Annotated in this window: 46 protein-coding genes (2 of these 46 cut by a window edge); 21 read left to right on the forward strand and 25 right to left on the reverse strand. The window is 71.9% G+C overall.

The features are described 5' to 3' along the window. From EDF63_RS14285 to manA, 5 genes are all read right to left on the reverse strand, one after another. Positions 1-155 carry the 5' end (the start) of a DUF5719 family protein gene (locus EDF63_RS14285; RefSeq protein ID WP_123313704.1) on the reverse strand. The gene continues 1249 nt to the left of window position 1, outside the view, so 155 of the gene's 1404 nt are visible here — the first part of the coding sequence; it begins with the start codon at positions 153-155; its stop codon lies beyond the left edge, outside the window. Further along, complete coding sequence (locus EDF63_RS14290) at positions 152-2989, reverse strand: glycosyltransferase family 2 protein (protein ID WP_148061792.1); 2838 nt, start codon at positions 2987-2989, stop codon at positions 152-154. Before EDF63_RS14290 ends, EDF63_RS14285 begins: the two co-directional genes overlap by 4 nt. 97 nt (positions 2990-3086) lie before the next feature. Beyond that, positions 3087-3419, reverse strand: coding sequence for a WhiB family transcriptional regulator (locus EDF63_RS14295; protein WP_374114433.1), 333 nt, complete (start codon positions 3417-3419; stop codon positions 3087-3089). A 188-nt stretch (positions 3420-3607) separates the two neighbouring features. Continuing rightward, positions 3608-4570 (reverse strand): UDP-glucose 4-epimerase GalE, encoded by a 963-nt coding sequence (gene galE, locus EDF63_RS14300; RefSeq protein WP_123314068.1) that lies wholly within the window; start codon positions 4568-4570, stop codon positions 3608-3610. Between the two features lie 95 nt (positions 4571-4665). Continuing rightward, positions 4666-5874, reverse strand: coding sequence for a mannose-6-phosphate isomerase, class I (gene manA / locus EDF63_RS14305; RefSeq protein WP_123313706.1), 1209 nt, complete (start codon positions 5872-5874; stop codon positions 4666-4668). 64 nt (positions 5875-5938) lie between these two features. On the opposite strand from manA, the gene EDF63_RS14310 reads away from it, so the two are divergent. After that, on the forward strand, positions 5939-7318 hold the full coding sequence (locus EDF63_RS14310; RefSeq protein ID WP_123313707.1) for an O-antigen ligase: 1380 nt from the start codon (positions 5939-5941) through the stop codon (positions 7316-7318). Positions 7319-7350: 32 nt separating this feature from the next. On the opposite strand, the gene EDF63_RS14315 is transcribed toward EDF63_RS14310, so the two are convergent. After that, positions 7351-8709, reverse strand: coding sequence for a hypothetical protein (locus EDF63_RS14315; protein WP_123313708.1), 1359 nt, complete (start codon positions 8707-8709; stop codon positions 7351-7353). Between the two features lie 131 nt (positions 8710-8840). On the opposite strand from EDF63_RS14315, the gene EDF63_RS14320 reads away from it, so the two are divergent. Further along, entirely contained in the window at positions 8841-10127 is a 1287-nt protein-coding gene (locus EDF63_RS14320) for an O-antigen ligase (RefSeq protein ID WP_148061793.1), read from the forward strand. Between the two features lie 444 nt (positions 10128-10571). Here EDF63_RS14320 and EDF63_RS14325 read toward each other — a convergent pair whose 3' ends face one another. Continuing rightward, positions 10572-11318, reverse strand: a complete 747-nt coding sequence (locus tag EDF63_RS14325) for a polyprenol monophosphomannose synthase (protein WP_123313710.1) — start codon at positions 11316-11318, stop codon at positions 10572-10574. After that, positions 11315-13804, reverse strand: a complete 2490-nt coding sequence (locus tag EDF63_RS14330) for a glycosyltransferase (protein ID WP_123313711.1) — start codon at positions 13802-13804, stop codon at positions 11315-11317. The genes EDF63_RS14325 and EDF63_RS14330 overlap by 4 nt, the downstream gene beginning before the upstream one ends. Before the next feature lie 138 nt (positions 13805-13942). Here EDF63_RS14330 and EDF63_RS14335 point away from each other — a divergent pair, with 138 nt between their 5' ends. Then, complete coding sequence (locus EDF63_RS14335; protein ID WP_148061794.1) at positions 13943-15259, forward strand: glycosyltransferase; 1317 nt, start codon at positions 13943-13945, stop codon at positions 15257-15259. A 90-nt stretch (positions 15260-15349) separates the two neighbouring features. Here EDF63_RS14335 and EDF63_RS14340 read toward each other — a convergent pair whose 3' ends face one another. Both EDF63_RS14340 and EDF63_RS14345 read right to left on the reverse strand, forming a co-directional pair. Further along, positions 15350-17899, reverse strand: coding sequence for a hypothetical protein (locus EDF63_RS14340; protein WP_123313713.1), 2550 nt, complete (start codon positions 17897-17899; stop codon positions 15350-15352). Continuing rightward, positions 17899-18492, reverse strand: a complete 594-nt coding sequence (locus EDF63_RS14345; protein WP_123313714.1) for a hypothetical protein — start codon at positions 18490-18492, stop codon at positions 17899-17901. The genes EDF63_RS14340 and EDF63_RS14345 overlap by 1 nt, the downstream gene beginning before the upstream one ends. Before the next feature lie 190 nt (positions 18493-18682). Between EDF63_RS14345 and EDF63_RS14350 the strand changes: the two genes are divergently transcribed. From EDF63_RS14350 to EDF63_RS14375, 6 genes are all read left to right on the forward strand, one after another. Continuing rightward, positions 18683-19585, forward strand: coding sequence for an ABC transporter permease (locus tag EDF63_RS14350; protein WP_123313715.1), 903 nt, complete (start codon positions 18683-18685; stop codon positions 19583-19585). Positions 19586-19588: 3 nt separating this feature from the next. Beyond that, positions 19589-20818, forward strand: a complete 1230-nt coding sequence (locus EDF63_RS14355) for an ABC transporter ATP-binding protein (RefSeq protein ID WP_123313716.1) — start codon at positions 19589-19591, stop codon at positions 20816-20818. Continuing rightward, on the forward strand, positions 20737-21852 hold the full coding sequence (locus EDF63_RS14360) for a glycosyltransferase family 2 protein (RefSeq protein ID WP_221180571.1): 1116 nt from the start codon (positions 20737-20739) through the stop codon (positions 21850-21852). The genes EDF63_RS14355 and EDF63_RS14360 overlap by 82 nt, the downstream gene beginning before the upstream one ends. A gap of 74 nt (positions 21853-21926) precedes the next feature. After that, on the forward strand, positions 21927-23078 hold the full coding sequence (locus tag EDF63_RS14365; RefSeq protein ID WP_221180572.1) for a glycosyltransferase family 1 protein: 1152 nt from the start codon (positions 21927-21929) through the stop codon (positions 23076-23078). Next, positions 23075-23929: a glycosyltransferase family 2 protein gene (locus tag EDF63_RS14370; RefSeq protein WP_123313718.1), complete on the forward strand. Its 855-nt coding sequence runs from the start codon at positions 23075-23077 to the stop codon at positions 23927-23929. The genes EDF63_RS14365 and EDF63_RS14370 overlap by 4 nt, the downstream gene beginning before the upstream one ends. A gap of 50 nt (positions 23930-23979) precedes the next feature. Continuing rightward, positions 23980-24525, forward strand: a complete 546-nt coding sequence (locus tag EDF63_RS14375) for a DUF805 domain-containing protein (RefSeq protein ID WP_185021440.1) — start codon at positions 23980-23982, stop codon at positions 24523-24525. Positions 24526-24652: 127 nt separating this feature from the next. Here the strand turns inward: EDF63_RS14375 and EDF63_RS14380 are convergent, their stop codons facing one another. The 3 genes from EDF63_RS14380 to EDF63_RS14390 all read right to left on the reverse strand — a co-directional run bounded on the left by EDF63_RS14380 (position 24653) and on the right by EDF63_RS14390 (position 27996). Beyond that, on the reverse strand, positions 24653-26389 hold the full coding sequence (locus EDF63_RS14380; RefSeq protein ID WP_123313720.1) for a glycosyltransferase: 1737 nt from the start codon (positions 26387-26389) through the stop codon (positions 24653-24655). A 119-nt stretch (positions 26390-26508) separates the two neighbouring features. Beyond that, entirely contained in the window at positions 26509-27372 is an 864-nt protein-coding gene (gene rfbA, locus EDF63_RS14385) for a glucose-1-phosphate thymidylyltransferase RfbA (protein ID WP_111085998.1), read from the reverse strand. Positions 27373-27387: 15 nt separating this feature from the next. Beyond that, positions 27388-27996, reverse strand: coding sequence for a dTDP-4-dehydrorhamnose 3,5-epimerase family protein (locus EDF63_RS14390; RefSeq protein ID WP_123313721.1), 609 nt, complete (start codon positions 27994-27996; stop codon positions 27388-27390). A gap of 98 nt (positions 27997-28094) precedes the next feature. On the opposite strand from EDF63_RS14390, the gene EDF63_RS14395 reads away from it, so the two are divergent. The 6 genes from EDF63_RS14395 (at position 28095) to EDF63_RS14420 (ending at position 35353) form a co-directional block, all read left to right on the forward strand. Then, the gene (locus EDF63_RS14395; protein ID WP_111086000.1) at positions 28095-29036 is read left to right on the forward strand and encodes a glycosyltransferase family 2 protein; all 942 of its coding nucleotides are present in this window, start codon (positions 28095-28097) and stop codon (positions 29034-29036) included. Further along, positions 29026-30585: a glycosyltransferase family 39 protein gene (locus tag EDF63_RS14400; protein WP_123313722.1), complete on the forward strand. Its 1560-nt coding sequence runs from the start codon at positions 29026-29028 to the stop codon at positions 30583-30585. The genes EDF63_RS14395 and EDF63_RS14400 overlap by 11 nt, the downstream gene beginning before the upstream one ends. Beyond that, positions 30582-32189 carry a glycosyltransferase family 39 protein gene (locus tag EDF63_RS14405; protein ID WP_123313723.1) on the forward strand — a complete coding sequence of 536 codons (1608 nt, stop codon included), beginning with the start codon at positions 30582-30584 and terminating at the stop codon, positions 32187-32189. Before EDF63_RS14400 ends, EDF63_RS14405 begins: the two co-directional genes overlap by 4 nt. Next, on the forward strand, positions 32186-33172 hold the full coding sequence (gene rfbB, locus EDF63_RS14410; protein ID WP_123313724.1) for a dTDP-glucose 4,6-dehydratase: 987 nt from the start codon (positions 32186-32188) through the stop codon (positions 33170-33172). Before EDF63_RS14405 ends, rfbB begins: the two co-directional genes overlap by 4 nt. After that, positions 33169-34020, forward strand: a complete 852-nt coding sequence (gene rfbD / locus EDF63_RS14415) for a dTDP-4-dehydrorhamnose reductase (protein ID WP_123313725.1) — start codon at positions 33169-33171, stop codon at positions 34018-34020. The genes rfbB and rfbD overlap by 4 nt, the downstream gene beginning before the upstream one ends. Positions 34021-34210: 190 nt before the next feature. After that, positions 34211-35353 (forward strand): glycosyltransferase family 1 protein, encoded by a 1143-nt coding sequence (locus EDF63_RS14420; RefSeq protein WP_123313726.1) that lies wholly within the window; start codon positions 34211-34213, stop codon positions 35351-35353. Between the two features lie 12 nt (positions 35354-35365). Here the strand turns inward: EDF63_RS14420 and EDF63_RS14425 are convergent, their stop codons facing one another. The 5 genes from EDF63_RS14425 to EDF63_RS14445 all read right to left on the reverse strand — a co-directional run bounded on the left by EDF63_RS14425 (position 35366) and on the right by EDF63_RS14445 (position 41444). Further along, on the reverse strand, positions 35366-36121 hold the full coding sequence (locus EDF63_RS14425) for a glycoside hydrolase family 16 protein (RefSeq protein ID WP_123313727.1): 756 nt from the start codon (positions 36119-36121) through the stop codon (positions 35366-35368). Positions 36122-36452: 331 nt separating this feature from the next. Beyond that, a complete protein-coding gene (gene purE, locus EDF63_RS14430; RefSeq protein WP_185021477.1) occupies positions 36453-36920 on the reverse strand; it encodes a 5-(carboxyamino)imidazole ribonucleotide mutase in 468 nt (155 codons plus the stop codon). A 54-nt stretch (positions 36921-36974) separates the two neighbouring features. Then, a complete protein-coding gene (locus tag EDF63_RS14435; protein ID WP_123313729.1) occupies positions 36975-38072 on the reverse strand; it encodes a glycosyltransferase in 1098 nt (365 codons plus the stop codon). A gap of 349 nt (positions 38073-38421) precedes the next feature. Further along, the gene (locus EDF63_RS14440; RefSeq protein WP_123313730.1) at positions 38422-40092 is read right to left on the reverse strand and encodes a glycoside hydrolase family 6 protein; all 1671 of its coding nucleotides are present in this window, start codon (positions 40090-40092) and stop codon (positions 38422-38424) included. A gap of 215 nt (positions 40093-40307) precedes the next feature. Continuing rightward, positions 40308-41444 (reverse strand): 5-(carboxyamino)imidazole ribonucleotide synthase, encoded by a 1137-nt coding sequence (locus tag EDF63_RS14445; RefSeq protein ID WP_123313731.1) that lies wholly within the window; start codon positions 41442-41444, stop codon positions 40308-40310. Positions 41445-41557: 113 nt separating this feature from the next. On the opposite strand from EDF63_RS14445, the gene EDF63_RS14450 reads away from it, so the two are divergent. Next, positions 41558-42043 carry a GtrA family protein gene (locus EDF63_RS14450; RefSeq protein ID WP_123313732.1) on the forward strand — a complete coding sequence of 162 codons (486 nt, stop codon included), beginning with the start codon at positions 41558-41560 and terminating at the stop codon, positions 42041-42043. Next, a complete protein-coding gene (locus EDF63_RS14455; protein ID WP_123313733.1) occupies positions 42040-43593 on the forward strand; it encodes a DUF2142 domain-containing protein in 1554 nt (517 codons plus the stop codon). The genes EDF63_RS14450 and EDF63_RS14455 overlap by 4 nt, the downstream gene beginning before the upstream one ends. Positions 43594-43678: 85 nt before the next feature. Here EDF63_RS14455 and EDF63_RS14460 read toward each other — a convergent pair whose 3' ends face one another. Then, complete coding sequence (locus tag EDF63_RS14460; protein WP_185021441.1) at positions 43679-44710, reverse strand: lysylphosphatidylglycerol synthase domain-containing protein; 1032 nt, start codon at positions 44708-44710, stop codon at positions 43679-43681. 72 nt (positions 44711-44782) lie between these two features. After that, positions 44783-46657, reverse strand: a complete 1875-nt coding sequence (locus EDF63_RS14465) for a hypothetical protein (RefSeq protein WP_123313735.1) — start codon at positions 46655-46657, stop codon at positions 44783-44785. A gap of 106 nt (positions 46658-46763) precedes the next feature. Here EDF63_RS14465 and EDF63_RS14470 point away from each other — a divergent pair, with 106 nt between their 5' ends. Beyond that, the gene (locus EDF63_RS14470; protein ID WP_185021442.1) at positions 46764-48056 is read left to right on the forward strand and encodes an acyltransferase; all 1293 of its coding nucleotides are present in this window, start codon (positions 46764-46766) and stop codon (positions 48054-48056) included. A 146-nt stretch (positions 48057-48202) separates the two neighbouring features. Next, entirely contained in the window at positions 48203-49177 is a 975-nt protein-coding gene (locus EDF63_RS14475; RefSeq protein WP_123313737.1) for a GH25 family lysozyme, read from the forward strand. Between the two features lie 296 nt (positions 49178-49473). On the opposite strand, the gene EDF63_RS14480 is transcribed toward EDF63_RS14475, so the two are convergent. After that, the gene (locus EDF63_RS14480) at positions 49474-50697 is read right to left on the reverse strand and encodes a polysaccharide pyruvyl transferase family protein (RefSeq protein ID WP_185021443.1); all 1224 of its coding nucleotides are present in this window, start codon (positions 50695-50697) and stop codon (positions 49474-49476) included. Between the two features lie 48 nt (positions 50698-50745). On the opposite strand from EDF63_RS14480, the gene EDF63_RS14485 reads away from it, so the two are divergent. Next, a complete protein-coding gene (locus EDF63_RS14485) occupies positions 50746-51933 on the forward strand; it encodes a glycosyltransferase (RefSeq protein ID WP_123313739.1) in 1188 nt (395 codons plus the stop codon). Here the strand turns inward: EDF63_RS14485 and EDF63_RS14490 are convergent. The 4 genes from EDF63_RS14490 to EDF63_RS14505 form a co-directional block, all read right to left on the reverse strand. Beyond that, positions 51900-53318 (reverse strand): hypothetical protein, encoded by a 1419-nt coding sequence (locus EDF63_RS14490; protein ID WP_123313740.1) that lies wholly within the window; start codon positions 53316-53318, stop codon positions 51900-51902. The genes EDF63_RS14485 and EDF63_RS14490 overlap by 34 nt on opposite strands. A gap of 11 nt (positions 53319-53329) precedes the next feature. Further along, the gene (locus tag EDF63_RS14495) at positions 53330-54637 is read right to left on the reverse strand and encodes a UDP-glucose/GDP-mannose dehydrogenase family protein (RefSeq protein WP_123313741.1); all 1308 of its coding nucleotides are present in this window, start codon (positions 54635-54637) and stop codon (positions 53330-53332) included. Between the two features lie 66 nt (positions 54638-54703). After that, complete coding sequence (locus tag EDF63_RS14500; protein ID WP_123313742.1) at positions 54704-55252, reverse strand: PH domain-containing protein; 549 nt, start codon at positions 55250-55252, stop codon at positions 54704-54706. A 4-nt stretch (positions 55253-55256) separates the two neighbouring features. Beyond that, positions 55257-56057 (reverse strand): biotin--[acetyl-CoA-carboxylase] ligase, encoded by an 801-nt coding sequence (locus tag EDF63_RS14505; RefSeq protein ID WP_123313743.1) that lies wholly within the window; start codon positions 56055-56057, stop codon positions 55257-55259. 74 nt (positions 56058-56131) lie between these two features. Between EDF63_RS14505 and EDF63_RS14510 the strand changes: the two genes are divergently transcribed. Further along, on the forward strand, positions 56132-57671 hold the 5' portion of the coding sequence (locus EDF63_RS14510) for an acyl-CoA carboxylase subunit beta (protein WP_123313744.1). Its footprint extends 56 nt past the window's final position; only the first 1540 of its 1596 coding nucleotides appear in the window; the start codon lies at positions 56132-56134; its stop codon lies beyond the right edge, outside the window.

Here is a 57671-nt window from a genome sequence, read left to right on the forward strand (position 1 = left end):
ACCGGCGTGACGGTCCGGCCGGCCGGGCGACCCGGTTCGGCCGCGGTGCCGTAGGCGTGCGCAGCGGTGACGGCGCCGGCGGCGACGACCACGGCGATCGCGGTCGCGGTGCCACGGACGACCCAGCGTCGGACGGAGCCGGTGGTGGTGCTCATTCGTCGCGCTCCTCGTCGAAGGTGGTCGCGGGTTCCTCGGCCTCGATGACGTTCGAGGTGGCCCGGCGGCGGCGCGGGGCCGTCGGCACGGCGAGCAGGGCGGCGGCGCCGAACACGACGCCGAGCACGACCAGGTACAGCACGTGCGTGGCACGGGCGGCGGCGGACCCGGTGGTGGTCCGGTCGACGTCGCCCTCGTAGTGGAACAGCTGCCCGTTCGTGGTCTCGCCGATGCTCGTGAAGAGCGCGTTCTGCCCGATCGCACCCGCGGCCCGGTCGTGCACGCTCTGCGCCTCGGGGTCGTCGCCGGCGTCGTTGAGCAGGACGAAGCTGATGCCGAGTTCCTGCAGCGCCGGCCGGGGGTCGTAGCCGCTGCGGCTCGCCAGGTTGCCGGCGAGCGTCGCGAGGCGGGCGCCGGACTCGCTCAGCCGGAGTGCGGTGGCGTCGAGGGTCGACTGGTCGTCGAGGGTGGCACCCTGACCGCGCTCGAGTGCGACGGCGAGCGACCCGTCGTCCTGCGGCACCACGACGAGCGTGCCGACGTCGGGGTTCGCCTGCGCCTCGGCGTTCACGTAGGCGCTGAGCACCCGGCCCGTGGTCGGCTGGATCGCGGCGTTGCCGAGGTAGAACGCGGCGAAGGCCGGGGCCACCGCGACGCCGGCGAGCACCGTCGCGACGAGTCCCGTCACCGGTGCGGCCTTCGGCAGCACGTCGATGCCGATGCAGGCCGCGACGACGATCGCGAGCCAGTACACCGACAGCCCGCTGCCGGGCCACACGATGGTGGTGGTCGACCCGACGCCGGTGACGGTCACGTGGGTGGCAGCGAACGCGGTGCCGAAGCCGAGCAGTGCGACGACGAGCGCCGAGCCGGCGACGGCCCAACGGTGTCCGAGCATCGCGCCGATCGCGGCGGCGGCGATCGGCACGGCCAGGACGGCCATCACGATCGGCAGCCACGTGCCGACGGCGGCGAGCCCGGACGTGGCGGGCAGCCACCCACTCCAGTCCGGCAGCGGCTGACCGATCGCCAACTGCAGCGCGGACGGCGCACGGGTGGCCGACGGAACGCCGGGGTCGGCGAAGACCGCGAGGACGTTGCCGCGCGCGACCTGCGCGAGGACGAGCGGCAGGAAGAGCACCGCGGTCGGCACCGGGATGAAGGCCCGACGGTGCGCTCGGCGCCACCCGACGACGAGCGCGACCAGCCACCCGATCAGCAGGACCGGCAGCAAGGACGGCGCCGAGGCCGCCACGACCGCGAACAGCAGCGAGGCGCCGGACGCCCACGCCCACGAGCGGTGCGCCTCGAGCACGGCGACGAACAACCACGGCAGGACCAGGTGCGCGATGACGGCACCGAGGTGTCCGGTGGTGACCGCGCCGACGAGGGCCGGGGCGATGGCGTAGAGCGCGGCGCCGATGACCGGCACCCACTTGCGCGTCGTCACCTTGCGGACCGCGAACCAGGCACCGAGGGCGGACAGCGGGAACGCGACGAGCATCACGAGCACGACCGACGTGGACGGCGACCAGAACACGATCGAACCGAGCACCGCCAGCACGGCGGCGAAGGGGTCGGACGGACCGGTGAAGCCGGTGCCGAGCGAGTGCCAGCCGTAGCCGACGTTCTGCCAGAGCTGGCCGACGGTCGTGCTGAGGGGCAGCAGGCCGCCGCCGGTGAGCGCCGGCGAGCCGAGCAGGGGGTAGAGCGTCACGACGCTCAGGACCGCCGCGGCCAGCACGACCCAGATACCGCCGTCGCCGAGGAACGACGCCCGCGCGATCGGGGCGTCCTCGACGCGGGCGAGTTCGACGTCGCGCGAGGTGGTCCGGTGCTCGTGCACCCGACGCCAGCTGACCCGGAGCGGTTCGACGGCGGCCCAGCCGAGCTTCTTCGTGCGGGCGAGGTTCCTGCGCGCCCGACCGGTGCCGCCGCCGAACGCCACCGCGAACGCCGCGGCGAGCTCCGGGACGACCGCCGCGGGGTGCTTGGCGACGAGGTGGCCGATCGCCCGGCCGACCGCGAACGGGACGAGGGTGAGCCAGTGCAGCCAGAGCAGCCCGCCCGGCGCGTAGGTCATCCGGCGGTGGAGCTGCGCCTGCCGGTGCATGCGGACGCGGCGGGCCTCGGAGACGCGCTTGCGACCGAACTCCTCGATCGGACCGGTGGTGGTGACCTTCGCGCCGGGGACGACGGCGACGCGGTGCCCGGCCAGGCGGACGCGGACGCAGAAGTCGAGGGCGGCGTCGACGTCCGGCAGCGCCGGGTCGAAGCCGGACAGCTCGGTCCACACCGAACGGCGCACGAGCATGCCGCCGGCGGCGACCGCGAGCACGTCCGTGTGCCGGTCGTGCTGGCCCTGGTCGAGTTCGTCCTGCACGAGACCGATCGAGCGGCCGAAGCGCGTCATGCTCTCGCCGAACGCGCGGATCAGCGAGGGGTCGTCGTCGGACACGAGCTTCGGACCCGCCACGACGACGGACGGCGCGATCTCGACGGCGGAGAGCAGGTCCGCGAGCGCCGTCGGGGACGGTGCGTTGTCGTGCCCGAGCAGCCACAGCCACTCGTCGACGGGCTCGTCGACGACGGCGGGCGGCGCCTCGCGTTCGCCGCGGGCGACGGCCTCGCCGAAGGGGCGTCCGGCCGGCAGACGCAGCAGCTCGGCGGACCCGCCGAAGGAGAGCCCGGCAGTGGAGCCGTCGGTCGACCCGACGTCGACGACCACCAGGTTCTCGGGGTGGCGGGTCTGGGCCGCGAGTGCGTCCAGGGTCCGGTCGAGGTGGGCCGCTCCGTTGGCGGCGACGAGGATCGCGGTGACTCTGGGCTGCATGACGGGCGTCACTCTACGGTCTGGAGGCACGGCGTCCGCTGCGGACGGCGGCGCGCCGTGAACCTGTGGGAACGTCAGGCGAACGCTTGGACCTCGACTACGCCCGCTTGCGCAGCTTGCGACGCTCGCGCTCGGACAGACCGCCCCAGATGCCGAAGCGCTCGTCGTTCTCGAGCGCGTACTCGAGGCACTGCGCCCGGACCTCGCACGACGTGCAGATCTTCTTCGCTTCGCGCGTGGAGCCGCCCTTCTCGGGGAAGAACGCCTCCGGGTCGGTCTGTGCGCACAGCGAGTCGACCTGCCACGCGAGCGGGTTCTCCTCGTCGTCCGTCTCCGGCCGTCGAACACCCGGGACGCCGAGCGCCACGGGGTCGACGTGCCAGTCCTCCGGAACTCCGGCGTGGAAGTCGGAACCGTTCACCCTGATCACCCCTGACGTCTCGATAACGGGACCACAACGATTGAAGTCGTTGCCTGTAATTACAGCGGTGTCATTCGCCTGAGTCAAGTCGCGGATCATAGAAGGCAGTGACCACTTCGGCGTGTCATGTCCCCCGTCTGGGCGTGTCGCGCCCGTTCTGTCGGGGTTCCGGGGGACAGCTGACACGTCCTCAGCCGCTACGAGGCGCTGCGGCGGGCCTCCCACGCGCTCGTGACCATCTCGTCCAGGGTGTGTCGCATTGCCCAGTCCAGGTCACGCGTCGCGGCCTCGCCGGTCGCCACGATGCGCGCCGGGTCGCCGGGGCGGCGCGGCGCGATCTCCGGCTCGAAGGCGATCCCGGTGCCCTTCGCCATGGCGTCCATGATCTGCCGGACGCTCACACCGTCGCCGCTGCCGAGGTTGTACGCCTGCTCGAGCGGCTCCCCCGCCTCGAGCTTCTGCGCCGCGACGGCGTGCGAGTGTGCGAGGTCGGCGACGTGGATGTAGTCGCGGACGCAGGTGCCGTCCGGGGTCGCGTAGTCGTCGCCGTTGATCCGCGGGGTGCGACCGGCCAGCAGCGCGTCGAACACGAGCGGGAACAGGTTGTGCGGGCTGGCGTCGTACAGGTCGGGCTCGCCGGACCCGACGACGTTGAAGTACCGGAGCGAGGTCGTGGTGAAGCCGGCCGCGACCTCCATGTCGCGCAGCAGCCACTCGCCGATGAGCTTCGACTCGCCGTACGGGGACTCCGGCGCCTTCGGGGTGGACTCGACGACGACGTCGACGTCCGGGGTGCCGTACACCGCGGCGCTCGACGAGAAGACGGCCTTCGTGACGCCGTTCTCGGCCATCGCGCGGAGCAGCGTCGCCATGCCGGTGACGTTCTGCTCGTAGGTGTGCAGCGGGCGCTCGACCGAGACGCCGGCGTACTTGAAGCCCGCGACGTGCACCACACCGGTGACGTCGTGCTCCCGCAGGGTGCGGGCGACGAGGTCGCCGTCCAGGATCGTGCCCTCGACGAACGGCACGTCGTCCGGCACGAACGCGCGGAAGCCGCTCGAGAGGTCGTCGAACGCGACCGTGTCGATGCCGGCCGAGCGCAGTGCTCGGACGACGTGGGACCCGATGTACCCGGCACCGCCGGTGACCAGCCAACTCATGGTCGCCACGCTAGCGGACGAACGAGACGCCCCGGGGCCGGTGTGCGGGACCGCGCCAGGGCGTGCGGCTCCACGCCGGGCCCCGGCCTGTGCCCCTAGTGGCCGGTCGCGATGAACACCGTCGACGTGACGCCGTTCGACGAGTCGGCCTCCACCGTGACGTCGCCCTCGTCCGGCGTGATGAAGCAGGACTCGCCCTTGCGGAGCAGCGTCGCGGACGTCGCGCCGACGAGCGTCACGACGCCCTCGGTGCAGATGGCGATCGACGGGCCGGACAGCGGAGCGACCCCGCCGGTGCTCAGCCCGACCGGTCGTCCGTCCCCGTCGACGCGCAGGAGCGCGAAGCCGACGCCCTCGGGTGCGAAGCGGTCCACGCCGGGGGCCAGTCGCTCGGGCTCGAGGACCGGTGCCGGGTACGCCGTGAAGTCGAGCACGTGCAGGAGCTCGGGCACGTCGACGTGCTTCGGCGTCAGCCCGCCGCGCAGCACGTTGTCGGACGGTGCCATCAGCTCGATGCCGAGTCCGTCGAGGTAGGCGTGGATGTTGCCGGCGGGCAGGTACATGGCCTGCCCCGCGGTGAGGGTCACCCGGTGCATGAGCAGGGAGACGACGATGCCGGGGTCGCCGGGCCAGCTGGTCGCCAGGTCGCGGACCGTGGCCGTGTTCGGGGTGAGGAGGTCGTCGTCGAGGGCGACGGCGAGGTCGCTCGCCGCCTGCACCACGGCGAGCGCGGAGTCGTCGGCGGTCTCGAGCCAGCGGACGGTGTCCTCGAGCCCGTGCGCCAGGTGCACCTCGAGCGGACCGAGCCGACCGCTGCCGGCGTCGAGCACGCGGACCTCGGCCAGGGTCTCCTCGACCGGACGGAAGCCGCTCAGTGCCTCGAACCGCTCGCTCAGGGCGACGACGAGCTCGGGCTTCGGGAACGGGTCCTTGTAGTTGCGCGCCGGGTCGTCGATCGCGATGCCCTCGCGTTCCTCACGCGCGAAGCCGGCCTCGGCCTGCTCCGGGGTCGGATGCGCCTGCAAGGAAAGGGGCGCGGCCGCTGCGAGCACCTTCAGCAGGAACGGCAGACCGGTGCGGTCGCCGCCCAGGGCGTCCTGCGGCTCGGCGGCGATCCAGTCGAGCAGGGTGTCGGCACCGCCGACCATCGCCGGGTTGACGACCACGCTCGGGCTGCCCGGGTGCGCACCGAGCCAGAGCTCTGCCTGCGGGGCGCCGGTGACGGTGCGACCGAGGAGCTCGGGGATCGCGGTGACCGAGCCCCAGGCGTAGTCGCGGGGGGTGTTCGTGATGCCGAGGAACATGGCCGAGAGCCTACCGGCGGGATCCGGGGACTCCGTGGCCGCCCGCCGCCGGTAGCCTGACGTCGTGACGAACACCTGGCCGCTGGCACGCGGGACCGTACCCGAGCGCGAGGCGTTCGCCTTCGGTGCGACCACGATCTTCGTGCTCTTCGCCGGCGACGCGGTGCCGAACACCCTCACCTGGGTCGGCGCTGGCATCCTGTGGGCGCTCGTGGCCGCCTGGGGCATCACGATCCTGGTCCGGGCGAAGCCGCCGCTCGTGCGCTCCCCCTGGCCGCTCTGGGCCTTCCTGGCGTGGTGCCTGCTGTCGGTCGTCTGGTCGCACTGGCGGTTCGCGACGATCTCGAGCCTGACCGTGCAGGTGATCTGCGCCGCGGTGGCCTTCACGATCGCCTCCACCCTGACCTGGCGCCGCATCCTCGACGCGCTCAGCCTCGCGCTCCGCTGGGTGCTGCTGCTCTCGATCCTGTTCGAGGCCGTCGTCGCCGTGTTCGTGCGGCACCCCATCGCGCCGATCTGGACCGACTACGGCGACGCCGACATCCCGGACGCGTTCTACTTCTCGCGCGCCGAGCTCTTCACCGGCGGCCGCATCCAGGGGCTGCCCGGCAACGCGAACCTGCTGGCGATGGTCGCGCTGCTCGTCGCGATCGTCGTCGTGCTGCAGCTCGCCGAGGGCCGGGTGCGTCGGCAGCGGGCCACCGGTTGGCTCGTGGTCGCCGCCCTCGGGTTCGTGCTCACCCGCTCGTCCACGGTCTTCGCGGCCGCGCTGGTCGTCGCCGTCGTCGCCCTGGTCGCCGTGTGGATGCGCCGGGTCCCGACGGAGCGACGCACCCCGCGGTACCTGCTGCTCGCGGTCGGCGCGGTCGTCGTCGCCGCCGCGGCGTTCGTGCTCCGGGGGCCGGTCTCCGAACTGCTCGGCAAGGGGTCTGACGCGACCGGACGCGGTGAGATCTGGGCGAAGGTCCTCGGCCTCATCGACCAGCACGCCGTCGTCGGCTGGGGGTGGATCGGCTACTGGTGGCCCGGCATCCCGACCCTGGCCGACCTGGCCCACCGCAAGGGCGTCACGTACCTGCAGGCACACGACGCCTACCTGGACGTCTGGATGCAGACCGGCATCATCGGGCTCGTCCTGTTCCTGCTCTACGTCGTCACGACGCTGTCGCGCTCGTGGGCGTGCGCGACCCGGATCGGCTACGACGCCGCGCTCCGTCCGCGCACGTTCGACCCGGTGTCGCTCCTGCCGCTGCTCGTCGTCGTCGCACTGCTCGTGCAGTCCGTCGCCGAGTCCCGGCTGCTCTACCAGGGGAACTGGGTGCTCTTCGCGCTCATCGCGATCAAGACCCGGATCGTCCTGACCGGCGAGGAACCGACCTCGACCGGCGACGGCCCGCGCACCCCGCCGGCGAAGCGCGAGTTCCGCTGGGCCACCACGCGCTGAGCAGCGGACGGCCGGCGGTCAGCGGTCCGGTGTCAGCGGAACAGCCAGGCGCACGCGACCGGTGACGACCACGGGTTCGACCGCACCCGCACGACCTCGAGCGTCGGGTCGGCGCGACACGCCTCGGCGGCGGCGGGCAGCTGCTCCGCCCACACCGGCCCGTCACTGCGCCGGGTGTCCGCGGGCGCGACGTGCAGGACGGCGGCCGTGACGACGGCGGCGACCACGCACCAGGCGACCAGCGCCCCGACGAGGCGACCCGTGCCTCCCGTCCGCTGCGCGACACGCGACCACCGGTCGGCGTCCACCAGCGCGGCGGCGGCGACCACCGCGGCACTGACGAGCAGCAGGCCGGACGCCGCGGCGTAGCGCTGCGGCGGGATCGCCGCCATGGCGGAGGTGGGGTCCGCCCACGGCTGCCCGGCACCGTCGTTCGCGAGCAGGGCCGCCCACCACACGGCACCGGACGCGACCGCCAGCGCGACGACCATCCACCGACTGCGGGGCGGTCCGACGACGACGCCCGCGGCCAGGACCAGCACCAGTGCGCCGGCCGGCACCAGGACGGGAGCCCAGCCGTGCTCCACGACCGTGGCGACCACCTCGCCGAGGTGCGGGTCCCACGCGCCGGCGACGGGCCGGAGCAGGAACCCGGCGAGCACGTCGCGGAACGCCGGAGCACCGGGTGTCAGGTCGCGCGGGTGGGTGAGGGTCGTGACGACCTGGACGACGGCCGCGGCGAGCGCCACGACCGTGACGGGCAGCGGCAGCAGGCGCGCGTGGCGGGCCCCTCCCGACGCAGCGCGCCGCCGGGGCCACGCGAGCAGGAGCAGCGGCGTGAAGAGGATCGCCTGCGGCTCGGTGAGCACCGCGAGTCCGGCCACCACGGCGAGCGCGGCTGCGCCCCACCAGGTCCGGCTGCGGTGGGCGAACACCCACGGCACCAGCACGAGCAGGTACCAGTGCAGGTTCGCGGCGTTCCCGCTGATCTCGTAGGGCGCGAGCGGCAGCACGACGGGGACGGCGGCGAGCACCAGGCGGAACGGCCACGGTCGGACCACGTCGCGGGACAGGACGAAGACCAGCGCGCACACGGCGCCGACGACCAGGCAGGACGACAGCGAGACGACCTGGGCGTATCGGGCGGTCGGCAGCGCGTAGCCGAGGTCGACCACCATCCGGGGCAGCAGGTGGACGTACCCGGCGTACGGGTGCAGCAGGGTGTCCACGGGGCCGAGGGCGATGCGTTCCCGCAGGAAGACCCCGCCGTCCTCGGCCCAGACGGTGTTGCGCGGCACGGGACCGAGCCGGTACCAGGCGAGCGCGGCGGTGGCGAAGGCGATGACGACCGCGACCAGCGGCAGGCCGGCGGCCCTCCGCAGGGGGTCCATTGCAGTGAAGCTAGGTGAGCATCGCGCATCGTCGATGACGCCACACCGCGGATCGTCGATACCGCGTTTCCGCGATGCGGGCGGCTCGTCACAAGGTCGTACGCCAAGATGGACGCGTGACGGACGGCCGGGTGAGCAGACACGTGCTCGGGCGCCGGTACCTCTCCGCCTGGATCGGCTTCTCGGCCGGTGGACGGTTCAGCCAGGCGCTCGCGACGGTCATCGTGCTGTTCGGGTTCGGGCAGCCGACCGTGCAGGCACTGGTCGGCCGGTCCGGCACGTGGGCCGTGCTCGTCACGCTGTTCGTGCTCGCCGGGCTGAGCCTGCTCGGGCAGCGGTACCGGATCGAGTGGCACGGCGTGCTCCCCCTCTCGCTGCTGGCGTTCGTCGGGTACTGCGCGTTGAGCGTGCTCTGGAGCGAGTACTCCTGGGTCGCCCTGCGCGGGCTCGTGCAGACCGTCTGCTTCATCGGGCTCGGGCTGTACCTGGCCCTCGGGCGGGACCTGGTGCAGGTGATCCGGGCGTCCGGTGACGCGTTCCGGATCCTGCTCGTCGTCGCCCTCGGGCTCGAAGTGCTGTCCGGACTGGTGCTCGACGTCCCGCTGCCGGCCTTCGGGATCCGCGGCGACATCGCGTACGGCGGCCCGATCCAGGGCATCGGCGGGACGCGCAACTTCATGGGCTTCATCGCCGCGATGGCCCTGGTCACCTTCGTCGTCGAGTTCCTCACCCGCTCCGTGACCATGTGGCGCGCGATCGGCTCGACCGCCCTCGCCGTCATCGCCCTCATGCTCGTGCAGTCCCCCATCACGGGCCTCGCGATGATCGCCCTCGCCGTCACCGCCCTGGCCCTCTGGTCGCTCCGGCACGCGCGGCCCGCCACCAGACCGGTGGTCAACGGCGTCCTCGGCTCCGCGGTCCTGCTCACGCTGGTGGTGGCGGTGTTCGCCCGGCACCGCCTGCTCGCCGAGATCGGCGCGGCCGGGGGCACCGCGACGCGCATCGACCTGTGGTCGCAGATCCGGGTCCTGACCGAGCGGTACCCGATCCAGGGCTGGGGGTGGGTCGGGACGTGGCCGACCGAGCCCGTCGTGCCCTACGTCACGCTCATCGATCCGGCCGGCGCACGGTTCACCTCGGGCCTCAACGCGTTCGTCGACGCCTGGCTGCAGCTCGGGGTGGCGGGCACGATCATCCTCGGCATCGCCGCGCTGCTGGCCTTCGCGCGGGCATGGGTGACGGCGACGACGTTCCCCGGGGTCGCCTACGTGTGGCCGGCCGCGGTGCTCGTGCTCCTCGCGGTGACGAGCGCGGCCGAGAGCTACCTGCTGCACGGAGCGGGCCTGATGTTCTTCGTGACGGTGCTCGTGATCGCGGCGCGGCGGCGCTCGTGGCGCCGGCACCTGCCGCGGGCGTAGGTGCCGCGGCGCGGGGCGCGGCGCGCTTCGTGAGCAGGAATGGTCGAGTCCGCCGCGGCGACCCGACCATTCCTGCTCACCGAACGGGGGGGGGTGAGCGGGCAGGGCGCCGGACGGGAGGCCCGTGGCGGGCCCGACCAGGGCCTCCCGTCCGGCACGCCACGCGGTCCGGAGCCGCACATCGTGAGCAGGATCGGTCGAGTCCGGCACAGCGACCCGACCGTTTCTGCTCACGATGCGCCAGCCACCGCCGACGCCGTGCCTGCTCGTGCGCAGATCACCGAGGTTCCAGAACACGCCGCCCGTGTGCCGCCGAGGTTCCGCGGAACGGCGGTGGGAGCGCCGAGGTTCCAAGATTTCGGAACCTCGGGGCCGCACGCGGGGCGCACGGCCGCACGCGGGGCGCACGGCGAGCGCGGGAGGGCGCGGGCGGGGGCGCGCGCGCTACGGGCGGGTGGGGCGACCCAGGCGGCGCTGCAGGCCCCACTGCGTGACGCGGAGCATCGCCTCGACCACGATGGAGCGGCTCATCTTCGAGACCCCGTGCACGCGGTCACGGAACCGGATCGGCACCTCGACGATGCGGCCGCCCAGGGCGTCCACGCGCAGCGTCATGTCGACCTGGAAGCAGTACCCCTTCGAGTCGATCGACCCGAGGTCCATCCGCGCGATCGCGTCGGAGCGGTAGACCCGGTACCCGGCGGTGATGTCCCGCACGTGGATCCCGAGCACCAGCCGCGCGTACGTGTTCGCACCGCGGCTCAGGGCCTGCCGGCGGAGCGGCCAGTCGACGACCGATCCCCCGGGTACCCAGCGCGACCCGATCGCGAGCAGGACGTCGTCCGAGGCGGTGACCGCGTCGATGAGCACGGGCAACCGGTCGGCCGGGTGCGAGCCGTCCGCGTCCATCTCGACGAGCAGCGGGTAGCCGCGCTCGAGCCCCCACCGGAACCCGGCGACGTAGGCCGTGCCGAGTCCGAGCTTGCCGGAGCGCTGCAGCAGGTGCACCCGGTCGTCGGCGGCCGCCAGGGACCGCACGATGTCGCCGGTGCCGTCCGGGCTGCCGTCGTCGACGACCAGCAGGTGGACACCGGGCGACGCCGTCAGGATCGCGTCGGCGATGGCGCGGATGTTCTCGGCCTCGTCGTACGTCGGGACGACGACGAGGGCCGTCGTCTCGGCTGGGTTCACCGGTTGCCGAGGCGTCGCTTGATCTTCCCCGCGACGCTGCGCGGGCCCTCGGTGCGGAAGTAGTGCACCGCGCGCCCGACGTCGTAGCGGACGCCGGAGAGCTTCTTGCGGTCCGGCACGCGCACGCGCATCGTGTGGGGCGCGAGCTTCGTGCTGGTGTCGCGCACCGACTTGTCCGCCGCGCGGATCGGGTTCCGGCAGAACTCGACGAGCGGCGCCAGGACGTTCTCCCATGTGAACTGCTCGCGCACACGGTCGACGTTGGCGATGAACCGGGCCCGGGCCTTCTTGTCGAAGAGCGCCGTCTCGAGCGCCGTGGCCAGGCCGTCGACGTCCTGCTCGTGCACCGCGACGCCGAGCTGTTCCTCGGCGACCAGGTCGCCGAAGGAGTCGCCGGCCGTCGTGACGATCGGCAGGCGCGCCCACAGGTAGTCGAGGATGCGGGTCCGGAACGAGAACGTGGTCTCGAGGTGCTCGTAGTGCGTCGAGACACCGGCGTCGGCCTCGAGCAGGTACGCGCCACGCTCCTCGTACGGGATCCACGAGTCGTTGAAGAACACGTGCTTGCCGGTCAGGCCGAGGGCGTCGGCCTCGGCACGGACCTTCGCGACGATGTCCATCTCGGGCACGTCGGGGTTCGGGTGCTGCACGCCCATGAAGAAGAGCTTCACGGACGGTCGGCGTGCGGCGAGCTGCGCGATCGAGCGGACCAGCGTGATCGGGTCGAACCAGTCGTAGATGCCACCGCCCCAGACGACGAGCTTGTCGTTCTTGCCGATGCCCGGCACGACGCCCTTGACCCGCGGCTGGTCGTGCACCGGCGGGGTGGAGGACAGCCCGAACGGCACGACGCCGATGAGCGAGCGGAGGTCGGCGTCGCGCGAGTACGTCCGCGCGTTCACCCGGCCGGAGCCGGCGAGCTGGCCGAGCCAGAACATGCGCTGGCGCTCCGACGCGCAGATGAAGTAGTCGCCGAGCTCGAGCTGGTGGTTGAGCGTGTCCGAGGCGTCGAGGATCTGGCGGTTCCACTGGTCGACGTCGTCGCTGCGGCCCTGCTCGAGCTGCTCGAGGTGCAGCGGGTCGTACACGTCGACGACCAGGATCTTGCTCGTCGACTCGAGCACCGGGAACAGCCGGAGCGCGTGGCCCTGCACGATGATGACGTCGGCCCAGCCCTCGTGCTCGACCATCTGGCGCGGGTGGCGGTGCGGCACGGTGACGACCTCGTACGACGGGTCGATCTGCGACGAGCGGGTCAGGCTGACCACGCGCACGTCGTGCTCGGACGCGAGCTGCTTCGCCATCTGGGTGGCGCGGATCGCCGGACCGGCCATCTTCGCGCCGATCGAGTCGCCCGTGATGATGAGGATGCGACGACGGGTGCCGACCTCGAGCACGCCGAGCGAGTGCACGATCTTGTCGTAACCGGCCAGGTAGTTCTCGATCGGGTACGCGGGCTCGTCGCGGTTGCCGAACAGGCGCAGGAGCTCGCGGTCGCTGCGGACCCGCGTGGCTTGGATCGCACGGCGCGACTCGGTCATCGACGGCAGCTGCTCGACGAACTGGTCGACGCCGTAGATGCCGGCCATGCTCGTCTTCGGCACCGGGATGGTGGGGACACTGTCGTCGCCGGGGTTCCGCAGGTCGAGCTCGGTGGAGTCGAGCTCCCCGCGACCCACGGCACGGCGGACGGCGAGCGCCAGGGAGCCGGGCAGGGCGGCGGCGAGCTGCTCGTCACCGAGGTTCTTGTACAGCGTGAAGAGGGCGTTCCGCTCGAGCAGGTAGGTCTCGCGGAAGTCGCCGAACTTGTTCATGGACGCGTGGTGCTTGTGGAACGCGACCGACTTCGGCTGGTACCGGAAGCGCCAACCGAGCAGGTTGAGCCGCCAGCCCAGGTCGACGTCCTCGTAGAACATGAAGTAGCGGTCGTCGAAGCCGTCGAGCTGCTCGAAGAGCTCGGCGCGGATGAACATCGCGGCGCCGGTGCCGAACAGGACGTCGGTCTCGCTCTCCCAGCGGCCGGTGTCCGGCGACCCGGCGAACGGCTTGTAGCCCATGCCGTACCAGGTCATCGCGGCCTCGGTGAAGTCGATGTTCACGCCCTCCCAGTCGAGGACCTTCGACGCCACGGCACCGATGTCGGCGCCCGACGCGAACGTGGCCATCGCCTCGCGCACCCAACCGGTGTCCGGGCGGGCGTCGTTGTTGAGGAACGCCACGACCTCGCCGGAGGACTTCTCGACGCCGAGGTTGCAGCCGCCGGTGAAGCCGAGGTTGGCGCCGGCGTCGACCAGGGTGAAGTCGAGGTCGGAGGCCTGCAGCCGGCCGAGGTGCTCCGGACCGGAGCCGTTCTCGACGACGATCACCTCGAGCTTGTCCTGCGGCCAGTCCTGCTTGCGGAGTTCCGCGATGCTCGTCAGGGTGTCATCCGTGCCCTTGTAGTTCACGAGGATGACGGACACGACTCCCGGCTTGCGCTCTGTCACGCGAGTTCCTCCAGCAGCTGCCGCGCACGGGCGCGGATCGGTGGCTCGGCCCACGGGGTGCCGCGAGCCGATGACACCCTACAAGGCGCGCCCCGCCACTCCCCTGTGGCCGCCGCCGATTCGTGCAGAATGGGCCGCGTGACTGCCGCAGTGATCCCGAACACTCCCCTGTCCTCGCCCCTTGCGCAGGAGTACGCGGCCATCGCGGCCGGTGCGCACGCCGAGGGACCGCGCGGCACCGTCCGGTTCGCGGTCTCCACGGCCGACCCGACCGAGGGCAAGGGCGACCTGTTCGTCGCGCTCGGGCTCGCGCGGGCGCTCCGCGCCGAGGGCTGGGGCGTCGCGATGTGGCCGCTCGAGCGCTGGGGCGAGGAGGTCCCCGCCGACACCGCCGTCGTGGTCAGCATGATCGAGTCGTTCGTCCCCGGGTACGTCCCCGCCGGCACCGCGCTCGTCGCGTGGGTGCGCAACTGGACGGCGAAGTGGGCGGCGCTGCCCTACCTCGACGAGTTCGACGCGGTGTGGACGTCGTCCGGCATCGCCCGCGACGCCGTCGCCGCGCAGTACGACGGACCCGTCGAGGTGGTCCCGATCGGCGTCGACCTGGACCTGTTCACCGACGAGCGTCCGCGCGGGGCCGGCACCACCGCGGCAGCGACCGCGCCCGAGCGCACCGACCGTGCCGTCACGACCGTCAACTTCTGGGGTGTCCGCCGCCGCGTGCAGGACGTGCTCGCCGAGGTCGCGCCGCCCGAGCCGATCGTGTGGTTCGCCGCGAACGTCGACCACGTCGAGGCCACGGCCGGCGTCGAGCTGCGTCCCGCGGTGTCCTACTTCGCGCTGCCCGAGGTGTACCGCGCCGCCGGCTTCGTCGTCGACGACGTGATCGCTCCGGCCGCCGAGTACGGCACCCTGAACTCCCGCCTGTACGAAGCACTCGCGTCCGGGGCGCTGCCCGTGACGGACTGCGCGCTCGGCCTCGACGAGCTCGGCCTGTCCGACGTGCCGGTCTTCGACGACGCCGCCTCGCTCGAGCGGGTGCTCGCGATGCCCCGCGCCGAGCGCACGGCCCTGACGGCACGGCTCCGTGCCGTGGTCGTCGAGCGGCACTCGTTTAGGGCGCGCGCCGAGCAGGTCGGTCCGGTCCTCGACGCGGCCGTCGCGATCGCGTCGGGTCGGTCCGGCGAGCGGAACGCGTTCCTGCGCTGGGCGACCGCGCAGCGCGAGGTCCTGCGGCAGGCCGAGCACGACCGCGACGTCCACCTGGCCGGGGTGCAGGACATCAACCGGCGACTGGTCGCGTCGGAGCAGCAGGTCGGCGCGTACGACACCGCCCGCCGCCGGGCCGAGGCGGAGCGCGACCAGATCGCGGCGCGGTTCGCGGGCCTCACCCGCTCCCCCGAGTACCGGCTGCTGCACGGCGTGGGCCTGATGGCCCGGCGCGTGCGCCGCTGACGTCCAGACAGCACTGACGTCGCGACCACGGAACGGACGGGAGGCCCGTGGCGGATCCGCCACGGGCCTCCCGTCCGTCTCGGCAACCGTCTACTGCACGGTCACCGTCTTCGTGCCGAAGCTCTTGTACGTCCCGCTCGGCAGGTCCTGGTAGTAGACGCGAACGGTGTGCGTGCCGGGCTTCAGCCCGGTGAGCACCCGCGACAGCCCGACGTCGGAACCCCAGTTCGGGTAGTTCTTCTGCACGTCCGTGCGGGTCGCGTTCACCGTGCCCGGTGCGATCGCGACGCCGTCCAGGTGCATCTTGTACTTGACCGGGTCCCAGACGTCGGGGTCGATCGCCCAGCCCCGGACGGTGATGGTCCCCTTGCCGCCGGTGACGGAGTCGAACGAGCCCTTCACCACGCCGCCGTTGCCGGTCGAGCCCGTCGCGGGCGGGTCGATGACCGTGAAGGACTTCGTGCCGAAGCTCTTGTACGTGCCGCTCGGCAGGTCCTGGTAGTACACGCGGACGGTGTGCGTGCCCGCGCTCAGGCCGGTGAGCTGCACGGACAGCCCGACGTCGGATCCCCAGCCCGGGTGGACCGCCTCGACGTCGGTGCGCTTGGCGTTGACCGTGCCGGGGGCGATCGCGACGCCGTCCAGGTGCATCTTGTACTTGACCGGGTCCCACACGTCGGGGTCGATCGCCCAGCCCTTGACCGTCGCGCTGTAGACGCCGCCGGTGACCGACTCGTACGAGCCCGTCACCGAGCCGGTCTTGCCGGTCTTGCCGGTGGTGCCGGACGACGGGGCCGTGGCCGACGTCACCTTGACGGTCTTCGTGCCGAAGCTCTTGTAGGTGCCGCTCGGCAGGTCCTGGAAGTAGACCCGCACGGTGTGGTTGCCGGCGCTCAGCCCGGTCAGGCGGAGCGCCAGGCCGACGTCCGAACCCCAGGACGGGTGCTTTGCCTCGACGTCGGTCCGGGTGGCGTTCGCGGTACCGCTGTCCGTGCTGACGCCGTCGACGTGGATCTTGTACTTGACGGGGTCCCACACGTCCGGGTCGATCGCCCACCCGCGCACCGTGGCCGTGCCCGCGCCGCCGGTGACGGACTCGTACGACCCGCGGAGCGCTCCGGTCTTGCCGGTCTTGCCGGTGGTGGGGGCGCTGACGGTGACGGACTTCGACGCGACCTTCACGTAGTCGGTGCCGGGCTTGTCCTGCGTGTAGAGCGCCACGGTGCGGGTGCCCGGCGTGATGCCGCCGATCGTCTTCGAGAACCCGAGGGTGCTGCCGACGCCCTTGTAGACCTTGGCGACGTCGGTGCGGGTGCGGTAGGCCGTGCCGGTCGCCTTGCTGACGCCGTCGACCAGGATCTTCCACGGGGCGGGCTTCGCCGAGTCGGGGTCGAGGACCCAGCCGCTCGCGGTGATCGTGCCCGCGCTGCCGGTGACGGTGTCGAGTGCGCCCTTCGGCGCTGCGCTCACGACGGTGCGGGTGTAGCAGCCGAGCAACGTGTTGCTGCCCTTGCCCTGGTTGATGGCGTAGGTGCAGACCGAGTGCTTGCCGACGCTCAGCCCGGTCAGCTCGGTCGAGAACCCGTGCTTGAGGTTGTTCGCGCCGAGGGTGGCGGACAGGTCGGGCCGGTTCACGTTCGCGGTGACGGTCTTCGCCCCGGCGCCGTCGACGTAGAACGCGACGCGGAGCGCGTTCGTGGTGTCCGGGTCCACGGCCCAGCCGCTCACGGTGATCGACGAGGTCGAGCTCGGGGTGACGGCGTCGACGTTGCCGTACGGGTTGCCGCCGCCGGTCGCCGAGCCGAACCAGTCGGTGTACATCCGCCAGAAGTTGCGGTTGCCGTACGCCGAGCAGCTGTCACCGCTGCCGTACAGGTTCGACATCGCGGCGGTGTTCGGCGTGTACGGGGTGTAGATGTACAGCCCCGCGGTCGCCTGGTTCTGGATGTAGACGGACTTCCGACCGCAGGCCGCGTTCGGGTTGAGGAGGATCGAGTTGGTGCGACCCGCCTGGTACGCCCACGAGGTCGGCGACGCCTGGTAGCGCTTGAACTGCAGGGCCGCGGCGTAGACCTGCTGGCCGAAGCCGAAGTACGCCGGGTCGCAGGGCGCGGTGTCCGGGCACGCGAAGCCCGTGGCGTGCAGGTACATGTAGGACGTCGGCGAGGACGTCGTGACGATGCCCTGCTCCTTCTGCAGGAGGACGAGGAGCACCTTCTGGCTGATGCCGCACGCGGCACCGACCTGGGCGATCATCGTCGCGGCCGACTTGGTGCCGCCGGCGATGGCGCTGCACCGGCCGGAGACGGCACCGATCGCGCTCATCTTCTGCGAGAAGTCCTTCAGGCAGGCGGGCCCGCCGGAGGCCTTCTTGCAGTTCGGGGCGACGCTCGTCAGGAACGACTGCACGGCTGCGGCGTTCATCGCCGAGCCGTTGTAGAAGTTGGCGTCGCTGATGATGTTGCCCGGGTCGAAGTCGCCGGCGACGGCGGCCGAGGCGGACTCGGTCGTGGTCTGCTCGGACAGGATCGTGCCGAAGGTCAGCCCGCTGACGGCGACGGCGAGCGCCGCGACGAGCGCGAGGGACGTCCGGAAGGGCCGGCGACGGCGTCCGTCCGACTCGGTCTGGATGGAACGCATCACGGCACCTCCGCCGGCATCGGGTCGGACGTCGTCGACGCGGAGCCGACGGCGTAGGTCAGGGTGACGGACCAGGTGCCGCTGGGGACCTGGGCCGCGGGGAACGCGACCTGCGCGCAGTTGACCGAGGACGCGCTGGCCTGCGCCGCGCTCGTGGCGGTGCGCGTGACGCTCCCCTTCTTCGCGGTGAACGTGCAGGTCCCGCTGGTGTCGGTGGTGCCCGAGACGAGTCCGCCGGCCTGCAGCGTCTTCGAGGCCGTGTCCCAGCCGCTGTACGTGACGACGGCGGTGGCCGGGAAGTCCGACGGGTCGGTGTCCGGCTCGTTGGTCGAGCCGCTCCCCGGGAAGGCACCGGGGGTGTCGTCGTCCGAGGCGGTGGGGTCGTCGGCGGCCTCGGACGCGGGCGACGACGCGGTGCCGGTGGGCTCCGCGGTCGCCGAGTCGTCGGCGGTCGGGGTCGGACTCGCGGTGCGGGTCGGCGATGCGGACGGCGTCGGGGTGGCGTCGTCGCCACCACCGGAACAACCGGCCAAGAGAACACTGAGGGCACCGACCACCGCGAACGCAGCGATCGGCCTGGATGCGAGGAGCATGCTGACGGGCCGTCCTGTGGATGTTGACAAGGGTCCGGGTTGCGACAACGGTAACCCGAAAGTGAAGGTTGAGGGTTGGATCGGTCCGGAATCACCCCCGCTCGGGGTGCACGACGGCCGTCGCCCATCCCTGCCGCGCGGGCCCGGTGAGTATGCTGTTCCGGTCCTGCCCCCACGAACGAAGAGACGTATGGTCGATCAAGCCCGCATGACGGCGCTCGCGAAGGAACCCCTCGTCGTGATCGGCGCTCCGACGAGCGCCTTCCGCGGAACCTGGCGGGAGCTGCGCGACGTCTTCCGGCAGCGCGAGATGCTGGGGATGCTCGTCCGACGCGACCTGAAGGCGCGGTACAAGGACTCGGCACTCGGGTTCGTGTGGACGCTCGTGCGCCCGCTGACCCAGCTGCTCATCTACTACTTCGTCATCGGCAAGGTCCTCGGCGCCGCCAACGGCATCGACAACTTCGCGATCTACGTCTTCACCGGCCTGACCGCCTACACGCTCTTCAGCGAGATCGTCGCCGGGTCGACCGGCTCGATCGTCGGCAACTCCGGACTGATCAAGAAGGTCTACGTCCCCCGCGAGGTCTTCCCGCTCGCCAGCGTGGGCGCGGCCCTGGTGAACTTCACGATCCAGTTCGCGATCCTGCTCGCCGCGACGGTGGTCATCGGCGTCTTCCCGTTCCACGAGGGTCTGATCTACCTGATCCCCTCGCTCGCCGTGATCCTCGTCTACGGCGCGGCCATCGGTCTGGTGCTGTCCGCGCTCAACGTCTACCTGCGCGACGTCCAGTTCGTCATCGACGTCGGCCTGATGGTCCTGCTCTGGGCCTCGCCGATCGTGTACTCGTACTCGCGGGTGGTCGCCACCGTGAACACCGACTGGCTCATCACGGCCTACACGAACAACCCGCTGACGCTGTCCGTGCTCGGCATGCAGAACGCGATCTGGCTGCACGACCCGGCCGACGTCACGTACCCGGACCACCTGATGCTGCGCCTCGGCATCGCGTTCGTCATCGGTGTCCTCTGCCTCCTCGGCGCGCAGCGGGTGTTCTCCCGTCTGCAGGGCAACTTCGCGCAGGAGCTGTAGACCATGGCCATCAGCACCCCCGTCGCACCGACGCCCACCGAGGGCACCGCCGAGCGCCCGGACGTGATCGTCATCGACCACGTCCGCAAGCGCTTCACGGTCCGCAAGGACAACACCCTGCGCGAGCGCATCGTCACGCTCGGTCGTGCCGGCCGGAAGCACCGCCAGGACTTCTGGGCCCTCGACGACGTCACCGTGTCGATCCAGGCCGGCTCCACCGTCGGGCTGATCGGCCAGAACGGCTCCGGCAAGTCGACCCTGCTCAAGGCGATCGGCGGCATCATCCAGCCGACCTCCGGCACCGTGTCCCGCCGCGGTCGCCTCGCCGCGCTGCTCGAGCTCGGCGCCGGCTTCCACCCCGACCTGTCCGGGCGCGAGAACGTCTACCTCAACGCGTCGCTGCTCGGCCTGAGCCGCAAGCAGACCGACGAGAAGTTCGACGACATCCTGGCGTTCTCGGGGATCGGCGACTTCATCGACACCCAGGTGAAGTTCTACTCATCGGGCATGTACGTGCGACTCGCGTTCGCCGTCGCCGTGCACACCGACCCCGACGTCCTGCTCGTCGACGAGGTCCTGGCCGTCGGCGACGAGGCGTTCCAGCGCAAGTGCCTCGACCGCATCCGCACCTTCCAAGAGGCCGGCAAGACGATCATCATCGTCACGCACTCGCTCAGCCAGGTGCAGGAGATGTGCGACCGGGTGGTGCTGCTCAACAAGGGCAAGGTGCTGCACGACGGCGATCCCGTCCAGGCCGTGAGCATGTTCCGCGAGGTCCTCGAGGAACGCCGCCAGGGCGAGCTCAGCACCGACGTCGCCGTCGGCCGGGGCAAGGTCATCGGCGCGAGCGTGCACGTCGACGGCAAGGAGCCCCGCGCCGAGGTCGTGCCCGGCGACGACCTCGTCGTGGACATGGAGTTCGAGCACCTGGACGGCATCGCCGACTGGGAGGCCGCGGTCCAGATCAACAACGCCGGCGGCCAGGTCGTCTACGGCACCACCACCGGCATCATGGGCCTCGAACTGCAGCCGCTGCACGGTCGCCGGAAGCTCCGCCTGCGGATCGCCGACACCGCGTTCGGTACCGGCAAGTACTTCATCAACGTGTCGATGATGGACTCGGCCGGCCGCCACCTGCACGACATGCCGGAGTGCGACTCGTTCGAGGTGCCCACCTTCGACAACGCCGTCGGCACCGTCTACGCGCAGCCCTCGATCGAGGAGCTCGACTGAGCCCCACCGACGACACGCTCCGCACCGCGGTCGTCGTCGTCAACTGGGAGCGCGCCGACCTGACCACCGCGGCCGTCCGTGCCGTGCTCGCCGATGGTGCGGCCGACCAGGTGGTCGTCGTCGACAACGGCTCGTCGGACGACTCCGTCGCCGTGCTCCGCCGTGCCCTGCCCGACGTCACCGTCGTCGCGCGGGAGCACAACGACGGGTTCGCAGCCGGCGCGAACACCGGCATCCGGCACGCGGACGCCGACGTCGTCGTGCTGCTCAACAACGACGCGGTCCCCGCGCCGGGCTTCGTCGCGGCGCTCCGCGACCACCTGGCGCAGGCGGGGCCCGAGGTCGCGGCCGTGACGGGCCGCATCGTGCTCGCCGGACGCTGGACGGGCCTCCCGGTCAGTGCGACGCCCGCACCCGGCCAGCGCGTGCTGCGCGACCACGACGGCCGCCTGTGGACGCCGTCGGCCGACGGCGAGGTGCGCCTCAACTCGACCGGCGTCCGAGTCGACCGCGACGGCAACGGCATGGACCGCGACTGGTTCGCACCCGTCGACCGGGTCGCCGACGTCGACGTCTTCGGCTTCTCCGGCGGCGCCTCCGCGCTCCGGCGGAGCGCCCTCGACGACGTCGGCCTGCTCGACGAGTCGCTCTTCATGTACTACGAGGACACCGAGCTCGCGTGGCGGCTCCGGCGACGCGGCTGGCGCGTGGAACACGCCGCCGACGCCGTCGTCGAGCACGACCACTCGGCGTCGTCCGGCGTCCAGAGCGACCTGTTCCGCTTCCGCAACGCCCGCAACCGGATGGTCGTCGCGCTCTGGCACGCTCCGTGGCCGACCGTCCTGCGGGCGAGCGCCCGCACCCTCTTCCGCGGCCTGCGCGGGATGCTGTCCGGTACCACCCGACGGGAGGCCCGGCTCGTCCTGGCAGCGTTCGCGGACGTCGTCGGGGCGCTCCCGTCGCACCTCGCCCGGCGGCTCCGCGAGTCGCGGCGCGCGTCCGTCCCCCGCCGCAGCGTGGACCCGGGCGCATGAGCGCGGAGGGCTATCCTGGTCACTCCCCCGCCGACGGTCCCGACCGTCGCGCTCCCGTTCGGAAGGACCCACGCGTGCCGCAGCTCACCGTCCTCGTCGACGGGACCGCGGTACCGCGTGAACTCGGCGGTGTGGGCCGCTACGTCGAGGGGGTCGTGTCGCACCTGACCGACCCGGCGCTCGACGTCCACCTGGTGGTCCGCCCCGTGCACGCTCCGCACTTCGCCGCCGTCGCGCCGCACGCGACCGTGCACACCGCGCCGGGCTGGACCGACTCCGTGCCGCTCCGGTTCCTGTGGGAGCAGACGGGGCTGCCGGCACTCGGCCGCCGCCTCGGCGCGCAGGTGCTGCACTCCCCGCACTACACGTTCCCGTTCGGCTGGCGCGGCGGATCCGTCGTCACGCTGCACGACGCCACCTTCTTCTCGAACCCGGAGTGGCACTCCCGCCTGAAGCGCACGTTCTTCACGTGGTGGAGCCGTCGGTCCCTGCGCTCCCGGCCGGTGGTCATCGTCCCGAGCGCGGCCACCGCGACCGAGGCCGCCAGGGTCGTGACCGGCATCCGCGCCGACGTCCGGGTCGCACCCCTCGGCGTCGACCGTGCCGTGTTCCACGAGCCGTCCACCGCCGAGGTCGAGGACGCCCGGATCGCCGCGACCCTGCCCGAGGGGGCGCCCTGGATCGCGTTCCTCGGCACCATCGAACCGCGGAAGAACGTCACCGCGCTGCTCGACGCCTACGCCACGGTGCGGACGTCGCGTGCGGCCGCCGGCGCGGACACGCCGTGGCTGGTCCTGTCGGGGGCCCGGGGCTGGGACGAGTCCGCGATCGCTCGCCTCGACGCCCTGCAGCCCGACGAGCACGTGATCGAGGCCGGCTACCTGCCCCTCGAGGACCTGGCCGGCTACCTCGGCGGAGCGGAGTTCGTCGTCTACCCGTCACTCGGCGAGGGCTTCGGCCTGCCGGTGGTCGAGGCGATGGCCTCCGGCGCGTGCGTCCTGACCACGAGGCGGTTGTCGCTGCCCGAGGTCGGCGGCGATGCAGCCGTGTACACCGAGCCGTCCGCCGACGCGCTGGCGTCCGCGATGACGGGGCTGCTCGACGATCGGTCGCTCGTCGCGTCGCACCGGGCGGCCGCGCTGGCCCGGGCCGCTTCGTTCACGTGGGAGGCCACTGCCGCCGTGCACGTCGGTGCCTACGAGTCCGTCGCCGGGGGCGCACGGTGATCCGCGTCGCGGTGCTGACGGTCACCTACAACACCGGCGAGACCATCCGGCCGTTCCTGGCGAGCGTCGCGGGGGCCTCGTCGGAGCCGGTGGCCGTCGTGATCGCCGACAACGGGTCGGCCGACATCGACGCACTCCGGGCGATCGGTGAGTCCTACGGCGCCGTCGTGGTGTCCTCCGGGGGCAACCGCGGCTACGGCGGGGGCATCGACGCCGCGCTGAGCGCCCTCGACGACGTGCTGCCCGACGTCCGGCCCGAGTTCCTGCTCGTCACGAACCCCGACGTCGTGCTCGCGCCCGGGTCGATCGACGAACTCGTCCGCGCCGCCGACCGGCTGCCGTCCGGCGGCTCGTTCGGACCGCGGATCCTCGACGAGCAGGGCGAGACGTACCCGTCCGCACGCCAGCTGCCGTCGCTCCGGACCGGCCTCGGTCACGCAGCGTTCTCGCGGTTCTGGCCGGCGAACCCGTGGAGCCAGCGGTACTGGTCCACCACGCAGGTCGTCGAGCGCGAGGCCGGCTGGCTGTCCGGAGCGTGCTTCCTCATCCGGACGTCGTTGTTCCGCGAGCTCGGCGGCTTCGACGAGTCGTACTTCATGTACTTCGAGGACGTCGACCTGGGCCAGCGCGTCGGTCGCTCCGGCCGCGCGAACGTCTACGTGCCGACGGCCGTGGTCACCCACACCGGGGCGCACTCGACGTCGTCGAACCGGCGCCGGATGGAGATCGAGCACCACCGCAGCGCGTACCGGTTCCTGTCGCGGAAGTACCGGGCGTGGTGGCTCTGGCCGCTGCGGGTCGCCCTGCACGCGGGCCTCTCCGCCCGTGCCCGCTGGGTCACACGCAAGTAGCCCGGTCGGGGGCCTGCGGGGCCGTGCGCGACCTCGCTAGGCTCGGCGCCGTGCACCGCGACCCGGAACCCTGGCTCGGCTGCGGCCCGATCGACGCCGCCCGCCGCTACGGGACGGGGGCGTTCACGTTCCGCCGTGCCCGAGCGAGCCGGGCCGAGTTCTGGTGGGCACGCGCCGTCGACCTGCTCGTGGTCTGGCTCGTCGTGACGTTCGTGCCGATGGCCACCGGGATCCCGGATGCCGACGACTCGATGACCGACTTCCAGAACACCCCCGGGTTCCTCGGGATCGGCCAGGCCGTCCTGAGCCTCAACGGCAGCCCCGACGGCTGGCACGTCGTCGCCCAGGGGCCGCCGTCGCAGTGGGTGCTGTTCGTGTGGTGGGTGCTGACGGCCATCCCGAACCTGGCGCTCGGCGCACGACGACTCCGCGACATCGGTACCCCGGCGTGGATCGCGCTGCTCGGTGGTGTGCCGATCGTGGACCTGTTCCTGCTGCTCGGTGCCCTGCGTCGCAGCTGGCGTCCGACGCTCCCGTCGGACCCGGACCCGGACCCGTCCAGCGCCGAAGTCCCCGTCGCCCACCGCGCCGCGTAGGGGGCACGGCCGATCCGGATCGACGCCGGGCGCGCCCCGGCACGGTCATCGCGCCCCGCCTCTTCGGGGCGCGATGACCACGGCGGGGCGCAGCTCAGGACGGGACTCGTCGACGCGGAGCGACGGGTCAGGCGCGGAGGCGGGCGTGCTCGGTACGGGCCGCCTCGAGCAGCACGGCGGCTCGGGCGTCGAAGGAGTGCTCGGCGGCGATGTGCGACGCGACCGCGGCCCGCTCGGCAGCAGTCGGCCAGGCGTACGACGGGTCCAGGAGCGCGGCGAGCTCGTCACGGGAACGCGCGACCGCGAGCGTCGGAACGTCGAGCAGCTCGGGTAGCCCGGCGACCTCGTCCGTCACGACGACTCCCCCGGACGCCAGTACGTCGAACACCCGGTTCGACACGAAGCCACCTGCCGCCATGTCCGGCCAGTGGTCGTTGAGCACCACGCGCGCCGAGGCGTAGGCCGTCGCGACCTCGGCTCGGGTCAGGGATGCTTCCCCGAGTGACTCCGCGGGGACGAGTGCTTCCCAGCCGGGCCCGTGCACGCGGAGGTCCGCCCCGAGCGCCACCCCATCGGAGACCACCGGGCGTGCGGTCCCGCGGGTCGAGCCGACGAACACCACGCGGTCGGCCTCCGGACTCGTCGCCGAACGCGCTCCGGGGTGGAACACCGACGGGTCGGTCGCCTGCAGCAGCGTGCGCACCGGTACGCCCGACCGCGCAGCAGCCGTCGCACCCCAGACCGGGCCGGCCGCGAACGCCGCGTCGAACGACCGCAGCTCAGTGTCCGACACGTCGTCGGGGTGGCTGATCACCCAGAGCAGGTTGACGGACGCCGGGTTCGGCGGCACCCGGTCGAGCCCGCGGATCACGAGCGTCACGTCGTCCGAGGCGTCGTCGTCCCGCACATGGGCGTCACGCCGGTCGATCCGGACGCGCTGCCCGAGGCGCTCGAGTGCCCCGGCGAGCTCGGCCGCGAAGTGCACGTCGCCCCAGCCGTCGCCCTCCGGCCCGGCCGGCGCGGCGATCTTCAGCGACCAGGCGAGCGGACCGGTGGCGCTGCCGGTCGTCCGGCGGACCGGTGTCACGGGTCGCGCTCCCCACGGCGGCAACGGCGGCCCGGCGGAGACTGCAGCACCCCGGCCGTCGACCGAGTCCCGTCTCGCGTCCCGCCAGGCCGAGAACGCGTCCACGGTGGCGGCGTCGATCGTCCGCCCGGGTTCAGCGAGTCGGACGGTCTCGCCGACGTCCTCCACCAGGATCGTGGGACCCGACTGCGGTCGCTGGCGCACAGCGCACGCGTGCGTCCACCCGACGAGCGTCGTCGGCTCGTCCGTGAGCACGGGCGCAGCGACGATCGCGGCCCGGGGCACAGCGAGCACGGGTTGATCGGCACCGAACACCGACTCCCCCGTGCCGAACGGACGGTCGTCCGACCACGGGAGTGCGCCGGGACGGATGAGCAGTGCACCGTTCCGCGCCGAACCGTCCGCCGTGCGCACCGAGGCCTGCACCAGGCGGTGGACTCCGGTCTCGGCGAGCGCCCGGAGGCCGGCAGCGTCGATCATCACCGAGGTGTCGACGAGCACGAGGACCCGTCCGACCCCGGCGGCGAGGCCGGCGTTGATCGCGGACCCCAGGCCGTCGACGGGCACGGTCCGCACCCACGGCAGGCGACGACCGAACGGGTCGCGCGGCGAGGCGTCGGCGACGTAGCTCACGGCGCGGACGTCGGCGCCACGGCCGAAGGCCTCGCGGGCGACGGCGACGAGGCGGGCGACCTCGGTGTGCCGGTCCGAGCGGGTCGTGACGAGGACCGTGACGACCTGGTCCAGGTGCGGCAGGGGACGGTCGAAGCCGGCCACGCGGACGACGTCAGCCGTTGTCGCGGACGCGGGACGGGCCTCCCGGTCGGGGTGGCCGGTCGCCGTCGTGTCGCGACGACGCCGACCGAACCACCCAGAACCGGACGCCACGGGCGGTGCTAGGCGCCGAGGAGCCGCTGGAGGTAGACGCCGTAGCCGCCCTTGACGAGCGGTGCGGCGAGCTCGGCGAGCTGCGCGTCGTCGATCCACCCGTTGCGCCAGGCGATCTCCTCGATGCAGCCGATCTTGAAGCCCTGGCGGTCCTCGATGACCTTCACGTACTCGGACGCCTGCATCATCGACTCGAACGTGCCGGTGTCGAGCCAGGCCGTGCCACGGTCGAGGACCTGGACGCCGAGCTCGCCGGCCTCGAGGTAGCGCTCGTTGACGGTCGAGATCTCGAGCTCGCCGCGGGCGCTCGGTTCGATCGTCTTCGCGATCTCGATGACCTTGTTGTCGTAGAAGTACAGGCCGGGGACGGCGTAGTTCGACTTCGGCTCGGCCGGCTTCTCCTCGATGGAGACGGCGGTGAAGTCGTCGTCGAACTCCACGACGCCGTAGGCCTTCGGGTCGGCCACGTGGTACGCGAAGATCGTCGCGCCGTCGACCTCGGTGTTCTTCCGCAGGTTCGTGCCGAGGCCGGTGCCGTGGAAGATGTTGTCGCCGAGGACGAGCGCGACGCTGTCGTCGCCGATGAAGTCCTCGCCGATGACGAACGCCTGCGCGAGTCCGTCCGGGGACGGCTGCACGGCGTACTGGATCTCCATGCCGAAGGCGGAGCCGTCGCCGAGCAGGGCCTTGAACTGCTCGTTGTACTCCGGCGTCGTGATGACGAGGACCTCGCGGATGCCGGCCATCATCAGGGTCGACAGGGGGTAGTAGACCATCGGCTTGTCGTAGATCGGCATGAGCTGCTTGCTGATGCCCTTGGTGATCGGCCAGAGGCGCGTGCCGGAACCGCCGGCGAGGATGATGCCCTTCATACGGTGACCCGTTCCCTACTTCTTCGTCCGGAGCGATTCGGTGTACGCGACGCACTCCTCGTACGTCGGCAGCAGACCGGCGGCCGCGGCCTCCTCGAGCGTCGGGGCGCTCGTGTCCTTCTCGGAGAGCACCGGCTCACCGATGCCGTCCGGCAGTTCCAGCCCGACGGTCGGGTCAAGGATCGTGATCCCCTTCTCGCGCTCCGGGTTGTAGTGCGCGCTGACCAGGTAGTTCACGGTGGACTGGTCCTCGAGCGCGACGATCGCGTGGCCGAGGCCCTCGGAGAGGTACACGGCCTTGCGGTCGACGTCGTCGATGCGGACCGAGTCCCACTGCCCGAAGGTCGGCGAACCGACGCGGATGTCGACGATGTAGTCGATGAAGGCGCCACGGACGGCGGTGACGTACTTCGCCTGGCTCGGGGCGACGAGGGCGTAGTGGATGCCCCGCGCGACGCCGGCCGACGAGATCGACATGTTCACCTGGCGGAGGTCCAGCGGGTGACCGACCGTCTCCTCGAGGACGTCGGCCCGGTACGCCTCGAGGAATGCTCCTCGTGCGTCGCCGTGCTGGACGGGCGTGAACTCCCACGCGCCGGGGATCTTCAGTTCGCGGATCTGCACCGGGGAAGCCTAGCAAGGTGGCGCATCGCATAGGCTGTCCTGGTTCTGTGCCCCGCGCCCCGCGCGCTGCGACTCCCGAAACGAGACCAAGCGAGCCCGTGAAGCTATTCGTCCAGATCCCCTGCCTCAACGAGGAGAACACCCTCGCCAGCGTCATCGACTCGATCCCGCGTGAGATCGACGGCATCGACGAGATCGAGATCCTGGTCATCAACGACGGCAGCACCGACCGCACCGTCGAGGTCGCCAAGGAACACGGCGTCAAGCACTTCGTGCACCACACCACCAACATGGGCCTCGCCCGGTCGTTCCGCGACGGCGTCGACTACGCCCTGCTGCACGGTGCCGACATCGTCGTCAACACCGACGGCGACAACCAGTACCCGCAGGCGCAGATCGCCGAGCTCGTCCAGCCGATCCTGCGCAAGGAGGCCGAGATCGTCATCGGCGACCGGCAGACCCGTACGATCGAGCACTTCTCCGGCTTCAAGAAGCTCATGCAGCGCTTCGGGTCGTGGGTCGCCAGCCGCGCCGCCGGACTCGACCTGCCCGACGCCGCGAGCGGCTTCCGCGCCTACTCGAAGTACTCGCTGATCCGCCTGAACATCGTGACGCGCTTCAGCTACTGCATGGAGACCATCGTGCAGGCGGGCTACAAGCGCCTGGCGATCGCGTCGGTGCCGATCACGACGAACCCGAAGACGCGCGAGTCCCGGCTGTTCAGCAACATCTTCCAGCACATGTTCGAGTCCGGTTCGGCGATCGCCCGCGTCTACCTGATGTACCGGCCGATGGCGCTGTTCGCCTGGGTCAGCGTGATCCTGGGCGGGCTCGGGCTCTGGCCGCTCGTCCGGTACCTGGTGCTGCTCGCGATGCAGACCCCCGGCAACCACCTGCAGTCGATCATCCTCGGTGTGGTGCTGCTCATCACGGCGCTGCTCTCCATCGTGATCGGCGTCGTCGCCGACCTCACCCGCCTCAACCGCACGCTGGCCGAGGAGCAGCTCGACCTGCAGAAACTGCAGCGGTATGGCGACTGACACGGCCCCGGCCGTGTCGGGTACCGTCGCCCGCCCGCGGGTCGGCCGTGCCGAGCGCGTCGTCGTCATCGCCCTGACGATCGCGTTCGCCGCCGTCCTGGGGGTCTGGGCGATCGTGACGACCACCTACAAGGCGCCGGACGAGCCGACCCACGTCGACGCCGTCCTGCACCTGGCGATCGGTGACGCCTGGCCGGAGCCGGGCGCGATGCACTACCTCAACGCCACGCACGACACCCAGATCAGCAACCTGCGCCAGCCGGCTGCCGACAACGCGACGTGGGGCGAGCTGCTGCGCGAGTTCCCGGGCGTGCACCCCACGAGCATCGACCAGATGTCGCAGCACCCGCCGACCTACTACGCGCTGGCCGCCGGGGTGCTCCACCTGGTGCACTTCGAGGACCTGCGGTGGGATCACGCCGTGATGGCCCTGCGGCTGTTCGACGCCCTGCTCGTGCTGCCCCTGCCGTTCCTGGCGTGGGCCACCGTGCGTCGGCTGACCGGTTCGCCCCGGGCGGCGCTGGTCGGAGGGGCCGCGATCCTGGCGGTCCCCGAGGTCGCGTCGATCGGGACCTCCGTCACGAACGACGCCCTCATGCTGCCCCTCGCGGGCGCCCTGGTGTACTTCGTCGTCCGGCTGCTCACCGGCGACCAGCGGGTGCGGACCACGGTGTGGATCGGCCTGCTGCTCGGCGCGATGCTGCTGACGAAGGGCACCGCGCTGCCCGCCGTCCCGTTCGTCGGCATCGCCGTGATGGCGGCGGGCTGTACCCGAGCGACCGTGTGGCGCAACGTGCTCCGGACGCTCTGGACGCTGGGCATCGCCGGCGTCGTCGGTGGGTGGTGGTGGCTGCGGAACATCCTCGTGTACCACGCGATCCAGCCCGACGGCATGGCGTACGCCCGTCCGTCGATGCCGTTCCCGGACGACACGGCCGCCAGCCCGGAGGTCTTCCTGCGCGACTACTGGAACGGTGTGACCCGTACGTTCTGGGGCAGCGTCGGCGGCCTCACGCAGTTCCAGTTCGCCCAGTTCCTGATCGACGGCCTGACCATCGTCTCGGTCGCCGGCATCGTCATCTGGGCGTTCCGCCGCGGCCCGTCGCTGCGGCCCGCGATCGTGCTGGCGTCGTACCCCGTCATCCTGATCGCCCTGCACATGCAGAGCGGCTGGGGCGGCTACGTGCGGAACACGATCGTCGCCGGCACCCAGGGCCGGTACTACTACCCCACCCTCATCGCCCTCATCGCCCTGAGCGCCCTGGCCTGGCGGCGTGTGACCGTCACAGCGGCCGGCGCCACACGACTGGCCGTCGGCATGTCCGTCGCGGCGACCGCCATCGCCCTGTACGGGGTCGTCTACGCGCTCCGGGCGTTCGGCCGCGACGCCGCGTTCTGGATCGACGAGTTCTCGATCGTCAAGTTCGACCAGTACGGCATGCTCGCCGCCGGCGGGAACTTCACGCTCGCCGCGGTGGCCGCGGTGGCGCTGATCGCCACGGCGGTCCTGCTCGTGCGGTTCATGCGCCGGCCGGAGGTGACGGCGTGACCGCCCGCCGCGAGTGGATCACCCTCGGGACGACCACCGTCGCGTGGCTGGGCCTGCTGCTCAGCTTCGCCCTGCTCACCCCCGCGTTCGGCGCCCCCGACGAGCCCGCCCACGTCGACGCCGCGTTCCGGCTGGCACTCGGCCTCGGATGGCCGCACGGTGGGGAGATGCACTACCTCGCCGCGGTCCGGCAGATCGTGGAGCACCCGGTGCCCGCCGTCGACCGCCCCACGGTCGACGCGCTCCTGGCGGCGGTGCCCGGCGACTCCCCCGCGATCGACCCGATGTCGCAGAACCCGCCGACGTACTGGCTCGTCGCCGCGGGCATCCTGCGCCTGATCCGGTTCGGCGCGCACGACTGGGCCACCTCGGTGCTCGTCCTGCGCCTGTTCGACGTCGCGCTCGTGACCGCGCTGCCCGTCCTCGTGTGGGCGACCGTCCGCCGGGTGACCCGGTCGCCGCGGACCGCCCTGGTCGCGCCGCTGCTGCTCTTCGCGGTGCCGCAGCTCGCACAGGTCGCCGCCGGCGTGACGTCGTGGGCGCCGATGATCCTGCTCGGCGCCGTGCTCGTGTGGCTGAGCGTGCGCGTGCTCACCGGCGACCGGTCGTGGTGGACGACGGCCGGTCTGGCCGTGGCGGTGACCGGGCTGGCGGCGATCAGCGCGCTCGGCCTGCTGGCGGTGCCGTTCGTCGTGCTCGTGTTCGTGCTGGCCCGCGACCAGCGCACCGCGAGCGACCAGCGCACCGCGACTGACCGGCGCGACCAGCGCCCGTGGCGCCGGTCCGCCCTGCACGCCGGTGTCGTCGTCGTCGCTGCCGCCGCAGTGTCCGGTTGGTGGTGGGTCCGCACGCTGCTCGTCAGCGGGACCCTGCTACCCGACGCCCTGCGCGGCGTGACCACCGTGCAGCCGTACCCGTCGGGCGGTGCGAACCCCGGCGCGTTCGCCGGTCGGCAGTGGGACGGCCTGACCGCCTCGTTCTTCGGGGACTTCGGCGCGAACCAGTGGCCGCTGCCGCCCATGGTCGTCGACGCCCTGGCGATCGTCGGACTCGTCGCCCTCGGCTGGTCGTACGCCCGCCGCGGCGCAGGACGCCGGGTGATGACGATCGCCCTGGTCTGGCCGGCGCTCGTCGTCGTCGCGACCCTGGCCTACAACTGGCGCAACTACCTCGGCACGCACCAGGGCAACGGCCTGCAGGGCCGGTTCCTGTTCGTGGCCGTCGTCGCGCTCGTGTTGTCGCAGGCCGTGGCGTGGCGGGCCCTGGTCATGCACCCGGAGCTGCGCCGTCGGCTCGCCCGGATCGCCGCCGTCGGCTCGTTCGCGATCGCGCTGTACGGCATCGGCACCGCGTACCGCGGCGCGTGGGAGAACGTCCAGTTCCGGGTGACCCCCGGCGGCCTGTCGGCGATGGCCGGCGGCTCGCTCGCCGGACCGGTCCCGATCGCGGTGGCCGGCGCGCTGTTCATCGTCGCCGCCGTCGCGGCCGTCGCGTTCGTCTGGCGCGCGGCCGCCGTGCCGAGCACCACGACCACCCCCGTCACCGGCCTCCCGCTAGAATCGCCGCCGACCCACGAACCGACCGTCAGGAAAGAGAACTCGTGAAGATCCTCGTCACCGGAGGAGCCGGCTTCATCGGCTCGAACTTCGTCCGCCGCACCCTGGAGGACGCGTACCCCGGCCTCGAGGGCGCCGAGGTCGTCGTCTACGACGCGCTGACCTACTCCGGCAACGAAGCGAACCTCGCCCCGGTCGCCGACTCCCCCCGCTACACCTTCGTGCACGGCGACATCCGCGACGCCGCGAAGCTCGACGAGGTCGTCCCGACGGTCGACGCGATCGTGCACTTCGCCGCCGAGTCCCACGTCGACCGGTCGGTCCGCGACTCCGGCATCTTCGTCGAGACGAACGTCGTCGGCACCCAGCGCCTGCTCGATGCGGCGCTCCGCCACGGCACCGAGCGCTTCGTGCACGTCTCCACCGACGAGGTCTACGGCTCCATCAGCGAGGGCTCGTGGGACGAGGAGCGCCCGCTCGAGCCGAACTCGCCGTACTCGGCGTCGAAGGCCGGCAGCGACCTGCTCGCCCGCAGCTACCACCGCACCCACGGGCTGAACCTCTCGATCACGCGCTGCTCGAACAACTACGGGCCGTACCACTTCCCCGAGAAGGTCATCCCGCTGTTCGTCACGAACCTGATCGACGACGTGCACGTCCCGCTGTACGGCGAGGGCAACAACATCCGCGACTGGCTGCACGTGGACGACCACACCCGCGGCATCGCGATGGTCCTGACCCGCGGCCGCGCCGGCGAGATCTACAACATCGGCGGCGGCACCGAACTCACCAACAAGGAGCTCACGCAGCTGCTCCTCGACGCGACCGGCAAGGACTGGTCGTACGTCGACCGGGTCGCCGACCGCCTCGGGCACGACCTGCGCTACTCGGTCGACATCTCGAAGATCCGGGCCGAGCTCGGCTACGAGCCGCAGGTCCCGTTCGAGCAGGGCCTGGCCGACGTCGTGCAGTGGTACCGCGACAACCGTTCGTGGTGGGAGCCGCTCAAGGAGCGCGCAGCGATCGCATGACCAAGTACCTCATCACCGGCGCCGCCGGCATGCTCGGCCGTGACCTGCAGGCCGCCCTCGCTGGCCGCGACGTGACGGCGCTGTCCCGCGCCGAGCTCGACATCACCGACCCGGCCGCGGTGGACGCCGCCGTCGCCGGGCACGACGTCGTGATCAACTCCGCCGCGTACACGAAGGTCGACGATGCAGAGGAGCACGAGGACGACGCCCACGCCGTCAACGCGACGGGCCCGAAGCTCCTGGCCGAGGCCGCGGTCCGCCACGGCGCGAAGCTCGTCACGGTGTCGACGGACTACGTCTTCGACGGCAACGGCACCGCCCCGTACGCCGAGGACGCCCCGACCGACCCGATCAACGCCTACGGCCGCACCAAGGCCGCGGGCGAGGCGTTCGTGCGCGAGATCGCCCCGGACACCTCGTACGTCGTCCGCACCGCGTGGATCTACGGCGCGCACGGGCCGAACTTCGCCGCGACGATGCTCCGGCTGGCCGGCTCGCACGACACCGTGAGCGTCGTCACCGACCAGGTCGGTCAGCCGACGTGGACCGGCGACCTCGCCGCGCGGATCGTCGAGCTCGTCGACGTCGACGCCCCCGCGGGCGTCTACCACGGCACGAATGCCGGACAGGGGTCGTGGTTCGACTTCACGCGTGCCATCTACACCGAGCTCGGCCTCGACCCCGAGCGCGTCCTGCCGACCGACAGCGCCGCGTTCGTCCGTCCGGCGCCGCGTCCGGCGTACAGCGTGCTCGGGCACGACGGCTGGTCGCGCGCCGGCCTCGTGCCGATGCGCGACTGGCGCGAGGCGCTGCGCGCCGCGGTGGCCGCAGGAGCGTTGACGAAGTAAGCACGGCAGTCGACCGGGAGGCCCGGATCACGTCCGCCGCGTCGCGAACGTGATCCGGGCCTCCCGTCTCGGTCCCCTGCCGCGCCCCGCCAGCGGCGCTCAGGGGGCAGCCCACCGGCCCTGGTAGGGTCGGGCAGCCGGGCGCCGGGCCGGTCCTCGGCCCCATCACCACGACGAGGAGACCAGCACCATGACCACCCTCCACGTCCTCGTCGACCAGGTCGTCGCGCCCGTCCCGGGTGGCATCGGGCGGTACGCCGAAGAGCTCGCCCGTCACCTCGTCGCGAACGCGCCGAGCGGGTGCGACGTCGCCGGGGTCGTGTCGGCGGTCAGCTCCGACGAGATGGCACACCTGCGCACGTTGCTGCCCGGCCTGTCCGACCTGCAGCGTCTGCCGCTGGCCCGTCGCGAGCTGTCGCTGGCGTGGCAGGGCGGCTTCGTCGGTGGCATCGCGAAGGGCATGGTGCACGCGCCGAGCGTCCTTGCTCCCCTGGTCAAGCACGACCGGTTCCAGGACCCGGGTCGGCAGACCGTCGTCACCGTGCACGACACCGTGCCGTGGACGAACCCCGAGACCCTGACGCCCCGCGGTGTCCACTTCCACAAGGCGATGGTGAAGCGGGCATGGAAGCACGCCGACGCCGTCGTGGTGCCCACCCACGCGGTGGCGAGTGCCCTGAACGAGATCCACCGCTTCGACGACCGGCTGCGCGTCATCGGCGGCGCCCCCAGCGGTCGGCTGCGGCTGCCCGTCGACGCCGACCTGCGCGCCGAACGCCTCGGCCTGCCGGACCGCTACGTGCTGGCCGTCGGCACGCTCGAACCGCGCAAGGCGCTCGGGTCCCTCATCGAAGCACTCGCGCACCCCGACGCACCGGCGGACATCCCGCTCGTGATCTCCGGCCCGGACGGTTGGGGCGACGTCGACGTGTACGGCACGGCCGAGCGCGCCGGGCTCGCCCGCGACCGCGTGAAGGTGCTCGGCCGGATCGACGACGCCGACCTCGCCGTGGTGTACGACCGGGCCACCGTGTTCGTGTTCCCGAGCTTCGCCGAGGGCTTCGGCCTGCCCGTGATCGAGGCGATGAGCTTCGGCACCCCCGTCATCCACTCCGACGACCCCGCCGTGGCCGAGGTCGCGTCGGACGCCGGGGTCACCGTCGCCCGGAACCCGCGAGAGTCCTACCCGGAGCGGATCGCACAGGCGGTCTACCAGGTGGTCAACGACCCGTTGCTCGCCGGGCAGCTCGCCGTCGCCGGTCCGGACCGCGCTCGCATGTACGACTGGAGCGACTCCGCCGCCGAGACCTGGCAGCTGCACGCCGACCTCTGAGCCGGCGGCACGTCACTTCTTGTACGTGTAGGTGCTGACCCAGTCGATGTACAGGTGGCCGGTGGCGCCCCAGTTGCCCACCTGGAACATGTAGCGGTGCGCGGTCTTCGGCACGTGCTTCGTGATCGTCTTGATCACCTTGCCGTCGAGGCGGTAGCGCACGGACTTCCCGGGGATCCACTCGATCGAGTACGTGTGCCATGCGCGCCACGAGACGCCGGTGCTCAGGCTCGTCGCGTTGACCTCCTGGCCGGGGGTCATCGAGTGGTGGTGCAGCATCGGCTGCTGGTCGAAGTTCGCCTCGGGGTAGTCGATCTCACCGTCCGACCACTTGTCGGACGACGGCCACAGCATGAACGCGGCGCCGTTCCCGTCGCCGCCGGTCGCCTTGGCACGGACGATGAACTTGCCGCCCTTGTGCCCCCACGCGCCCGACGGGGTGCCGAACGTGCCGGCGGCGCCGTGCTTGCCGTCGAGCTTGACGTCCATGTACCCGTTGTGGGAGCTGATCTGGGCGCCCGAGTAGTACATGCCGCCGGTGCCGTCCGGGTAGGGCTGCCACGACTTCGCGTAGGTCTTGGCGAACTTCCCCTTGGCCGCCGCCGCCGTGCTGAAGTTCTCGCGGAAGGTCTGCTTGAAGTTCCCGACGTTCCCGATCGGTGCCGAACTGGCGGACGCTGCGGTTCCTGTTCCGAGCGGTCCTGCGACGAGTGCGGCACTGAGGAGCACGACGGTGAGTGCGGCCCGCTTGGTTGCGCGTTTCTGCATGAGCTGTCACTCCCTGACGTGACGGTTCGCACCCGTTCCCGTGGGTGCTGGGAGGCCGGATCTCGACCACCCGCCGTTCACCGTAGTTGCGAAATGCAGCCCGCGCGCGGGGTTGACAGATCCGGTTTATCCCCAGTACGCGGGGGTTGCAGAACGTTCCGTCTACGCCGAGAAGTGCTGGTCAGCGGCGGTTTGCGGCCCCCCCGTTCTGGGGCTGACGGTAGCTCGGGGCGTGCGGCAAGCGGAGGAGCTCAGGCGCGCGTGCGACGGCGGCCGGGGCGAGGGCGGAGGTGTGACGACGGAGCCGGGTGCGCGCTGCGGTACCGGGGTCCTAGAGGGAGTCGCGCAGGCGCGCGGCCTTCTCCTCGACCAGCTTCTCGAGGCCGTCGGCGTACTCGGTCAGGCGGGCGGCGACGGCAGGCTCCGACGACCCGATGATCCGCGCGGCGAGCAGGCCGGCGTTCGCGGCGCCGTTGATCGCCATCGTCGCCACCGGGATGCCGGCCGGCATCTGCACGATCGACAGCAGCGAATCGAGGCCGTCGAGGCGTGCGAGCTGCACGGGCACGCCGATCACGGGCAGCGTCGTCATCGACGCCACCATGCCCGGCAGGTGCGCGGCGCCACCGGCACCGGCGATCACGACGCGGATGCCACGCTCGGCGGCGCCGCGGGCGAACCGGGTCATCTTGTCGGGCGTGCGGTGCGCCGACACGACGTCCGCCTCGAACGGGATGCCGAGCTCGGCCAGGATGTCGGCCGCAGCGCGCATCGTCGGCCAGTCGGAGTCCGACCCCATGATGATCGAGACGAGCGGCTGGACGGGTGCGTCGGTGTCGGTCACGCGACGAGCCTAGCCGAGCAGCATGCGGCGCCAGACGTCGTCGTCACGGCCGATCGTGCGCTCCCCCGTGACCCACCGGACGGCCCGTTCGTCGGCCGTCCCGCGCTCGACGGCGGCCCGGACCGCATCGCGCCACGCCACCACGTCGTCGGGCACCGCGACCGCACCGTGCGTTCGCGCCACGGCGTACGAGGGTCGGTCCGAGACCACCGCGGGCAGTCCGAGTGCGGTGTACTCCAGGAACTTCAGGTCGCTCTTCGCCCGGTTGAACTCCTCGTCGCGCAGGGGTGCGACACCGGCGCGCCAGCGCTCCCGGTGCGCCACGAGCCAGCGGGAGAACGCCGGGTAGTGACCGTCCGGCACCTCGATGCGGCGGAACCAGTCGGCGCCGCCCTCGTCGGTCACGCCGATGACCTCGAGCCGGATCGGCGTGCCGTCGGTGGCCGTCAGGTCGGTGAAGACGTCGCGCAGCAGTTCGAGGTCGGCCGCGTGGGTGAGCGTGCCCATGTAGAGCACCCGGTGTTCGCCCTCGGGGCGCTCGTCGTCGTCGTCGGTCGCACCGGGTGTCCAGAGCCCGGGATCGAGGGCGTTCGGCACGACCGTGACGTCACGGGCGATCGGGCGCACGACGTCGGCGAGCTCCGGCGTGCTCACGACGACGGTGTCGGCGCCGCGGACCAGCGAGTCGATCGAGGCGAGCCGGTCCGGGTCGTACTCGGCGCGTGCGAGGCGCTGGCGGCCGGACTCGGTGAAGAAGTCGTCGTCGACGTCGCCGACGACACGGACCCCGCGGGCGGCAGCGGCGGCGAGGAAGGGCTGCACGGCGTCGCGCGGCAGGATGTCGCGCTGCACCAGGACCGCGGCGTACGGGGTCGTGTCGGTCCCGTCGACGAACGCGACCGGGTCGACCTGGCGGACCTCGGCCCCGCCACTGGCAGCCAGGTGCTCGGTGCGCCGGACGACCCGCACGTGGGCGGACGCCGGGTGCGCTCCGTCGGCGCCCGCGACGACGTAGCCCAGGATCGGCAGCGGAGCGGGCACGGGGGGCTTCCCGACGACGGCCCGACGGAGTCGACGAGCGGCTCGGCGGACGAGATCACGCGGCATGCGCCCATCCTCTCGCACGTCGCACCTCGCGCCTCGCACCTCGCACGGAGTGATCGGACGCGCACCGTGCGGAGTTCGTCACCGGGGAGACCGTTGACCGCTCCGTGCGAGCCTGCACAGCCGCACCCAGCGATCAACCTCGCACCGAGTGAACAGTGCCGCACCGTGCGCAGAGAGGAGAACAGGCGTGCACCGTGCGGAGTTCGTCGCCGGGGAGACCGTTGACCGCTCCGTGCGAGCTTGCACGGCCGCACCCAGCGATCAACCTCGCACCGAGTGAGCAGTGCCGCACCGTGCGACCGCAGCACCCACAACCCGCACGGTGCGGGGTCGCCGCTCGCCCGAACGGTCAGCGCCGCGCCACCGTCACCGTCCGGCAGGGGCTCGCCCTCCGGTCCTTCCCGCTGCCGGTGTTCCGCGCGACCGCGCAGACGGTCCGCTTGCCGGCCTTGAGGGCGACGGTGCCGGCGAAGCCGTGCTTCGCGCCGGAGCCCCACGTCCGATCGACGTCGGCGCGCACGCGTCCCGCCGACAGCGACGTCACCCGCCTGCCGTCGACCGTGATCGCGACGGTGCTGGCGGACGACACGGCGTCGCCGTCGAAGGCCCAGCCGCGCACGCTGATGCCGCCCCGCTTGCCCGTCACGGACTCGAGCGCGACGTAGGGGTCGTGCCGGAAGGCGCGGACGGTGGCGCACCCGAGCGTGGTGTCCGACCCGGCGCCGATGTTGACGGCGGTCACGCAGACCCGGCGAGCGCCGGCGGACGCGGGCACCACGGCCTCGAAGCCGTGGGTCACCCCGACACCCGCAGCGGCGTCCACGTCGGTCCGGCGGAGTCCGGCGGTCACGGCTCCCGCGGCGACACCGTCGACGGTGGCGCGGACCCGGACGGGCTGCGTGGGGTCGTCCTCGTCGAAGGCCCATCCCCGGACCCGGACGCCACCGCCGGTGCCGGCGACGACCTCGAGCGAGCCCTGTGGCGCGAGGTCGGCCGCCGGGACCCCGAGCCGGGCGTTCGCGACCAGGGCCTGGGCGTAGGACGACCACCACTTGCCCGCGGCGGGGGCGCCGTTGCAGGTGCCGTCGCTCGCGCCGGGGGTCTTCACCCACAGCAGGGCGTCGAGCGCGGTGCCGTCGGCGACGACCCGCGGCGAGGTGCCGAGGCCGGCGCCGGGGCCGTTGCACCAGGTCCCGCGCCAGCCCTGCCCGTTCCGCGAGGTGTCGATCACGTAGTGGGAGCCGCCGGTGGCGGCAGAGACCTTCTGCGCGTAGGCCTGTTCCTGCGCGGTCGGGTAGTAGTTCGCGACGTTCGTGAAGAACCCGCGGGCCCGCTGCACGCCGGCGCTGTTCAGCCGTGCGGCCATGGTCGCGGGCGGCACCCAGTTCGAGTTGCCGGCGTCGAGGTAGGCGGGGACCCCGGCGGCGGTGAGTCCGGCGACCGTGCGGGACAGGATCCGGTAGCGCTGGTCGTCGAGCGTGGTGCTGCACTTCGCGTTGCTGAGCATCGCGAGCGAGTCCGGCTCGACGATGACGGCGGCACGGTGTCCGGCGAGTGCGGCGGTGACCTGGTCGACCCACGCGTCGTAGGAGTCTTCGGAGAACCCGCCGGCGGAGTACCCGCCGCAGTCCCGGTCCGGAATCGCGTACAGCACGAACACCGGGGTGGTGCCGGACTGCTCGGCGCCCGCGACCGCCGTGCTGATCGTCCTGGTCAGCTGGGTCCCCTGCGTCCACTCGCCGAGCCAGGTCGCCACGGGGTAGCGGGCGATGGTCGACGCCGCGGTGGCACCGGCGGGATCGGAGGCGGCGAGCGCGGTGGCCGCCTTCGCTGCCTCGCTGGTCGGCGACCGGTACGGCCCGGCACCGTAGAGCGAGGCGGCGGACGCGGACCGGATGGTCGTCGCGGACGTCGCTGCGGTGGCGCTCGACGCGAACGAGACGGGCAGCACCCCGCCGACGAGAGCGGTGAGTGCGACGGCGGCGGCGCAGAAGACAGCACGGCGCGGACGGCGGCGCATGGACACACTCCTCGGACGGTCGACCCCTGACCGGTCCATGGGAACACGGGCCTCCGCGCGCCACCACCCGCCAGTGCGGGTGCCACCCGAGCGGGTGTCGGCAGTCCTGGGGACGTGTCGGCCGCCCTGGACGCGACCCGCGGACGGACGGGAGGCCCGTGGCGGCGTCGCCACGGGCCTCCCGTCTGCCTTCCGTCGCGTCGACGGGCCCGGCGTCAGTCGTCGAAGTGCGCCGCGGCCGCCCGTGCGCGGTAGACGACGTCGTCGACGTCGTCACCGATCACGGTGACGTGCCCGATCTTCCGACCGGGGCGGGGGGCCTTGCCGTAGAAGTGGTACTTCGCCTCGGGGAACGCCTCGAGCGCGGCCGGGTACCGGGCCGCGAGGTCGCCGTCCGCCGGCCCGCCGAGCACGTTGATCATCACGGCAGCCGGGGCGAAGGACCCGGTTCCGCCGAGCGGCAGGTCGAGCACCGCACGCAGGTGCTGCTCGAACTGACTCGTCGTCGCACCGTCGATGGTCCAGTGTCCGGTGTTGTGCGGTCGCATCGCGAGTTCGTTGATGAGGATGCGCTCATCGGCGGTCTGGAACAGCTCGACGGCCAGGACCCCGGTGACCCCGAGCTCCTCGGCGATGCGGACCGCGATCGACTCCGTCACGTCGGCGATGCGGCCGGCGCTGTCGGGCGCGGGAGCGATGACCTCGGCGCAGACGCCGTCGCGCTGCACGGTCTCGACCAGCGGCCACGCGACCACCTGGCCGGACGGGCGGCGGGCGACGGACTGCGCGAGTTCGCGGGTGAACGGGACGAGCTCCTCGGCGAGCAGGGCCTGCCCGCCGCCGGCCTCGGCGACGGCGATGAACCAGTCGTCGACGTCCGAGGGGTCCGACACGACCCGCACGCCCTTGCCGTCGTAGCCACCGCGGGGCGTCTTGACCACCGCGCGGCCACCGTGGTCGTCGAGGAAGGCGCGGAGCTCGTCCGGGTCGTGCACCGCGGCCCAGTCGGGCACCGGCAGGCCGAGCTCGCTGAGCTTCGTCCGCATCGTGATCTTGTCCTGCGCGACGGCGAGCGGGCCGGGACCGGGGCGGACGGCCACCCCGGCGTCGACCAGGGCGCGCAGGACGTCCTGCGGCACGTGCTCGTGGTCGAACGTGATGACGTCGACGTCGCGGGCGAACGCCAGGACCGTCGCGGCGTCGTGGTAGTCGCCCTCGGCCGTGGCGGCGATGGCGGCCGACATGCCCGGCCCCTCGGCGAGGACCCGGATGTCGATCCCCAGCTCGACGGCCGCCGGCACCATCATCCGTGCCAGCTGTCCTCCACCGATGACCCCGACGCGCAACGCCATGCTGTGTGATCCTTCCGGCGTTCACACCGCCCGGGGTGAACGCGTTGTCTACAATCGCTGTTCGGGTCGCGTTGTGCACGGCCCGCGACAACTCTACGGATCCTGGAGGGCACGTGCGGCGCCTCATTGCCCAGCTGGCACGCTTCGGCGTGGTCGGCGCCGTCGGCTTCGTCGTGGACACCACGGTGTTCAACGTGCTGCGCATCACCGTCCTCGACCCGGACGAGGTCCACTCCGGGCCGTTCTGGGCGAAGGTGATCTCCACGGTCGTGGCGATCTTCGTCAACTGGATGGGCAACCGGTACTGGACGTTCCGCGAGCAGCGCCGCGCGGTCGCCACCCGCGAGGGCATCGAGTTCGTCGTCGTCTCGCTCGGCGGCATGGTCATCGCCCTCGCCTGCCTCGGGGTGTCCCACTACGCGATGGGGCTGACCTCGGTCCTCGCCGACAACGTCGCGAACATCGTCGGCCTGGTGCTCGGCACGGTGTTCCGCTTCTGGCTCTACAAGGTGTGGGTGTACCACCCCGAGCGGACCGGTTCCGAGCCCGTCGCCACCGACGTCGCACACGAGGGGCGCGCCCTAGACTCGACCGGGTGACGGCCCACGAGACCACCACCAGCACCACCGCACCACCCCGCACCGCCCGCTGGGAGCGTGTGGCGATCGCCGTCGTCACGGCGACCTTTGGCCTGTGGCTCGTCGCCTGGGCGCTGATCGTCCCGGTCTTCGAGGCCCCGGACGAGACGGCGCACGTCGACGCCGCCGTGCACGTCGCGCTCGGTGACGCGTGGGCCGCTCCCGGCGAGCTGTTCGTCACCAACGCCGTGCAGGCCGCGAAGGTCGAGCAGGCGACCAAACCGTCGAGCGAGTGGTCGACCGTCAGCGAGCTGCTGCGGAACGCCCCCGGGGCGTCCTCGACCGTCAACCAGATGACGCAGCACCCGCCGACCGCCTACCTCGCCGGCGCCGCCGTGCTCCGTGCCGTGGACTTCGGCGACCTGCGGTGGGACCGGGCGTTCACCGCGCTGCGGCTCGCCGACGTCCTCGCCGTCACCGCCCTGCCGCTGCTGGCGTGGGCGTCCGTCCGCCGGGTGACCCGGTCGCCGCGGGCCGCGCTCGTCGGTGGACTCGCGGTGTTCGCGACGCCCGAGCTCGCGTCCATCGGCTCCTCGTTCTCGAACGACGCCCCCGTGCTGCTCGTCGCCGGGATCGTCGTGTGGCTCGCCACCCGGCTGCTCACCGGGGACACCCGGTGGCGCACCACCATCGCGCTCGCGGTGGCGCTCGGTGCCCTGGTGTGGATCAAGGGCACCGGACTGCCAGCGGTGCCGTTCGTGGCGGTGGTCGTGCTCTTCGCCGGCGCCGGGGTGCTGTCGCTGCGGCAACGGGTGGTCCGCACCGTGGTGACGATGGCGGTGTCCGGTGGCATCGGGGCGTGGTGGTGGATCCACAACTGGTTCGCCTACGGCCGGATCCAGCCGAACGGGTACACGGCGATGCGCCCGCCGAAGGACTTCCCACCCGGCGAGCACCCGACCCTCGGGCACTTCCTCGACGTCAGCTGGGGAACACTCGCTCGCACGTTCTGGGGCAGCTTCGGCGGTCGCGCACAGGTCAGCATGGGCGACCTGCTCACCGCCGTCCTGACGGTCATCGCGCTCGTCGTGCTCGTCGGCTGGGCGTTCCGGCGGGGCCCCGACCTGCGGGTCGCGCTGTGCCTGTCGGTGTTCCCGGCGCTGCTCATCGGCATCCAGAACCGGACGAGCGCGCACTCCTACCTGACCACCACCGAGGTCGCCGCGACCCAGGGTCGCTACTACTTCCCCGCCATCGTCTGCCTGATCGTGCTGAGCGCCATCGCTTGGCGTCGCCTGGTGCCCGCCGGGCGCACACGTTCCTGGGTCGCCGTGGCGCTGGCCGTGCTGCTGCCCGCGGTGGGCGTCTACGGGTTCGCGGTGGCGTCGGCGTGGTTCTGGAACGCGGCGCTGTTCCCGGTCACGGGCCGCGGGCTGCTGCGCTACTCCGAGATCGGTCCGGTGCCGCCCGCGGTGCTCGTGGTCGTCGTGGCGTTGGTCGCGGTGGGGCTCGTCGCGTCCGTCGTGCGGGTCGCCCGAGCCGACCGTCGGGTGGCCGCCCCCGCGTCGTGACCACCCCTCGCGCGCGGCGTGTGCGCTCGGGGCGTGCGCGCTCGCGGCGTCCGCGCGCGCCGTGCGTGCTCGCGGCGTGCGCGCGTCAGGCGGCGGGGGCGCGGCCCTCGACCGCGGAGGGGTCGTCGGTCGGGCGACCACGACGGAACCACGTCGGGGCTGCGGCGCAGAGCAGGAAGAGTCCGTCGACCGCGAGGCTCCAGATGCGGGTGACGACGACCACCACGAGGGCGACCGGCACCGGCATCACCAGCGCGAGCAGGAGGGCCTGGACGCCCTCGCGGACACCGAGCCCGCCGGGGGCGAAGACCGCCAACATGCTGATCGCCGAGGCCATGCTCGCGGCACCGATGACGAACGCCGCGTCGGAGAGCTTCAGCGACGGGTACACCGCCAGCGTGATGAAGTAGTACGCGGTACCCGACAGCACCGCGCCGGCGACGTACAGTCCGGCCCCACCGAGCACCGTGCCGAGGTTCGGGCGCACGTCGGCCTCGAGCGGCTTGCGGCGCAGGATCTTCAACGCGATGCCGATCAGGAACACGAACACCCGCGGGATCAGGCAGACGACGCAGCCGACGAACGCCGCGATCATCAGGGCGATGAGCCACGGGTCGAGGTCGTGCGTGCGCGGGTCGATGAGCAGCAGCACGAGCGCCAGGGCCAGCGTGGCGGCGATCTGCAGGGCGCCCTCGAGCAGGCCGCTCACGCCGAGCCGGGCCTTCGAGACGCCGTGCTTCGAGGCGAAGTAGACCTTGCCGATGATCCAGGTGGCCGCCCCGGGGATGTAGCGACCCATCCAGGACTTCGCGTACACGTAGGTCAGGGTGACACCGCTGCCCTTGAGCCCGGTCGCGCCGAGCCGTCGCAGCAGGTAGAACCAGATGCCGACACCCCAGTAGCGGAACCCGAGGCTGATCAGCGTCGCGACGACCACCCACCCCCACTGCCAGTCGGCCTCGGCGAGCTGTCCCCAGTCGACGCCGCGCAGGTAGAGCACGAGGAACACCGCGAGCAGGACGTAGAAGACGATCGGGATCGCCTTGCCGAGGAACCGCCGCCACTTCGGCGGACGCTTCCCCTCGGGTGCGGGGGTGTCGCTGGTGGTTCCTGACAAACGTGGTCTCCTGCCGGGCTTCGGGACCAGGTCATCGTAGACGCTGGTGTGGCGCGCTCCCTGGAGCGGCGACTACTTCGCGAACTTGACGATCTGGATGCGGCAGGGGATCTCGGGATCGGTCGACCGGTCGGCGCTGCACGAGATCGTCGCGTTGTACGTCCCGACGAGCTTCCCGGCCATCGAGTAGTCGCGTGCTGGTGCAGTGGCGGGGTCGAACTGCACGAAGTACTGCACGCCCTGGTCGATGAACAGCTTGCGCATCGCGTCCGAGTGGTACGTGTACCCCTGACCTGAGCGACCGTACACACGCGTGTCGGTCAGGAACGCGAGCGACGACAGCGAGCGGTAGTTCGAGCCGATGACGGTCGCGTCCTCCGGCAGGGCACCGCTCGCCCGGATCTGGTCGGCGAGCCGGACGATCTCGGGCACGTCGGTCGGTCCGGTGACGCGCAGGGCCTCGGTGCGGTTCACCGACGGGTAGAAGGGTGCCGGCGACCCGATCCAGTTCTGCGTGAACGACGCCACGGGGACGACGGCGATCGCGACGCACGCGACGATCGTCCGGACCACGCCGCGTCGGCGGACCAGCCGCCAGACGGCCGGCAGCATGAGCGCGCCGATCATCGCCGTCAGGTAGAACAGCGGCCAGTAGTACCGCGCGTTCCCGCCGCCGCTCGACGACGACGTGATCATGCCGTAGCCGACGAAGTAGACCAGGGTCGTCGCCGCCACGATGCAGGTGAAGGCGTACCGGCGGAACCGGACCACGCCGATCACCAGGGCCGCGGCGAAGAGCAGGGCGATCGGTGCGGCGAACGGCGCGAACGTGCTGATCTTCTGCAGGTAGTAGGGCAGCGCGAGCATCCGCTCGTGCAGGTAGTAGCCGGCGCGGGCCGCGATGCCGGAGTCCTTCGTGACCTTCGGCGCGGTGTCCTCGGTGGTGGCGGCGTCGTCGGTCGGCGGCACCACGGCGGGGTCCGGGTTGTCCATCGGGCCCTGCTTGTAGACCGACGGGGTGAAGTCCTCGTTCGGCGAGAACGCGTGCGAGTTCGGCGGCACGGGCAGGAACGGCCAGTCGGTCGCGCGCCCGCCGTCGTCGAACTTCGAGCCGATGTTCACCGAGAGCGACGAGCCCAGGGTCGGCGAACCGTACTTCATGGTGAGCGCGCCCACCCACGGCGCGATGACGACGGCGAAGACCACGATCGTGGCCACGGGCGACGTCCACCAGTGCCGCACCGGCTCGCGGCGGCGTCGAGCGGACCACACCCGCAGCAGCAGCCACAGGATCACCGCACCGACCGCCACGGGCAGCAGGAACAGCTTGACGAAGTACCCGATGGCCGCGACGGCGCCGAGCACGCCGCCGGAGACCAGCCGGGCCCGCGTCGACCCGTGCAGCGCCTGGTCCGCCCACCGGAGTGCCCAGAGGTAGCCGACGACCCACGCGACGACGAGCAGGTCGGGGGTCTGCACCGACACCGCGCTCATCAGCGCCGGGATCGCGGTGACCATGAAGAGGACCGCCGGGACGATGCGGTGGTTCTGCGACCAGACCAGCCAGCCGCCGATGCCGAGCACGACGGCGACCGCGAAGCAGTTCACGACCGCGAACGCCGTCTGCATGCCGAGACCGGCCGCGATGAACGGCGCCATCATCCAGGACACCATCGGCGACCAGTAGGCGTTGATGGCGTCGGGCAGCCAGCCGTTCGCGTACTCGCGGGCGATGCCCATGTAGGAGATGCCGTCGACGTTCGTCACGCCGAGGCGGTTGTGGTACGCGACGGCGGCGCTGAGCGCGACGCCCACGACGACGAGGAGTGCCAGGACGAGCGGTGCGACGACGCGCGCGAACCGACGCGGAGCGGCCCCCGAACGCCGATGATCCGGCTCGTGGGTGATCTGCGTTGCGGCTGCGCTCGTCGAGGTCACGTGCTTCATCATGACATCCGAACCGAAACACCAGGCACAGGGCCCGCATCGCGACACCCGCTCGGCGTGTGGGAGACTGCCTGCGACCCCGCTCCGACCACACCGAGGACGATCGTTGGCCACCGAGACCCGCGCAGCAGAATCCGCAGCCGATCCCGTTGCCGCCGCGCCCCGCGCCGGCGGCCGGCTCGAGTTCCCCTACCTGGACGGGCTCCGCGGCCTCGCCGCACTCGCGGTGGTCTTCTACCACGCGTACCTCTTCACCGGGACGACCGGCACCGGCCCGACCGAGCTGCCCTGGCTGCGCCCGATCATCGGCTGGGGCTACCTCGGCGTCCCGCTCTTCATCGTGCTGTCCGGCTACGTGCTCATGCTGCCGGTGCTGACCCGGTTCGACCGGTACCGCCTGCCCGGCGGCTTCTGGAAGTTCGTCTGGCGTCGCGCCCGACGGATCATCCCCCCGTACTGGGCGTCGCTCGTGCTGTTCGCGCTCCTCATCCTGTTCGTCCCCGTGCTCGGTCAGCCCGGTGGCACGCAGTGGGACACGAAGCTGCCGATGGGCTGGGGCACGTTCCTGACGCACTTCTTCCTGGTGCACGACTTCTTCCCGCAGTACATCGGCAAGATCAACGGCCCGATGTGGACGGTCGCGGTCGAGTGGCAGATCTACTTCCTGATGCCGCTCCTGATCCTGCCGCTGTGGCGGGTGTTCGGCGGCTGGGCGACGGCCTCGAGCCTGGTGCTGATCGGCATGTGGATGGGCGCCGAGAGCCGCTACTCGTTCATGCACCCGTGGTTCGTCGGCCTGTTCGCGGTGGGGATGCTCGCCGCCGAGCTGACCGTGAAGGCCCGCGACGAGCACCTGTCCGGCGTGGTCCGCGAACGCTCGAAGCTCGGCGGGCCGCGGTGGGCGAGCGGCGCCTTCGTCGGCGCGATGGTGCTCGGGACGCTGCTGGTGTTCTTCCGCAACCGCGACTACTGGCAGCACCAGACCTGGCCGTCGGAGGTCGTCACCGGCATCCTGGCCGGCATCCTGCTCACCTGGATGGGGCGCCAGGCGGTCACCGGCAACCACACGTGGCTCGCCCGCTTCTTCGCCTGGAAGCCCTTCGTGCTCGCCGGTCTGGTGTCGTACTCGATCTACCTTTTCCACAGCCCGCTGCTGGGCCTCGGCAACCTGCTCCTGCTGCCCCTCGGCCTGTACCCGAAGTACCAGTTCCTGATGATGGTCTTCGTCGTGATCCCCGTCGTGATCGGCATCTGCATCGGCTTCTGGTGGCTCGTCGAGCGCAACTTCATGAACCGCCGACAGAAGCACGCGACGGCCGAGGTGTCGCACCGCGGACGCCTGCCCGAGGTCGAGACCGACAGCGCCTCCCCCGACGCGGGCAGCCGCAGCGCGCGCTGACGACCGCACCACGTTGCTCGCGCCCGCGGTCGCCGCCGTGCTGCGCGTCGCGGACAGCACGGGCGGGCGGCAGGTAGCATCGCTCGGACCGCGGCGTGGGTGATCAGGCCCACGGCATCTCGACAGGGAAGACGAGACGAGACCACATGCGCGCACCGATCACCAGGATCCTCGGACTCGGCACCGCTGCCGCCGTCGCCGGGGCCATCACCTTCGGCAGCGGGACGGCGGTCGCCGAGACAGCCCCGACCACGCCGGCTCCGACGGCCACCGCGGCGGCGACCCCCGCCCCCGCGGCCGAGCAGCTCTCCATCGCCGAGATGGACCGCACCGGGAACCACACCATGGGCGCCGGCATCGCCGCCCACGCCGGCGAGTCGCACGTCACGGTCACCGCGCCGGACAGCGCCGCCGGCGGCGTGAGCGCCCAGTCGCTGAGCACCTCCTCCGCCGCCACCGCGTCCGGCCCGCCCCCGGGACGCATCCAGGGCTTCGACATCAGCGCCTGGCAGCCGAGCGTCAACTTCCTGCAGGCGTACCGCAACGGCGCCCGGTTCGCCTACGTCAAGGCGACCGAGGGCACCTCGTACGTCAGCTCGACCTACAAGCAGCAGTACGCCACCGCCAAGCAGCGGAACCTGTACCGCGGTGGCTACGTGTACGCGCAGCCGAGCCAGGCGAGCGGCGCCGCGACGGCGAACTACTTCTTCGCGCACGGCGGGCAGTGGAGCAAGGACGGCAAGACCCTGCCGCCCCTGCTCGACATCGAGTACGGCAGCGCGGCACAGGGCACCTGCTACGGCAAGACCTGGGGCCAGATGCGCAGCTGGATCAAGGACTTCTCGAACACCGTCTACAAGAAGATCCACCGCTACCCGGCGATCTACACGACGACGGACTGGTGGAAGCGTTGCACGAACAACAGCAACCAGTTCTCGAAGAACCCGCTGTTCGTCGCGATCTACCCCGTGAAGAACTTCACCACGCCGGGCACCCTCGGGCGCAGCTGGTCGAAGTGGACCTTCTGGCAGTGGGCGTCCAGCGGGGTGCTCCCCGGCGACCAGGACGTCTACCGCAACAACATCACGTACCTGAAGCGCTTCGCGGCCAAGACCGAGTGACGCGCGTCACGCCCTGAGCTGTTGCGGAGCCGGACGGGAGGCCCGTGGCGGTGTCGCCACGGGCCTCCCGTCCGCCGCACGGTGCGGACTCCGACACCCGGTGCGCCGTTGCACGCCCCGTGCCGCCACACAACCACGCACCACACGGGCAAGCCCGCACCAGACGACGACGCACGCACGGTGCGCAGCCCACGCACCACGCGCCGGCGAGCTTCGCCCGGGCGGACGGGAGGCCCGTGGCGGTGTCGCCACGGGCCTCCCGTCCGTCGTCGGCTCACGATCGCGAGCCGCCGGTGTCAGCGGACGTCGCGGGTCGCCTCGGCGAAGTCGGCGTCGAGCGCGGTCGCCATCCGGGCCACGCCCTCGGCGAGCTGCGCGCGGACCGCGTCGCGGTCCGCGTCGAGCCGCTCGAGCTGCGCCGTCACGTCGTCGACGAAGCTCGGCTCGAGCGCCGCCTCGATCGGCTTCGAGAACTCCTGCTGACCCATCTGCTCGAAGAACAGCCGGCCCTTGTCGACGTAGTAGAGCACCGCGGCGGGGACGCCGGCGATGGTCGCGACGATCGCGGAGTGCAGGCGGCTCGCCAGGAACAGCCGGCTGCGCGACATCAGCCCCGCGTACTCGGACGGCGAGAACTCGTCGGCCTCGACGACGTGGGTGCGGTCGGCGTGCCGCATGAGGGCGATGACCTCGCGGGCGAAGGCGGCGTCGCCCTCGGAGGCCTCCATGTGCATCGGGTAGAACACGACGTCGGCGTCCCAGCGGTCGATGACGCGGTCGGCCAGGTCCGCGACGGCCTGGCGGTACGTGACGAGCTTGTCGCTGTCGACGCCGGTCTGCCGGAAGCGCTTCGGCAGGAAGCGGAACGGGATCCAGCCACTGCGCTTGTAGTGGAACCAGCGGCGGACCCCGAAGCCGATCGAGCCCTCGAGGCGCTCGGCGGTCAGGCCGGTGGTGCGCTCGAGGCGTTCGAGGACGTCGGCGTCGGGCGCGGTGACGGTCCCGACGACGGCCGGGTCGAACGACGACACGATCGGTGTGCGGACGCCCCACGCCAGGAGCTTCTCGCGGGACTCGTCGTCGCGCACGGCGAACGAGCGGCACAGGTCGACGGTGGCGCGGATCAGGCGCTTGCTCACGCCGGCGGTCGTCGGGCCGATGCCCTGGAAGGCCCCGACCAGGTTCTTGTTGACCGCGCGGACCAGCAGCATCTTGCCGAACCAGTACACGAGGCCGAGCTTGTTCGTGTAGTCCTTCAGGATCTCGCCGCCACCCCACAGGACGACGTCGGCGCCGCGTGCGGCACGCAGCAGGGCGAACAGGTCGCCGATGCCGGTGCTGTACGGCGAGACCGGCAGGAACCGGATCCCGAACCACGCGGCGTCCCGCTCGGGGTACTGCGACAGGGAGACGATCTCGGCGTCGGGCCACCGCCGGCGGACCAGCTCGACGTTGCCGGCGAGGATCGCCCGGTCCCCGCGGTTGTGGGGCGAATCGCTATTGTGGATCAGAACGCGCACGGGTGGAGAGCCTACCGGACCGTCCCCCGCGACCCCCGGAAAGGCACGATGTCCCGCCCCACCCCCTCCGCCCGTCCCCGCCTGCTCGTCCTCGGCTCGACGTTCCCGGCCCGTCCGGACGACGGCGTGCCGGCGTTCGTGCTCGACCTCGCCCACCAGGAGGCACTCGAGTTCGACACGATGGTGCTCACCCCGCGCGTACCCGGCGGCGCCACCACCGAACGCATCGGCGACGTCGGCGTCCGGCGCTTCCCGTACTTCCCGAAGGCGTTCGAGGACCTGGCCGACGGCGCGATCCTCGACAACCTCAAGGAACGCCGGTCACGCATCGTGCAGGTGCCGGCGCTGGTGCTCGCGCAGTGGTTCGCGGTCCGCCGTGTGGTCCGCTCCGCGAAGCCCGACGTCATCCACGCGCACTGGGCCATCCCGCAGGCCCTGGTCGCGACACTGGCGGCCCCGGGCGTGCCCGTCGTCGTCACGACCCACGGAGGCGACATCTACGCGCTCCGTGCCGCTCCCCTGGTCCGCCTGAAGCGCTGGGTGTTCGGCCGTTCGGCGCACGTCACGACCGTGAACTCCGAGATGCGTGAACGGTTGACCGAGTGGGGCGTGCCCGAGGCCCGGTCCACCGTGATCCCGATGGGCGTCGACCTCGGCCCGGCCCGCGACACCCGCGCCCGCGTCCCCGCCCAGGAGCACCACGTCGTGGCGGTCGGCCGGCTGGTCGAGAAGAAGGGCTTCGGCAACCTGATCGAGGCCCTCCGGGGACTCGGCGACGACGTGCCGTGGCGGCTCACCGTGGTCGGTGACGGCCCCTACCGGGCCCAGCTCGAGCAGCAGGCCGCCGGACTGCCCGTGACGTTCCTCGGTCAGCGCGGACGCACCGAGGTGCTCGAGACCCTGGCATCGGCCACCGTCGTGGCGGTGCCGTCGATCCCGGCGGCGAACGGCGATCAAGAGGGACTGCCGGTCACCCTGCTCGAGGCTGCTGCCGTCGGTGCAGCGATCGTCGCGAGTGACCTGCCCGGCATCCGCGACGTCGTGCGGGACGACGTGTCCGGCGTCCTCGTGCCCCCGGGCGATGTCCCTGCGCTCCGGGCAGCCCTGCAGCGCGTGCTCACCGACGATGCCGCACGGGCGCGCTACCAGGAGCAGGCCGTCGTCTCGGCGGCGGAGTTCTCGACCGAGCGGATCGGCGAGCGCTACCGGGCGGTGCTGCGCGCGGCCATCGCGTAGGTCACCAGCATCGCGGCGGCGCAGACGACCGCCGCCCCGAACGCGAGCACGACGACGGTGCCGGAGTGCTCGACGAGGTCCGAGCCCTCGAACCGCAGGAGCGACCACGTCGGCACGAACGCGACGGCGCCCCAGACCAGCACGAGCACGGTTGCCGCGCGACGCCAGGCGAGGAAGCCGGCCGCCATCGCGAACACGATCGGCAGCAGCACCGTGAGCGTGTAGCGGTTGAGCGGCGCGCCGCCCCCGGCGGTGTAGCGGATCTCGACGACGACGAACAGCAGCGTGACCACCACGAGCATCGCGACCACGAGGCGGCGCGGCCACCGGTCGTCGTCGGCGGGCGCCCAGGGCTGGAGGCGCCGCAGCACGAGGGCCGCGACGAACAGCAGCACCGGGACGAGCAGGAGCACCCACGGCAGCGGGCTCGCGATCGGCAACGACCCGCGGTACAGCGCGAAGAGCTGCCGCCAGAACCCGAGCATCGAGACGACCTCGGCCTCGGAGTAGTGCGGTCGCGGCGTGTACCCGGGCCAGGCCGTCGGTCGGCCGCTGAACGACCCGGTCAGTGCCTCGTTCCGCAGCCAGAACCACCCGGAGGCGGCTGCGGCCGCCAGCACCGGGACCGCCGTGACGGCGACGCGGGCCCAGGTACCGCGGAGCCGGCCGAACCGGACCGTGCGGGCCAGCGCGAACGCGACGACGATCGCCACGAGCCAGAGGGCGAACGACAGGCGGGTTGTCGCGCCGGAGGCGGCCACGAAGGCGCCACCGACGGCGAGCCCCGGGCCGACGCCGGACCGGAGCGCTGCGCCCGCGACGCCGCACGCCAGCGCGCAGGTCAACGCTGCGAGCGAGTCGTTGTACACGACGCCGCCCTGCACTACGAGGACGCTCGTCGACGCGGTGACGACGGCCACGGTGGCCGGCAGCCGGACGACCCCGGGGAAGCAGCGGCCAGCCGCCCACGCGGCGACCGGCACGATCGCCGCCACGAACACGGCGTTCACCAGACGACCGAGCACCACGGCCTGCACCGGGTGCCCGGCGTCGACGAGCGGCCCCACCACCGGTGCGAGCAGCAGGTAGAAGAGCGGCGGGTGCTGCGCGACCCACTGCACGGGCGGGGTCCCGCCGAACCCCGGACGGAACCGGATGCCGTCGGACAGGACCGGGAGCTGCCCGTGCCAGACCCGCAGCACGTAGTCGACGTGCGCCGACTCGTCCACGCTCGCGAGCGGCATCGACGAGAACGTCCGCGCCACCGACGCCGTCAGGGCGAGCAGCGTCGCCGCGAGCACGACCGGTGTCGCCCAGTCCCGGCCGCAGAACCCCGCGGTGAGCAGGGCGCGGATGCGGTCCGAGCGCCGGGTGCGCTGCTGCACGTCAGGCGACGTCAGCGTCCCATGCCGCGGTACGTGAAGCCGGCGGCGGTCCACGCGTCGCGGTCGAGGCAGTTGCGGCCGTCGATGACGACCGGGCTCGACACCAGGGACGCCGCCGTGGTCGCGTCGAGCTCGCGGAACTCCGTCCACTCGGTCAGCACGAGGACCAGGTCGGCGCCGGACAGCGCGTCCGCCGCGGTCTCGACGAAGTCGAGCTCCGGGTGCACGCGGCGGGCGGTGACGACGGCCTCGGGGTCGTAGGCGGACACCGTGGCGCCGAGCTCGTGCAGGCGTGCGGCGATGTCGAGGGCCGGCGAGTCACGGACGTCGTCCGAGTTCGGCTTGAAGGCCAGACCGAGCACCGCGACGCGCTTGCCGGTGACGGCCCCGCCGAGCAGCTCCTGCGCGAGCTCGACGACGTGCGCACGACGACGCAGGTTCGTGGCGTCGACGTCGGCCAGGAACGCGAGGGACTCCCCGACGCCGAGCTCGTTCGCCCGGGCCTGGAACGCGCGGATGTCCTTCGGCAGGCAGCCGCCACCGAAGCCGAGGCCGGCGTTCAGGAACTTGCGGCCGATGCGGGCGTCGTGGCCGATGGCGTCGGCGAGCGCGGTGACGTCGGCACCGGCGACCTCGGCGATCTCGGCCATCGAGTTGATGAACGAGATCTTCGTGGCGAGGAACGCGTTCGCGCTGATCTTGACGAGCTCGGCGGTGGGCAGGTTGACGACGAGTCGGGGCGTGCCGGTGGAGAGCGCCTCGGCGTAGACCTCGTCGAGGGCGTCGACGGCGGCCTGTCCGGCGGCACCGTCCGGGACGCCGTAGACGAAGCGGTCCGGGCTGATGGTGTCCTGCACGGCGAAGCCCTCGCGGAGGAACTCGGGGTTCCAGACGAGCGTCGCCCCGGGCACGGCCTCGGACACCTCGGCGGCGAGGCGCGCAGCGGTGCCGACCGGGACGGTCGACTTGCCGACGACGAACTCGCCGGCGGACAGGTACGGGGTGAGCGCGGCCACAGCGGCGTCGACGTACGTCAGGTCCGCGGCGCCGGTCGGGCTCTGCGGCGTCCCGACGGCGAGGAAGTGCACGCGGGCACCGGCGACCTCGGCCATGTCGGTGGTGAAGCGGATCCGGCCGGAGGCGAGCGCCTCGGTCAGGATCTCCGGGAGTCCGGGCTCGAAGAAGGGGGCCTCGCCGGCGGCGAGCCGCTCGATCTTCGTCGGGTCGACGTCGACGGCGACGACCTCGTGTCCGAGCTTGGCCATGGAGGCGGCGTGCACGGCACCGAGGTACCCGCAGCCGATGACAGAGATACGCACGACGAAGAAGGTACCGGTTTCTCGTGGGAGTTCCAGCACCGAGCGGCCCAGGGTGTCGCGGCGGCGTCAGGCTCGGACGTCGCCCCACGGCGGTCGGTCCGGGCCGCCGACGATCTCGTCCCAGTCCGGCTCGCGGTGGCGTCGCCGGGCCTCGTGGGCCTCGACCAGGTCGTGCAGCACGGCCACCACCAGGTCGGCGTGCGGCACGTCGGCGAGCACCACGGCGGGGTCGTCGCCCGGGAACACCAGGACGTCACCGGAGCGGAACACTCCCTGGAGCCCGCGCCGGCGCACCGTCACGTCGTACCCGCGGGAGTGCAGGAGCTCGCGCCGGGTCCGTGTACCGAGCCCGTGCACGACCACGAGCCGCCGGGTCGTGACGACGTACCGCTCGGACATCCACCGGAACAGCGGCACGGCACCGCCGAACACCACGAGCACCACGACGAGTGCGGCGACGACGGCGTTCAGCCATGCCAGCTGCGCCTGGAACACGCCGAACCCGAACCCGCCGGCGACCACGACCAGCACGACGAACACCGCCGGGCGCACGAGTCGACGAGCGTGTGGTCGCAGGCGAGCGACGACGCGTTCGGGCGGCGGCTCGGCGGTCATGCCGTCATGCATACCGCAGGTGGGTGATGTCCCCCACGGCGACGCCCCTGGAGGCGCCCGCTCGATCCCGGATCGTGATGCGGCCCTCGTCGTCGATGCCGGTGGCGTCCGCTTCCTCGACGGAGCCGTCGGGCAGCTCGAGGCGGATGCGGCGACCGATCGTGCCGCACGCGGCACGGACGTGGGACCGGACCGTCTCGGCGGCGGGACCACCCGTGACCAGGGTGGTCACGGCCTCCAGGACGGCGGCCCGGAAGGCGGACAGGACCGCGTCGGCCAGGGCGGGAGCGTCGTCGACCGCGCCGGCGACGCGCAGCGACGTCGACGTCGGGGTCGGCAGACGGTCGGCGGGGATCGTGAGGTTCACGCCGGCGCCGACGACGACGCTGCCGTCGGACGCGACCTGGCAGAGGATGCCGCACACCTTGTCGCCGGCGACCTGGACGTCGTTCGGCCACTTGACGGCGACGTCGGCGCCGGCGGGCAGCACCCGGGCGATCGCGTCGCGCATGGCGGCGCCGGCGACCAGGGGCAGCCAGCCGCGGTCGTGGTCCGCGAGGTCGGCGCGCACGAGCAGGCTCGCGGCCAACGCTTCGCCGTCGGGAGCACTCCACGTGCGGTCCAGACGCCCACGACCCGAGGTCTGGTGGAGCGTCGCGACCACGCTGCCGTGCTGCTGCGCGGGTGCCGCGGCGAGCAGGTCGGCGTTCGTGGAGCCGGTCTCGTCGGGGACGGTGAGGGTCGCGCCCGCCGACCGGACCGCCTCGCTGGTGACGGGGAACGACGGCGACGGGGATGTGGACATGCACGCAAATGTACGGGCAGGAACCGTGGGGGTCCTCCAACCGGCCCCGACCCCGCCGCCGGTAGGGTGAGCGGGTGACTTCAGGAGACACCCCCGATCTCTCGACGACGGCCGGCCGGCTGGCCGACCTCCGTGAGCGGTACCACGAGGCCGTGACCGCCGCGGGCGAGTCCGCGATCGCCAAGCAGCACGCCAAGGGCAAGGGCACCGCGCGCGAACGCATCGAGCAGCTGCTCGACGAGAACTCCTTCGTGGAGTTCGACGAGTTCGTCCGCCACCGCACCACCTCGTTCGGCATGGACGCCAAGCGCCCCTACGGCGACGCGGTCGTCACCGGCGTCGGCACGATCCACGGCCGCAACGTCGCCGTGTACGCCCAGGACTTCACCGTCTTCGGCGGGTCGCTCGGCGAGGTCGCCGGCGAGAAGATCATCAAGGTCATGCAGCACGCGCTGAAGACCGGCGTGCCGATCATCGGCATCCTCGACTCCGGCGGCGCCCGGATCCAGGAGGGCGTGGTCGCGCTCGGCAAGTACGGCGAGATCTTCCGCCTCAACACCCAGGCGTCGGGTGTCATCCCGCAGCTGTCCATCGTGATGGGCCCGGCAGCCGGCGGTGCGGTCTACTCCCCCGCGCTCACCGACTTCGTGATCATGGTCGACAAGACCAGCCACATGTTCGTCACCGGCCCCGACGTCATCAAGACCGTCACGGGCGAGGACGTCGGCTTCGAGGAGCTCGGTGGCGCGCAGACCCACAACGCGGTCTCCGGTGTCGCCCACTACCTGGCCGAGGACGAGACCGACGCGCTCGACTACGCGCGCTCGCTCATCGGGTTCCTGCCGGACAACAACCTGTCCGACGCCCCCGCCTACGACGTCGCCCCGGAGCTCGAGACCACCGACGCCGACCACGAGCTCGACGTCGTCATCCCCGACTCGACGAACCAGCCGTACGACGTCACCACGATCATCGAGCACATCGTCGACGACGGCGAGTTCCTCGAGGTCCAGCCGCTGTTCGCGCCGAACATCCTGATCGGCTTCGGCCGGGTCGAGGGCCGGACCGTCGGCATCATCGCGAACCAGCCGCAGGCCATGGCCGGCACGCTGAACATCGACGCCGGCGAGAAGGCGGCCCGCTTCGTGCGGTTCTGCGACGCGTTCGGCATCCCGATCCTGACCCTGGTCGACGTCCCCGGCTACCTGCCCGGCACCGACCAGGAGTGGACCGGGGTCATCCGCCGCGGCGCGAAGCTCCTGTACGCCTACGCCGAGGCCACCGTGCCGCTCGTCACCGTGATCACGCGCAAGGCCTACGGCGGCGCGTACATCGTCATGGGGTCGAAGCAGCTCGGCGCCGACATCAACCTGGCCTGGCCGACCGCCGAGATCGCCGTCATGGGCGGACAGGGCGCCGTCAACATCCTGTACCGCGCCGAGATCAAGCGTGCCGAGGAGTCCGGCGAGGACGTCGCAGCGGTCCGCACGAAGCTCGCGAACGAGTACACCTACAACGTCGCGTCGCCGTACCTGGCTGCCGAGCGCGGTGAGCTCGACGGGATCATCCAGCCGCACGCCACCCGCGTCTCGGTCATCAAGGCCCTGCGCGCAC

It is taken from the genome of Curtobacterium sp. JUb34 (assembly GCF_003755065.1).
Taxonomy (GTDB): Bacteria; Actinomycetota; Actinomycetes; order Actinomycetales; family Microbacteriaceae; genus Curtobacterium.

Excerpts from the sequence above, each read along its gene's own strand:
- rfbD (WP_123313725.1), top strand. The coding sequence starts at position 33,169 with ATGACCAAGTACCTCATCACCGGCGCCGCCGGCATGCTCGGCCGTGAC.
- EDF63_RS14425 (WP_123313727.1), bottom strand. The coding sequence starts at position 36,121 with ATGCAGAAACGCGCAACCAAGCGGGCCGCACTCACCGTCGTGCTCCTC.
- rfbA (WP_111085998.1), bottom strand. The coding sequence starts at position 27,372 with ATGAAGGGCATCATCCTCGCCGGCGGTTCCGGCACGCGCCTCTGGCCG.
- EDF63_RS14355 (WP_123313716.1), top strand. The coding sequence starts at position 19,589 with ATGGCCATCAGCACCCCCGTCGCACCGACGCCCACCGAGGGCACCGCC.
- EDF63_RS14475 (WP_123313737.1), top strand. The coding sequence starts at position 48,203 with ATGCGCGCACCGATCACCAGGATCCTCGGACTCGGCACCGCTGCCGCC.
- purE (WP_185021477.1), bottom strand. The coding sequence starts at position 36,920 with ATGGGGTCGGACTCCGACTGGCCGACGATGCGCGCTGCGGCCGACATC.
- galE (WP_123314068.1), bottom strand. The coding sequence starts at position 4,570 with ATGAGTTGGCTGGTCACCGGCGGTGCCGGGTACATCGGGTCCCACGTC.
- EDF63_RS14440 (WP_123313730.1), bottom strand. The coding sequence starts at position 40,092 with ATGCGCCGCCGTCCGCGCCGTGCTGTCTTCTGCGCCGCCGCCGTCGCA.
- EDF63_RS14350 (WP_123313715.1), top strand. The coding sequence starts at position 18,683 with ATGGTCGATCAAGCCCGCATGACGGCGCTCGCGAAGGAACCCCTCGTC.
- EDF63_RS14340 (WP_123313713.1), bottom strand. The coding sequence starts at position 17,899 with ATGCGTTCCATCCAGACCGAGTCGGACGGACGCCGTCGCCGGCCCTTC.
- EDF63_RS14345 (WP_123313714.1), bottom strand. The coding sequence starts at position 18,492 with ATGCTCCTCGCATCCAGGCCGATCGCTGCGTTCGCGGTGGTCGGTGCC.
- EDF63_RS14465 (WP_123313735.1), bottom strand. The coding sequence starts at position 46,657 with ATGAAGCACGTGACCTCGACGAGCGCAGCCGCAACGCAGATCACCCAC.
- EDF63_RS14445 (WP_123313731.1), bottom strand. The coding sequence starts at position 41,444 with ATGGCGTTGCGCGTCGGGGTCATCGGTGGAGGACAGCTGGCACGGATG.
- EDF63_RS14420 (WP_123313726.1), top strand. The coding sequence starts at position 34,211 with ATGACCACCCTCCACGTCCTCGTCGACCAGGTCGTCGCGCCCGTCCCG.
- EDF63_RS14505 (WP_123313743.1), bottom strand. The coding sequence starts at position 56,057 with ATGTCCACATCCCCGTCGCCGTCGTTCCCCGTCACCAGCGAGGCGGTC.
- EDF63_RS14500 (WP_123313742.1), bottom strand. The coding sequence starts at position 55,252 with ATGACCGCCGAGCCGCCGCCCGAACGCGTCGTCGCTCGCCTGCGACCA.
- EDF63_RS14400 (WP_123313722.1), top strand. The coding sequence starts at position 29,026 with ATGGCGACTGACACGGCCCCGGCCGTGTCGGGTACCGTCGCCCGCCCG.
- manA (WP_123313706.1), bottom strand. The coding sequence starts at position 5,874 with ATGTTCCTCGGCATCACGAACACCCCCCGCGACTACGCCTGGGGCTCG.
- EDF63_RS14290 (WP_148061792.1), bottom strand. The coding sequence starts at position 2,989 with ATGCAGCCCAGAGTCACCGCGATCCTCGTCGCCGCCAACGGAGCGGCC.
- EDF63_RS14435 (WP_123313729.1), bottom strand. The coding sequence starts at position 38,072 with ATGCCGCGTGATCTCGTCCGCCGAGCCGCTCGTCGACTCCGTCGGGCC.
- EDF63_RS14485 (WP_123313739.1), top strand. The coding sequence starts at position 50,746 with ATGTCCCGCCCCACCCCCTCCGCCCGTCCCCGCCTGCTCGTCCTCGGC.
- EDF63_RS14315 (WP_123313708.1), bottom strand. The coding sequence starts at position 8,709 with ATGGACCCCCTGCGGAGGGCCGCCGGCCTGCCGCTGGTCGCGGTCGTC.